Consider the following 56,614-nt stretch of genomic DNA (forward strand, 5'->3'; position numbering starts at 1 on the left):
GCATTAATTAAAAAGTCCCTGGCACTCTATGACGGAGCCGCTCAACGTGAACACGCTAGAAATTCACAATGCCATGCTGACGTTTGACGATTTTGTCGCGCTGAACGGCATTTCACTGCAGGCCAGAAAAGGGCAATTTGTTTCCCTGCTTGGCCCCTCTGGCTGTGGCAAAACCACGCTGCTTAAAGTTATTGCCGGCTTCTACACGCTTGATAGTGGCAACGTCCTGATCCACCAGCAGGACATGCAGCATGTCAAACCTGAACATCGCGATACGGCGATGTGCTTCCAGTCCTATGCGCTGTTTCCTCACCTCTCCGTTGCTGAAAATATCGGGTTCGGCCTCAGGCAACGGAAGATGGAAAAAACAGACATTCACGTTCGCGTCGCGCAGACCGCCGCGCAGGTTTCGCTGAATGCCCATTTGTCTAAACTGCCAGCGCAGTTATCCGGCGGTCAGCAGCAGCGTGTCGCGCTGGCCAGAGCGCTGGCCGTGCGTCCGGAAATCGTCTTGTTTGATGAGCCACTGTCAAATCTGGATGCCAGATTACGAGACAAGGTACGACTGGAGATCAGACAGCTTCAGCGCGTCCACGGGTTTACAGCCATTTATGTTACCCACGACCGTGCAGAAGCCCTGTCGATGTCTGACATTGTGGTGGTCATGAATGCCGGAAAGATTGAGCAAACCGGAACGCCGGATGAGATCTACTATTCCCCGGTAAACCGCTTTGTCGCCGGTTTCGTCGGTCAGGCTAACGTCATGAAAGCCCGCTTACTGGAGAGCGACAGCAGCACCGGTATTTATCGCATTGCGTGCGTACTGGGCGAAATGGAAGTCCATAGCCCTGTACCGCCCGTATCGGACGAGGTCTATACCTTCTGGCGCCCTGAGGATGCCGTACTCAGCGAACAGCGTGCCGGAAAAAATACGCGGGCCTTTGAAATCGGTGCGGTGAGTTTTCTGGGCAACCTTTCTGAACTCCAGGTTCATCCGCTGGGCCATGAAGAAACGGAATATCAGTGGTGCATCCAGCTGGTCGGTAAAAGCGCCATCCGCGAAGGGGACACCGTTAATTTCTCTCTTCCGCCAGACAAGATCCGCTTCTTACGGGAAAGCTATTCATGAAAACGCGCACCCGGAACAGGCTCTGCTGGTTGCTGGTTCTGCCTGCGGTCGCGCCGGTCGTTATCACGCTGATGCTGATTGTGATCATGGCACTGGCGCAATCCGTTGGCCTGTTCAATTTTGGCGCCCCGGCGCGCTTTACGCTTCACTACTGGCAAACCATTCTGAATGACAGCCAGCTGTGGCGCGCGACAGGCTACTCGCTCAGAATCGGCGTGATCAGTGCGGTGCTGTCCGTTGCCCTGGCGCTTCCGCTGGCACTCTGGCTGAGAAAACCTTTCCCCGGCTCAATACTGATGAGCGGCTTACTCAAAGCCCCGCTGATGGTACACGGGCTGGTGGCTGCGCTGCTGTTTATCAACCTGATTTCCTGGCAGGGCTTTATTAACCTGGGCCTGGTCCGGCTGGGGATCCTCTCTCATCCCATCAGAATGCAGAATGACCGCTGGGGCATTGGCGTGATTATTTTGCAGGTCTGGAAACAGCTTCCCTATGCGCTGCTGATCATGACCGGCAGCCTGCGCGCGATTGGCGATGAAATTTTCAATGCCGCGCGGGATTTAGGTGCCGGCAAGCGTGCCCGGTTGTTACAGATCATCCTGCCCTTATCTGTCAGATCCGTTCAGGTATCGCTGGTGCTGATCTTCATCGGCGCCCTGGGTGACTTTTCCTTCCAGGTCGTTGCGGGGCCAACCAGCGTATTCTCTCTTTCGCAATACATGCTGCGCTTCCCTGAAATCAGCGCACAGGGCTGGAATCTTGCGGCCGTTGTCGCGGTGATTTTAATGCTGGCGGCTTTTGTCGGTGCAGTCGTGCTTGCCGCCCTGGCGAAGTGGCTGCAACAAGCCGGAGAACAGAGATAATGAGAGCCAGAGAGACCTTATCCCCGCTGCGTATCGTCATGATGACCCTTATCGCCGCCCTGTTTATGCTGTGGCTGGTTATTCCCTTTATGCTGACCGTGCTGTGGTCACTGGTCGATAAAACCCATCCGTGGGCATGGCCAGATGCCCTGCCGCCGGTTCTCTCACTGGGACGCTGGGTGGAGGTCTGGACCACGACCGCGTTACCGCAGGCGCTCAGGAACAGCTATTTACTGGCGGCAGCCGTCTCCGTCTGCACGCTGATGTTGTCTCTGCCTGCCGCGTGGGCGTTTGGCAGAATGTCGTTTACGGGCAAACACCTTTTACAGAATGCGATCTTATTGCCGCTTATCGTTCCGGGCTTTGTCGTCGCGCTGTTTTTTTCCATGTTGCTCAACGTAGTGGGCATTCACAGCCGGTTTGGCGGCATTTTGCTGGGGCATATGATTATCCTGATGCCTTATGCCGTGCGCATTCTGACCCTGTCGTTTTCGCAGATACGCCAGGACACGCTCGATGCGGCACGAGATATGGGTGCTTCGGCGATGAACCGGTTTTTAGTGGCCTGCCTGCCCACCCTCAGACCGGGAATATTTGCCGCATTAATTATTGTCTTTACGTTATCCATAGAGGAGTTCGCCATAAGTTTTATTGTGGGCTCACCCGATTTTATTACCGTCCCTGCCATTCTCTATTCTTATCTGGGTTATAACTTTATCCGACCCAATGCGGCGGTCATTTCTTTAATGCTGGTTGTACCGAATGTCATTTTAATGTTGATTGCAGAAAAATTACTGACAAAAAATCCTGTCGCCTCCTTTGCGGGAAAAGGCTGACACTCTTTAATACGCGTTATTGGGGAAACATATGTTCAGACTCGCTGCTGCAATATTATTGCTGGCCGGGGCTTTCTGTAGCCAGGCTCAGGATTTAAACACGATGAACTGGGAGCAGATTGTCGGACAGGCGAAAAAGGAGGGGAAACTGACCTGGTATCAATGGTATTACCAGGATCGGTTAAAAGAGCAGGTCAGCCTGTTTGAAAAACAGTACGGTATTAACGTTACCCTGTCTGAAGGCACACTTCAGGGCAACATTAATAAACTTATGGCTGACCGCGGACGGGAAACGGGCGATATTGATCTGTTTTCGATTGGCGGGGGCGCATTCGGAACCGTCTCGCCTCAGCAGACGTTTTTTGGCCCGATTAACAGACTGTTGCCGGAAGGCAACACCCTGAACTACACCATTGAGGGAACGGACAGTAAAGGCTATGGCGTGGCATTCTGGGGCAACCAGACCGGTCTGGCCTACGATTCGCGCCGCCTGAAAGAAAGTGAATTGCCGCGAACCCTGCCGCAGCTCACGGCCTTCCTGCAGGCTCATCCTCAGGAATTTGGCTTTAACGTTGAAAACGGCGGTTCCGGCCCGGCCTTTATTGAATCGGTGACGCGCACGCAGGTGCCGAGTTTTGATTTCACCAAAGGCGACGCGGATGTAAAAAGCCTGACGGCTCTCCAGCCCGCCTGGAACTGGTTCAGACAGCAGCGTCCTAACTACATCATTACGGCCTCCAACGCCGACAGCGTCACCCGACTGGTCAGCGGTGAATTCCTGCTGGTTCCCGCCTGGGAAGATTACCTGGTGGGATTAGAAAACCACGGTGAAGTCCCGAAAACCATCCGGCTCTATGTCCCCGATTTCGGCATGCCCGGCGGCGGAAATATGGTGGCGATACCACAAAATGCCCCCCATAAAGCGGCAGCGTTGCTGTTTATCCACTGGCTGACGCTGCCCACCACCCAGCGGCTGTTCCAGCAGGTTTATGGCATTACGCCGCAAAACAGAGAAGTGAATCGTGATGCCGGGCTGATCGACAGCAAAGAGCGCGTTCATGGCACCCAGTTCATGCCTAAACCGCTGGGTGATGAAGTCAGAACCGAATTCTCTAACCAGGTTTTGCTCAGGTAGACCTGCGATAAAACCCTAACAGAAGGTAAAGCCAGTAATGTCGACAAAAAAAACCCCTGCACGCGTAGTGAATGCCCGCCTGATTGCCCATCGGGGAGCACCGCTGCTGGCACCGGAAAACACGCTGCCTTCGTTTCAGGCGGCTGTTGAACATGGAGCGACGTGGATAGAGGTGGATGTCAAACTCACCAAAGACAGACACCCGGTCATTATTCATGACGATTCCGTGGACCGGACAACAAATGGCAAAGGCTATGTGGCGAACTTAACCCTGGATGAGATCCGATCGCTGGAGGCGGGCGTGTGTTATGGCCACCTTTTCAGAGGCGTAAAAGTGCCGACGCTGGCTGAAACAGTGGCGTTTGTTCTGGATAAAGGCGTCGGGCTGCAACTGGAGATCAAACCCACCTCCGGACAGGAAGTGGAAACGGCGGAGATTGCTATCGCTCAGCTGAAGTCACTGTGGCCAGCAGGTGAGAAGAAGCTCTTTATCAGCAGCTTCTCGGAGATTTCGCTGCAGGTTGCCGCACAGCTTATGCCTGACGTCCCGCGCGGCCTGGCAGTTTGCGTCCCGCCCAAAGACCCCGAGGCGCTCCTCGCCAGAACGGGTTGCCAGATCCTGCATTTCCTGGGTGACTTCGCGACGGACGAAGACCTGACGCGACTGGCTCGTTCAGGTATTGAATTTGCGATTGCCACAATCAATGACCCGGTTCTTGCCAGGAAATATATTGATGCGGGTGCGCAAACGGTATTAAGCGATATCCCCGACTTAGCATTCTGAATAAAAAATTGTTCAGGACGTTCTCAGCCATAAATCCGTAACACCAGGGAAATTCATTATAAAAATGGCCATAACCTTTATGGCCGCTATAACGCCTTTATTATTTAGCCATTCTGGAAGACGAAAGTCATAGTGAAATAAATGCCGCTCTGCGCGGTTACCTCCTCATGCTTAAGTTAACGGATAAGGGTAGATGATATGCACAATAAAATAAAAGCCGCCGCGCCGTATGCAATCTGTTTTCTGGCCTCATTTTCTGCATACTCCGCTGAGATTTATAATAAAGATGGAAATAAACTCGACCTGTACGGTAAAGTCGATGCGCGTCATGTTTTCTCAGATAATATTGCAGAAGATGGCGACAACTCTTACGCACGCCTGGGTTTTAAAGGTGAGACGCAAATTAACGATCGGCTTAGCGGTTATGGTCAATGGGAATATAACTTCCCGCTGAATCACAGTGAAGGCGGTAGCGACGCGCAAACGGGTAATGCCACACGCTTAGGGTTTGCCGGTCTGAAACTGGCCGACTTCGGCTCATTCGATTATGGCCGTAGCTTTGGGGTGCTGTACGTTGCCTCTGCCTATACGGATATGGCACCGGTCTACGGTTCCGGCACCATGACTACCAACGATAACTTTCTGTCAAAACGCTCAACCGGCCTCGCGACCTGGCACTTTCCGGCGTGGGGTGGGTTAAAGCTGACCCTGCAGTATCAGGGAAAAAATGATCGCGCCACCGCAAAAGTGGCTAACGGGGATGGCTACGGTGCTGGCGTGACTTACAGCATTACCGATGGGCTGAGCATTGCGGCGGCAGGGATGAAAGCAAAACGGACGCTGATCCAGCAAGCTGACGGTCAGGGAGACGATGCCACCGCCTGGGTCACCTCTGCAAAATATGATGCCAGCCAGCTCTATCTGGCCGCCATGTATGGCGAAGCCAGTGACGTTACGCCTTATGGACAGCTGGCACAGGTCGCCGACAAAACCCATAACGTTGAGGCGATTGCGCAGTACCAGTTCCTGAACGGTTTGCGCCCTTCTGTCGGTTTTGTCATGCAGCGTGGCGAAAACCTGCAGGGCGCAGGGAATTTTGCCGGAGGCAGCCAGACGATGCAGAAATATATTGCGGTGGGCACCTATTACTATTTCAACAAGAACATGCTGACCTACGTGGACTACCGCATTAACCTGCTGAAGGACAACGACTTTACGCGTGCCACCGGCATTACGACGAAAAACAGTATCGGTATGGGCCTGACCTATCAGTTCTGACCCGGCTGCTCCTGTTTTGTGCAGCATGGCTTCATACCTGACAACGCGCACTTAGCGAGGCTGGCTCATGCCAGCTTTTTTTACGTCAGCCGCAGGGGGAATCATTACAGGGCCGGGGACGCAGCCTGATGAGGGGTTTCCAGCCACTTAACATAGGCCTGATCCCACAACGCCGCGGGCGTTCCCGCTTTGCCCAGACCAAACCCATGCCCGCCTTTGCTGATCTGAATCAGCTCAACCGGCACGCGATTACGCCGACAGGTGTCGCGCATCAGCTCGGTGTTAAACGGGTTGGAGGTGTGATCGTCTTCCGCCTGCGCCAGGAAGGTGGGCGGATAGCGCCGGGTCACAAAGTTCTGCACTGACCAGTTTGCCTCATCCTGTGGGGTGGCATTTTTGCCGACCATCATCAGATGCGTGCTGGTGTGCTGATAGGGCGCTTCCAGGGTAATGACCGGATAGATCAGGCCCACGCTGTCGACAGCGGGCACCACTTCATCCAGCGGGTCGATGGCCGGATAGGATTCAAAGTCCGGGCGCGCCGCCGCCAGCCCCAGCAGATGGCCACCGGCCGAGAAGCCCAGCACATGCACCCTGCGCTCAAACGATCGCACCAGCCGGATAGCACGCTGCGCATCCTGCAGCGGAGCCAGCCGCCCCGCCTGCCACTTCTCATGCGGCAGCCGATAGCTGAGCACGTAGGCGGTGTAGCCATTGGCGTTCAGCCAGCGCGCCACCGGCCAGGCTTCGCGCCCCATGCCGATCCAGCGATAGCCGCCGCCTGCAGCGATCAGCACCGCTTCGCCGTTGGGATTTTCCGGTTTGAAACGCTGGATCGCCGGGCTGACGATATTGGACCACGAACCGGTGCTGTTAATGTGCAGCTGGCCCGACGGGCCACCGCCGCCGGGCGGGTCGTCCGGCCAGAGGGGAATAATGTCATCGCGGGCAAATAATTTGCCGGTGGTCATGGAGAGCCCAAGCGCTCCCGTGCCGAGAATAAAGCGTCGACGCGTAATCATAGTGCCTGTTAAGTGATGCCAGTAAGAGAGCAGACCGTTGCGGTGTGCTGCAAAAGAATCAACAGATGCAAGTCTGGTGCCAGACGCTGGCGATTATGTACGCAATGCCGGGTGAAAAGCCATAAAAAAACGCGCCCCGCAGGCGCGTTTTATACCGTGCGGCCCGGTTAATCTTCCTGCTGGAACTGCGCCATCACAGCCTGCTCACACTGCTGTTCGTTGACGCGCAGTTTGGCGCGTTCATCGTCACCCAGCTGCAGCCAGGCACTGGCGACTTCCCGCGCCGATTCTTCATCAAATTCGGGCTGATTCATCGCCGATGAGGATTTACTGCGCGCCACGTCAGATTTCATCTGCTCCACATACTGATCCGCGCTGGCGACCTTTTTTTCACTGCTGACGATGTGACACAGCTGACTGGCGTAGACATTCTGTTCGGTGTCAGCGTCGTCCGCCGCCAGCGCGCTGCCGGAGGCGAGCAGGCTCAGCAGGATAATCTGGGTTACTTTCATTCTTCACTCCTGTTTGTTCGGATTAAACTTTGCGCTGAAGGGCTTCGATGCGCTTCTGACGCCAGTTCAGCAGCGGCGACACGGTGGTGCCGTGGACAACCACGCTACAGACCACCAGCGTTAACGCCATATTCGTCATGATTTCCATCTGCGGGCCTTCCATGCCGTGCGTCCAGGCATAGGCAATATAGTTCAGGCTGCCGATTCCGCGGATGCCCAGCCAGCCAATCAGCAGACGCTGACCCAGCGGCAGCCCGGCGCGCAGCGTGACCAGCCAGACGGCCAGCGGGCGCACCACCACAAACAGCACCAGGCCCAGCAGCACGCCGTAGATATTCCAGTGCTGTGCCAGCGTCACGCCCAGCACCACCATCATGCCAGCCGCCAGCAGACGTTCAATAGTATCGCCAAAAGAGAGGGCGTCGCCTACTACAAACCCAATCGACTTCACCATATTGTTATTGCCCTGGTGCGCCAGCCGCTTATTGGGATTGACCAGCGCCTCAGAGGGGAGAACACGTTCATCATCAGAGAGATCCTCCGGCTGATGACGACGAAACACCCCCAGCTCGGCGCGGCGTAGCCCCAGTCCGGCGGCAAAGGCGGCCAGGAAGCCGGAGGCCCCCAGCCACTCCACCAGCGAATAACTCAGCGCGATCAGCGCCAGCGCGAGGAAATCGTTGGGGGCCACATCGCCGTTGGCATTGCGCAACCGGGTCGTCAACACACCGATCATCTGCCCCATGACAAAGCCGATAAGCAGCCCGGCGCCAATCGCCCAGATCACCTCGACCGCGCCCCAGTGAGCCAGCATCCCCCCGCTCAGGCTCTCGCCATTGAACAGCAGCAGCGCCAGCACCAGCAGCGGCAGCGCGGAGCCGTCGTTCATGCCCGCTTCGCTGGAGATTGCCACCCGCAGCGAGTCATCATCCTGCGCATCGTTTACCGAGATGAGGCTGGCCAGCACCGGATCTGTCGGCGCGACAATGGCACCAAACGCCAGCGCAACCGGCCAGTCTAATCCCACCAGGAAATGGGCCAGCAGGGTCATTGCCGCCACGGTCAGCAGCATGGCGGGAAAGGCGAGTTTCAGCCCGGTGTGCCAGCAGTTATTCTGTAACGGCAGACGCAGCTTAAGTCCAGTGATAAACAGCGAGGCGGCCATGGTGATTTCGGTAATGTGGGCCACGGCTTCGGAATGGGTGACGATATCGATGTGGACCACATCAAACGCCCACGGGCCGCACAGTATGCCCGCGATAAGAAACAGACCAAATGAGGTGACTGGCCCCCGGTGAATCCAACCGGAAGCCAGCGACATCAGCAGCAGAAGGCCGCCCGTCGCTGCTGTCCAGGCTAAAAAGTTCATAATGCTCCAGCTTATTTCGGGTTTATCAATAAGCCTGGCACATTTTTTGAAGGGCGAGACGATCAGTTTTTCAGGTGGCGACTGGCGAAGCGCACCGCCAGCGCGGCCGCCCCGGCTAAGGTAGAGAGCGCAACCACCCCATTCCAGCCCCAGTGCGCCAGCGCCAGGCTGCCCAGTGCCGCCCCGCTGGCCATACCGATAAACACCACGGTGAACAGCAGCGCATTGAGGCGACTGCGTGCTTCAGGTGCCAGGCCATAGACCAGCGTCTGGTGCGCGACCAGCGTGGCCTGCACGCCCAGATCAAAGCCAATGGTACAGATCACAATCAGCGCCAGCTGCGCCGGGACAGGCAGCACGGGCAGCAGAAACATCAGCGCAAAAGAGAGCGTCACCAGGGCGGCACCGGCCTGGGTGACCCGCGCCGGGCCGATGCGATCGGCAAAACTGCCCGCCAGCGGGGCCGCCATCGCCCCCGCCGCCCCGGCTAAGCCAAAGGCCCCGGCCACGGCGCTGTCCAGATGAAAGCGATCGCTGAGCATTAACGCCAGCGTCGACCAGAAGGCGCTGAAGCCTACCGACAGCAGTCCCTGAGCCAGGGCGGCGCGGCGCAGCGTCTGGTGGTGACGCCACAGATGCACCAGCGACAGCAACAGGCGCGGATAGCTTACGGTGGTGCCCGGCGTAAAGCGTGGCAGCACCCGCCTGAGCGTCAGCGTAATCAGCAGCACCGACAGCGCCGCAATCAGATACATGGTGCGCCAGCCGAAATACTCCGCCACCACGCCACTGACGACCCGCGACAGCAGAATCCCCACCAGCAGGCCGGTCATCACCGTGCCGACCGTTTTACCCCGGCTGCGTTCCGGAGCCAGCGCCGCCGACGCCGGGACAATATCCTGCGCCACGGTGGCGGTCAGGCCGGTCACAAAGCTGGCGATCAGCAGCGCGCTGAGCCCCGCGGAAAAGCCACACAGCAGCAGTGCGGCGACCAGCAGCAGGCCCTTGATAAAGATAATCGTGCGCCGGTCATGGCGATCGCCCAGCGGGGCCAGCAGCAGGATGCCCAGCGCATAGCCCGCCTGCGTCAGCATCGGCACCATGCCCACCGCGCCGATCCCCGCACTGAACTGTTTACTGATGATATCCAGCATCGGCTGACTGTAGTAAATCGACGCCACGCTGAGCCCGGCCCCGGCGGCCAGGGTGAAGACCAGCGGAGCGGAGAGCGGTTCGTTTCGGGTTGGGTTTTCTATTGCTGACATGGTGTCATCCTCATCATTTCGTGCCGCTATTTAAGCGCATTGCGGTTATACGCGGTAGACTGACGTCAGGCAAAACCGTTATGCGTGGAGCGTATGAATCATTCCAGTGGCAGCGACCGCATCGAACTGATGCAGACTTTTATCCGTATTGTTGAGAGCGGCAGCCTCTCCGCCGCTGCAGCACAGCTCGGCACCACCCAGCCTACCGTCAGCCGGCGGCTGCAAATCCTGGAGCAGCGGCTCGGCCTGAAGCTCATTCTGCGCACGACCCATGCGCTGAAGCTCACCGATGATGGCGAACGCTGCTACGCCCAGGCGCGGCAGCTGCTGGCCACGTGGCATGCGCTGGAAGATGAGCTGACCGGGGCCAGTGACGAACCCATCGGCACGCTGCGGGTTCGCGCCCCGCACGCCTTTGGTCAGGATCAGCTGATCGATCCCCTGGTGGACTATCTGCACCGCTATCCCCGACTCAATATAGAGTGGATGCTGAATGACCGCACACCCGACTTCATCGCGGAGAATGTGGACTGTGCCATTCAGGTCGGCGCGCCCAGCGATCCGTCGGTCGTGGCGGTTCTGCTGGCAGAAGTGCCGCGTTTCGTGGTGGCGGCGCCGCGCCTGCTGGACCAGTTTCCGCCGATTGAGCGGGTGGAACAGCTGGGCGATCTGCCGTGGCTGGCGCTCACCAGCTTTTACCGTAATGAAGTGGCGTTGCAGAAAATAGATGACGGCCAGCCGCTGAACCTGCCGATTATGCCGCGGCTGAGCAGCGACAGCCTTTACGCCGTGCGTAAAGCGGCACTGGCCGGCATGGGGGCGGCGATTGTCTCATCGTGGGCGGTGCAGGAGGATCTGGCGGAGGGCAAACTGATTCAGCTGATGCCCGCGTGGCAGGCCCCGCCGCTGCCGGTGTGGCTGACCTATCCGTGGGCGAGTTACTACCCGGCCAGGCTGCAACACTTCTTTGCCATGATCAAAGAGGTGATGCCGCAGCTGACCGGCACCCGTCCGGCCTCACAACCGGCTCACTCAGACAGGGCGGAGTAACAACGGAGACAGCTAGCGGATTTGGGTAGAGAGACGCGGGAGGAGGAGGCAGAGCAGGCGCCCGCATTAGCGGCGCGCCGGAAAGGGAATGCGTTACTTTTTATCGTAGCGTGACAGCTTATCGAGCCAGCCCATGACAAAGGCGGAGAGCACGAAGGTCAGGTGGATAATCACGTACCACATCAGCTTATCATTATCGACGTTGCGCGCTTCCATAAACACCCGCAGCAGGTGAATCGAAGAGATGGCGACAATAGAGGCGGCCACTTTGTTCTTCAGTGAGCCGGAGTCCATCTTGCCCAGCCAGCTCAGCTTCTCTTTGTCTTCGTCGATATCGAGCTTCGAGATAAAGTTCTCATAGCCTGACAGCATCACCATCACCAGCAGACCGCCAACCAGCGTCATATCGACCAGCGACAGCAGCAGCAGGATCAGATCGTTTTCCGCAATGCTGAAAATGTTGGGCAGCAGGTGGACTATTTCCTGGAAAAATTTAATCGTCAGCGCCAGCAATCCCAGCGAAAGTCCAATGTAAACCGGGGCCAGCAACCAGCGCGATGCATACATCAGGTTTTCGGTAAAACGTTCCATACAATCCCACACGTAATCAGACAGGTCCGGGAGTATAACCGATTCACTGTGAAGTTATTTCAGCTCGTCGTCAGAAATTTCCGGAACCGGCGGCAGGGGAAGCGAGAGACGAAAGGCCGCGCCGCCTTCGGTCCGATTCTCCGCCCAGATCTGGCCGCCGTGGCTCTCAATGATGGTTTTACAGATCGCCAGCCCCAGCCCGACGCCCGGTACGGCAGACTCCTTATCACCGCGCGAAAACTTATCGAATATCCGGCTTAAGTCCCCTTCAGCGATGCCCGGCCCGCCATCCCAGACGGAGATCTCCAGCCGGTTTGCGGCACGCCACGCCCGGATGCCGCGCGGCGCACAGTTACCGGCATACTTCAGGCTGTTTTCAATCAGGTTAGTGAAGACCCGCTCCAGCAGTGTGCTGTCGCCTTTGATCAGCACGATATCGTCCGGCAGGTCGAGCTGCACCTCATGCCCTTTCAGCGACGGTGCCATGCTGCTCAGCGCCCCGCCAATCACCTCCTCCAGCGCCAGCCACTCTTCACGCAGATTGAGGCCGCCCGACTGAATGCGCGCCATATCCAGCATATTGCTGACCAGCCGGATGGTACTCAGCGTCTGCTCGCGGATCTGGCTGGCCTGCGGCACATATTTTGAGTTGTCGCTGGCCAGGTCGAGCATCAGCATTTCCGCCTGACCAAACAGCACGGTCAGCGGGGTGCGCAGATCGTGTGACAGGGCGGAGAGCAGCGCATTGCGCAGCTGTTCCCGCTCCGCCGAGAGCCGCGATGCCGCCTCGCTGTGCGACAGCGCCATCCGCTCCAGCGCGTTAGCAATCAGCACCGTGAAGGTTTCCACCAGCCGCTGCTGTTCGGGGATCATCAGCTGACGCAGATTCTGCGGCTCCACCACCAGCAGGCCCCGGCAGTGCGCGCCGCTTTTCAGCGGCAGGATCTGATAAGGCACCGCCGGTAACGTATCGGTGCCCGCCCCCGCCGGCTGGCCTTTGCTGTAGCTCCACTTCGCGATAGCGCGGTCCGGTTCGCTGGCCGGTAACGCCTCGCCGACCGGCTGCAGTTCGCCCTGCTCATCCGGCAACAGCAGCAGGCAGCGCGCCTGCAGGGTGGCATCCAGCACCCGCTGGCTGGTCGTCGCGATATCCTGCGGCGTTAAGGCGCTGCCCAGCGATTTCGCCATCTCATAGAGCTGTCGCGCACGCTGTTCGCGGTAGCGTGCCACCCGCGCCTGATAGCGGACGCCCGCCGTGAGGTTGCCGACGATGACTCCTACCGCCAGCATCACACCAAAGGTGACCAGATATTGCAGGTCGGAGACCGCCACCGTGCCGGTGGGGGCCACAAAGAAGAGGTCGAAGGCGACGATATTCATCACCGTAGCGATCACCGACGGCCAGCGCCCGTAGCGCAGCGCCACGATCACCACCGCCAGCAGGTAGATCATCACGCAGTTGGCGGGATCGAAGTTGATCAGCACCGACTGCCCGGCGGCGGTAACGGCGATGCAGAGCACCAGCGCCATCATCACGCCACGCAGCTGAATCCGCCATTTATCGCTGGTCGGGCGGCCATCCGGCAGCGGATGCGGCGCATCCTTCAGCGGTTCATCCAGCGCCACCACCAGCAGGTCGAGATCCGGCCCCAGCTGGCCGAGCCGCTCGGCAAAACTGTCACGCCGCCAGCGCCGCAGCGGACGGCGGCCGGTGACGATTTTGCCCAGATTATGTTCGCGCGCGTAGCCCAGCACCGCTTCGGCTTCATCCGGCTCGGAGAGGGTGGCGGTTTCCGCCCCCAGCTCCTGCGCCAGCTGCAGCGTGCGCAGAATCGCCCGCCGCCGTCCTTCCGGCAGCCGGTGAAGACGGGGCGTTTCAACATAGACCGCATGCCATTCACTGCCGAGCCGCGCCGCCAGCCGGGCGGCCGTGCGCACCAGCTTCTCACTGCCGCTGTCGTCGCCGATGCAGAGCAGAATGGCGTCGCGGGTGTGCCAGACGCGATCCCGCCCCTGCTGATCGCGCCAGGCGCGCATCTGGTCATCCACCCGATCGGCGGTGCGGCGCAGGGCCAGCTCACGCAGCGCGAACAGGTTACCTTTGCGGAAAAAGTTTTCGATAGCGCGCTCTGCCCGGTCACCGATGTAGACCTTGCCCTCTTTCAGCCGCTGACGCAGATCGTCGGGCGGCAGATCGACCAGCACCACCTCATCGGCGCTGTCGAAAAAGGGATCGGGCACGGTTTCACGCACCTGAATGCCGGTGACACCCCCGACCACATCGTTGAGGCTCTCAAGATGCTGCACGTTGACGGTGGTCAGCACGTCGATGCCCGCTTCAAGCAGCTCTTCGATGTCCTGCCAGCGCTTGGGATGTCGCGAGCCCTGCACATTGGTGTGCGCCAGCTCATCCATCAGGATCACCGCCGGATGGCGAGCCAGTGCCGCATCGAGATCGAACTCCGCATGACGCGAGCGACCGGTCGCACGACGCGGCAACAGGGGCAATCCTGTCAGCAGCTGCGCGGTTTCCGGCCGTTCATGGGTCTCCACCACGCCGATCAGCACATCCAGACCCTGCGCGCGCAGCCGCTGCGCCTCCTGCAGCATGGCGTAGGTTTTGCCCACACCGGCACAGGCACCAAAGTAGATTTTCAGCTGCCCGCGGTGGGTTTCGCGGTTAGCCTGCAGCAGCGCGTCGGGATCGGGACGCTGGGGTTCGTGATTCATAGCTTCCTTAATGGCATAACAGAAACACCCTTACAGATCGTTGAGCGCCATATTGAGCTGCAGCACATTGACCGTCGGCGAGCCGAGGAATGGCATCAGCGGACGGTGCGTCTGCTGGTCGATCAGCGCCTCGACCTGCGCCAGCGGCAGCTTACGGCTGGCGGCGATGCGCGGTGCCTGCCATAACGCGGCGTCAGTCGAGATATCCGGGTCCAGCCCGCTGGCTGAGGTGGTGACCAGCTCAACCGGCACCGCGGCGGGCGCCTGCGGATTGGCGGCCCGCAGCGCCGCGACGCGCTCCGCGACGGCTTTGTCCAGCGCCGGGTTACTGGCTGCCAGATTGCTGCCCCCTGAGGCCAGCGGATTATCGGGTTTGTCGCTGGTGGCTGAAGGGCGGCCCCAGAAATAACCGGGCTGCGTGAAGTTCTGACCAATCAGCGCGGATCCACGCACCACGCCATCCTCCTCCAGCAGCGATCCATTCGCCTGCGCCGGAAACAGCCACTGCGCCAGGCTGGTCGTGAGGAAAGGATAAACCACGCCGGTGACCAGGGTAAGCAGTAGCAACAGTAAAATTGCCGGACGTAACTGACTCATTTTTTGCTCCTCAGGCCATGCCTGATAACACTAACAGCAGATCGATAGCTTTGATGCCGGCAAACGGCACCAGCAGGCCGCCCAGCCCATAAATCAGCAGGTTGCGGCGCAGCAGCGCAGCGGCACTCAGTGGCCGGTAGCTGACGCCTTTCAGGGCCAGCGGGATCAGAAAGACAATCACCAGAGCGTTGAAGATCACCGCTGAGAGGATCGCGCTGGCGGGCGAGTGCAGCTGCATGACGTTGAGCATGTTGAGCTGCGGATAGGTCGCCGCAAACGCCGCCGGGATGATCGCAAAATATTTCGCCACGTCGTTAGCGATACTGAAGGTGGTCAGCGAACCGCGCGTCATCAGCATCTGTTTACCGATGTGCACCACTTCCAGCAGCTTGGTCGGGTTCGAGTCGAGGTCGACCATGTTGCCCGCCTCTTTCGCCGCCTGCGTACCGGAGTTCATCGCCACCGCCACATCGGCCTGTGCCAGCGCAGGCGCATCGTTGGTGCCGTCGCCGGTCATCGCGACCAGACGCCCTTCCGCCTGATACTGGCGGATCAGCGCCAGCTTCGCTTCCGGCGTCGCCTCAGAGAGAAAATCATCCACGCCCGCTTCCGCCGCAATCGCTGCCGCCGTCAGCGGGTTATCGCCGGTGATCATCACGGTTTTGATGCCCATCTTGCGCAGCTCGGCAAAGCGCTCTTTGATGCCGCCTTTTACGATATCCTTCAGCGCCACCACACCCAGCACGTTTGCGCCCTCGGCGACGACCAGCGGGGTGCCCCCGGTGCGCGCCACCTCTTCGACCTGCGCATTCACCTCGGCCGGGAAACGGCCATGACTGGCTTCGATGTGGCGACGCACCGCATCCACCGCCCCTTTACGGATCAGCCGGTCCTGCACGTTGACGCCGCTCATGCGGGTCTGCGCCGAGAAGGGAATAAAGGTGGCCCCCATACTGCTGAGATCGCGTTCACGCAGGTTAAACTGCTGTTTAGCCAGCACCACGATGCTGCGGCCCTCCGGCGTCTCATCGGCCAGCGACGCCAGCTGCGCCGCGTCGGCCAGCTGCTCCTCGCTGACGCCCGGCGCGGGCAGGAACTGCGTCGCCTGACGGTTACCCAGGGTGATGGTGCCGGTTTTATCCAGCATCAGCACATCCACATCGCCTGCGGCCTCGACGGCACGGCCGCTGGTGGCGATGACGTTAGCGCCCAGCATCCGGCTCATCCCCGCCACCCCAATCGCTGACAGCAGGCCACCAATCGTGGTCGGGATCAGACAGACCAGCAGGGCCACCAGCACCGTAACGCTGACCGGCGTTCCGCCCCAGGCCGAGAAAGGCCAGAGCGTCACGGTCGCCAGCAGGAAGACGATAGTCAGCGAAACCAGCAGGATGGTCAGGGCAATCTCGTTTGGCGTTTTGCGACGCTTCGCGCCTTCCACCATGGCGATCATCCGGTCGAGGAAGGTTTCACCCGGGTTGGCGCTGCAGGTGATCACCAGCCAGTCAGAGAGAATGCGTGTCCCGCCGGTCACGGAGGCAAAGTCCCCGCCCGACTCGCGGATCACCGGGGCGGACTCGCCGGTAATGGCGCTCTCATCCACCGAGGCCCCACCCTCCAGCACTTCACCGTCGCAGGGAATGATGTCGCCTGCTTCCACCAGCACCGCGTCGCCTTTGCGCAGCTGATCGGCGGCCACCTGCTGCCACTCTGCGCCATAGCGCGCCGCTGACAGTTTTTTGGCAAAGCTGGTCTTTTTCACCCCTTTCAGGCTGCTCGCCTGGGCCTTACTGCGCCCCTCTGCCAGCGCCTCCGCCAGATTGGCGAACAGCACGGTAAACCAGAGCCAGAGCGCAATCGCTCCGGTAAAACTGGCGCTGCCGTCGATCCGGCCCGCCAGCATCGCCAGCGCCAGCAGCGAGGTCAGGATGCTGCCGAGGTAGACCACAAACATCACCGGGTTACGGAACTGCACCCGGGGATCGAGCTTTTTCACCGCATCCCAGGCTGAGGTGCGCAGCAGCGCTGCGTCAAATAACGCCTGTTGTTGACGACTCATGAGGATTGTCCCTGAACAAGTTGCAGATGCTCAGCCACCGGGCCCAGCGCCAGAGCAGGAATAAAGGTCAGTGCGCCGACCAGCAGCACCGTACCGATCAGCAGTGCAATAAACAGCGGGCCGTGGGTAGGCAGCGTGCCATTGCCCACCGGCTGCACTTTTTTCGCCGCCATCGCCCCGGCAATCGCCATTACCGGAATGATGATGCCGAAGCGGCCCAGCAGCATGCAGACGGCCAGTAACAGGTTCCAGAACGGCGTGTTGGCGCTGAGTCCGGCAAAGGCACTGCCGTTGTTGTTGGCCGCGGATGAGACGGCGTAAAGCACTTCGCTGAAGCCGTGAATGCCCGGGTTTGCCATAGCGCTGCGTCCGGCGTCGGTCATCATCGCCAGAGCGGTGCCGATCAGCACCAGCGCCGGGGTGACCAGAATCGCCAGGGCGGTCATTTTCATCTCCCAGACATCGACTTTTTTACCCAGAAACTCCGGCGTGCGGCCAATCATCAGCCCGGCGATAAACACCGCCAGCAGCACGAACAGCAGCATGCCATAGAGGCCGGCTCCGACACCGCCGAACACCACTTCGCCCAGCTGCATCAGCCACATCGGCACCATCCCGCCCAGCGCGGTAAAGGAGTCGTGCATGGCATTGACCGCACCGCACGAGGCTGCCGTCGTGATCACGGCGAACAGGCTGCTGTTAAGAATGCCAAAGCGCGTCTCTTTGCCTTCCATATTGACGGCGCTGTCAGCCCCCAGCTGGAGGAAGTGCGGGTTGCCCTGCAGTTCGGCCCACATCACCACCGCCACCGCCGCCACAAACATCAGCGTCATCGCCCACAGCAGCATGTGGCCCTGACGACGGTCACGCACGCTTTCGCCAAACGCGAAGCAGAGCGCCGCCGGGATCAGGAAGATGCTCAGCATCTGCACGAAGTTGGTGAGCACATTCGGGTTTTCAAACGGATGGGCGGAGTTGGCGTTAAAGAAGCCGCCACCGTTGGTGCCCAGCATTTTGATCGCCTCCTGCGACGCCACCGGCCCCATCGACAGCGTCTGCTGCGCGCCTTCCAGCGTGGAGAGGCTGTGATAAGGCAGGACGTTCTGAATGCTGCCCTGACTGACAAAGAACAGCGCCATCAACAGGCTGATGGGCAGTAAGACATAGAGCGTGATGCGCGTCAGGTCGCGCCAGGCGTTGCCCAGCGTGGCGATGCTGCGATTCGCGAAGCCACGGATCAGGGCAAATGCCACCGCAATGCCGGTCGCGGCAGAGAGAAAGTTCTGCACCGTCAGGCCCACCATCTGACTGAAATAGCTCAGGGTGCTCTCACCGCTGTAGGACTGCCAGTTAGTGTTGGTAACAAAGCTGATGGCGGTGTTGAGCGCCAGATGCCAGCTCAGGCCAGGCAGCTGCTGTGGATTGAGCGGCAGCGCCCCCTGCATCAGCAGAATCGCCAGCAGCACCACAAAACCCAGCGCATTAAACAGCAGAATCGCCAGCAGATAGTGCGGCCAGCGCATGTCAGATTGCTGCGCCCCTAGCAGTCGCCATAGCGGCCCTTCAAGGCGGGCAAACACCGGTTTATCCGCCACTAACGACGCCAGACCCCGGCCGAGCGGCTGCGCCAGCACCATCAGCAGCAGCAGATAAACGGCGATAAGTAAGAAAGCATTGGCCGCCATCAGAAGGCCTCCGCATTTAACAGGGCATAGATCAGATAGCCCAGTAACAACACCACCAGCAGAATGCCGGTTATTACGCCCACGCTCACAGGAACCTCCAGAGGTTTGGATTTAGGGCATAGCTTGCGCGGAGGCGTATAAAGAAGGGGTTAAAATGCAGCGGGCGGGCGTAAAAATAGTGTAAAAATGGCGAAATATCAGGCGACTTCCAGCGCCCAGATACGATTAAGATCGACATTACCCCACAGCGTGCTGTCCTCTGCGCCGACAATGCTGTCAGTGCAGAAACTGTCGCCAAGGTCGAGCTCCTCCGGTTTGACTTCGCGCTGGGCGTGCAGCGACCAGAACACATGCACACAGGGACGCATCAGCGACTTTTCACCCGCTCTGACCACCAGTGCCACCCGGCCGGAGGCGAGACGCACCAGCGATCCCACCGGATAGATGCCGATGGTGCGCACAAAGGTGTGCAGCAGGCCGGGGTCAAAATGGCCGCGCCAGCTCAGCATCTGATGCATCGCCTCAGCAGGGGTCCAGCCGTTGCGATAGGCACGGGTTGAGGTCACAGCATCATAGACGTCACACACCGCCGCCATGCGGGCATAGAGCGAAATCGCCTCCCCTTTCAGGCCGTGCGGGTAGCCGCTGCCATCATATTTCTCATGATGATGCAGGGCGATATCCAGCAGATCGTCATCGGCGTCAGCTTCTATCAGCATCTGCGTGCCAACCACCGGATGCTCGCGCATCACCCTGAACTCTTCGTCAGTCAGCTTGCCGGCTTTGTTGAGGATCGCCAGCGGCACGGCCGCTTTACCGACATCATGCAGTAAACCGCCCATGCCCACCCGCCGCAGCTGCTGGTCGTTCAGCCCGAGTGTTTTACCCAGCGCAATCATCAGCCCGCAGACCGCCATGGAGTGCAGGTAGGTATAGTCATCATGATTCTTCAGCCGCGCCACGCTCAGCATGGCGGAAGGTTCACGCGTGATCGATCCGGCGATTTCATCCACCAGATTCATCATATAGTCGAGCTTCAGGCCGTTACCCAGCCGCGCTTCGTTGAACATCGCCAGGACTTTCGGTTTGCCCTGCTGGAAGATCTGCTGGGCCTGATCGAGCTCCTGAAAAAAGGGGGTGCGACCAATGGTTTTTTTCGCGACCACGGTGGCGATCGGGGCCTGCACTGAACGATCGAGATCGATCCAGAGCTGGCGGATCCCTTCACTGCGTAACAGGGCGATTTGTCGTGGATCGGCGATCAGCATCTCATTACGAATGCGCTGGTCTTTGATCCACCAGACTTCCAGCTTGTGGATAAACATCCCCGGGCGCAGTTCATCAATGGTAATCAGCTTTATCACGCTATCACTCCTTAAGCTCAGCGAGGGAGATAAGGTGATATCGGCAGCTGGACAAATTTTCTTCAGGCTGTTTTGTGCGGCGGCGGTGTTCAGGAGAGTGGTCAGAGGAGAGGCGATTGCGCTTACTTACGCAAGCAGCAGGTTTTTTGCCTGGCCCGGCAGAATTATTTATATTTGCTCCGGGACGTTGACTTAACGGTGACATGGAAAGGGTCATAAACATGATGAAAACCGGCATATTACTGGCTGATACAGCGTTATTTTTTGGTGGGCTGGGCTGCTGCCTTCTGGTGCTGTCGCTTATTCTTTTTTTGATCAAAAGACAGGATTATTATGGTCTTGTTTCCTCTTATCGGGAAAAATATACCTTGCCTGGCTCCTGCGCCTTTTATTACACGACGGGCTTTTTCGGCGTGTTTCCGCTTTTACGATTTTTCATAAAATTAAGCCAAAGAAAGAAAATACGATTTATTTCTCTTAACGACCCCGGTTATGCCTTTTTTGATGACAAAAAACATCAGATTCATTCCTGGATGAAACTTTATTCGCTGCTGTGGTTTGCCGCTACGGCATGTTATATGCTGTTCGCTGTTTTTGGTCTGCTTTTGCCTTAAAGCCCGTGCTGGCGTCAGCGTAACTCCCTGCGCAGCGCCTGCCGGGGAAGGCACAGCAGACAGAGGCTCCGAAAAGTGGTTAATCATTTTATAATGACAAATAAAATAATAGCGGAAATGGGACTCTTTTTTGCATTATCAGGCAGTGCAATGATATTGCTTTCTTTAATTGTTTATCTCTTAAAAAGAGAAGAATATTATTATCTGATAGCACGGTATAAAGAAAAATATCTTTTTCCTGCTCCGGCCTCGTTTCATCATATGACGGGATTTTTTGGTGCCATTATAGTGATACGCTTTTTTATCAGGCTATCGCATAAAAAAAGAATCTTATTTATGCGCCATGATGATCCTGCCTGCTCTTTCTTCGATGAACCTGATGTATACATCCATGCCTGGATGATCTTTTTCTATTACCTGTGGGTTACCGCGACGGCGTTTTTTGTTGCTGCCGGAATGTTGAGTCTGCTGCTGCCTTAATTCAGACAGGGCGCTGCACAAAAGCGCGAAAACCCTGTCTCTCTGCCGCAGTGCGCGCAGCAATAACGCCACGCTTTTCCGGCAAAGTGTGGCGGCGCCAGCAAGAGTGAAAAGAGGCGGTTGTCAAACCTGGCTCTCCTTCATAAGCTGCAAATGATCTTATTTGTCCATTCTCAGAATAAATGAAAAATCCATTCCATCCGGTTAACCTCGGGAGTCCGCAATGAAAAAATGTGCATGGGCAATTCTCTGTCTGCTCGCTCTTTCCACGTCGGCGCTGGCAGAGAAAATTGGCGTGTCGATGGCCTATTTCGACCAGAACTTTCTCACCCTTATCCGCCAGGCGATCGATAAAGAGGCAAAAGCGCAAAAGCTGGATGCGCAGTTTGAAGATGCGCGCGGCGATGTGGGTCGTCAGACCGATCAGGTGCAGAGCTTTATCAGCGCCGGAGTGGATGCGATTATCGTCGATCCGGTCGACTCCGCCAGCACCCCTGCCCTGACCCGCCTGGCGCAGCAGGCTCACATTCCGCTGGTTTACGTTAACCGCACGCCGGGCGATAAAACCCTGCCTCCGGGCGTGGTGTTTGTCGGCTCAGATGAGCGCGAATCGGGCACGCTGCAGATGGAGGCGCTGGCAAAACAGGCCGGCTATCGTGGCCGGGTCGCCATTATGATCGGTAATCTTAGCGATGCGGGTGCGTTGCAGCGCACCCGGGATGTGGAGCAGGTGGTCGCAAAGTATCCCGGGATGAAAGTGGTGCTGAAACAGACCGCCAACTATGCGCGCAACGAGGGAATGGATTTAATGCTCAGTTGGCTGTCGAACGGCGAAGATATCGATATTGTCGCCGCCAACAACGATGAAATGGCGATTGGTGCCACTATGGCGATCGCGCAGGCGAAGCCGAAGAAAACCATTCTGGTGGGCGGTATTGATGCCACGCCGGATGGCCTGAAAGCGCTGGCGAGCGGCAAACTGGCGGTCACGGTTTTCCAGGATGCCGTGGGTCAGGGCAGAAAATCGGTTGAGGTGGCGCAGCAGATGATTAAAGGCCAGAAGGTAGCGTCCCATCAGTGGATCCCGTTTGAGCTGGTCACGCAGCAGAATATGCAGCAATACAGCACGAAGAACCCGTGACGCAGACTGGCGCGGCCGCGTGACCGCGCCGTTTATTACGCGTCGTTCAGCAGCTTCGCCATCATCACGACATCGCGCAGCTGCCCGTCACGCAGGGCGGCCTGGCGCTTCATCCCTTCCCGTTCAAAGCCCAGCCGCTGGTAGAGCCGCAGCGCCCTTTCGTTGTCGTGAAACACCTCCAGCTCCATCCGGGTGATCCCCAGCCAGTTACGGGCATAGTTCATCGCGGTGCGGATCAGACGCTCACCAACGCCGCGTCCGGCAAAGTCAGGATGTACACCCAGCCCAAAGCTGATGCAGTGGCGGGTACGCGGCTTACTGTCGACGAACAGCGTCAGCTCACCGGCCAGCACGCCGTCGATTTCGGCGACAAACGCAACAAAACCCTCTGCATCCATCCTGGCGAATTTTTTCTCCCAGAGGGCGACGCTGGGAAACGGCAGTTGCAGTGTCCAGGGGTAAACATCGGGGTGACTGTAAAGCCGCTGATAGGCGGCAGCATCCTGCGGTTCCCGTGCCCGTATGACAATTTCCATATTTTCTCCTGTTAGCCGGATGGGGTTCATGCACTAAGCTGTAGCTCTTTACCGGATGAAAAGAGCCTCGCTATGTTGTATCGCCGTTTTGAGCGTTTTATCAATATTTTTCATGACGCGCCGACCGATTCACCGCCCTCCACGGTCTGGCCCTTTTACCTCTACTATCTGCGCCAGGTCTGGCCCAGTTTTGCGGCACTGCTGCTGGTAGGCCTGGTCTCCGCGCTGATCGAGGTGTCGCTGTTTGGCTATCTGAGCCGCCTCATTGATATGGTCAATCACGCCACGCCCGCCACGCTGTTCCGGGATAACTGGCCGCTGCTGCTCTGGATGGGGGCGGTGGCGCTGATTCTGCGGCCGATCTTTATCGGCCTGCACGACATGCTGGTGCACCAGAGTATCAGCCCGAGCATGACCAGTATGATCCGCTGGCAGCATCACAACTACGTGCTGCGTCAGAGTCTCAATTTCTTTCAGAATGATTTCGCCGGTCGTATCGCCCAGCGCATCATGCAGACCGGCAATTCACTGCGCGACTCGGCGGTGCAGCTGGTGGATGCCATCTGGCATGTCCTGATCTACGCCGTGACCTCGCTGATTTTGTTTGCCGATGCCGACTGGCGGCTGATGATCCCGCTGATCCTCTGGATGGTGGCCTACAGCGCCTCACTGCGTTTCTTTGTGCCGCGCGTCAAGGCGCGTTCGGTGGTCTCCTCAGAAGCACGCTCTAAGCTGATGGGCACCATCGTTGACGGCTATACCAATATCGCCACCATCAAGCTGTTCGCCCACAGCGATCTGGAACGTCAGTATGCGCGCGAGGCCATTCAGGAGCAGACCGATAAAACCCAGCACGCCAGCCGCATGGTCACCAGCATGGATCTGACGCTGTCAGCGCTGAACGGCCTGCTGATTGTCTCCACCTCCGGACTGGCGCTCTGGCTATGGAGCCAGTCGCTGATCAGCGTCGGGGCGATTGCCCTGGCGACCGGACTGGTGATCCGCCTGGTGAACATGTCCGGCTGGATCATGTGGGTCGTCAACGGCATCTTTGAAAATATCGGCATGGTGCAGGATGGCCTGAACACCATCGCCCAGCCGCTGAGCGTGCAGGATGCGCCGCAGGCGAAGCAGCTGAAGGTGACGCGCGGCCAGATTCGCTATGAAGATGTGCGCTTCGACTATGGTGGCGGTCGTCAGGTCATCAACCACCTTAACCTCACCATTCAGCCCGGCGAGAAGATTGGTCTGATTGGTCCCTCGGGTGCCGGCAAGTCGACGCTGGTCAACCTGCTGCTGCGGCTCTATGACCTGAACGGTGGCCGGATTGTGATCGACGATCAGGATATCGCCAGCGTGACGCAGGAGAGCCTGCGCAGCCAGATTGGCATGATCACCCAGGACACCTCGCTGCTGCACCGCTCAATCCGCGAAAACCTGCTTTATGGCCGTCCCGACGCCAGTGAAGAGGCGCTCCAGCTTGCGATCCGCCGCGCCCGCGCCGACGAGTTTATTCCCCTGCTCTCCGACCCGCAGGGCCGCACCGGCCTGGACGCCCACGTGGGCGAACGCGGGGTGAAGCTGTCGGGCGGTCAGCGTCAGCGTGTGGCGATCGCCCGCGTGCTGCTGAAAGATGCCCCGATTCTGATCATGGATGAGGCTACCTCGGCGCTCGACTCAGAAGTGGAAGCCGCGATTCAGGAGAGTCTGGAGTCGCTGATGCAGGGTAAAACCGTCATCGCCATCGCGCACCGCCTGTCGACTATCGCGAAGATGGACCGGCTGGTGGTGCTGGATAAGGGCGGCATCGCCGAGATGGGCAGCCATCAGGAACTGCTGGCGCAAAACGGCCTCTATGCCCGGCTGTGGCAGCATCAGACCGGGGGGTTTGTCGGCGTCGATTAATCGCCACGCCGATAGGGTAAGGCGTCGCGCGCTTCTTCCGCCCAGCCGCGCACGCCTTCCCGCTCCTGCTGCAGAAAATCGGCGACGGCATCGCGAAGGCCGGGATGCAGCAGATAGTGCCAGGAGTGGGTGATCTGCGGCTCAAAGCCGCGCACCAGCTTGTGCTCACCCTGCGCACCCGCATCAAACCGCGCCAGCCCTTCATCCAGAGCCAGATCCATTCCCTGATAGAAACAGGTTTCGAAGTGCAGCCGGTCAAACTCCGCCAGACAGCCCCAGTAGCGGCCATAAAGCGTGTTGCTGTCGCGCAGATAAAAGGCCATCGCCGCCGGCTGCTGCTGTAAGCGGGCGATCACCACCACAATATTCTGCGGCATCCGCTCCGCCAGCAGGCTGAAGAAATCCCGCGTCAGGTAGGGGCGCTGGCCGCGCACCGCATAGGTGTTGGCGTAACAGGTATAGACAAAATCCCACTGATCTTCCCGCAGCTGATGGCCCGGATAGCGGTCAAATTCGAAGCCGCTCTGCGCCACCTGTTCACGCTCTTTGCGCAGCTGTTTGCGCTTGCGCGACATCAGCGTATCGAGGAAATCCTGAAAATCACGGTAGCCCCGGTTGTGCCAGTGATACTGACAGCCGAGCCGCGACAGCCAGTCGGGCTGCTCAGCCAGCAGGGTATTGGCCTGCGCGTCGGTAAAGTTGATGTGCGCGCCGCTTAAGCCCTGCTGCAACAGGTGCTCAGGCAGGGCCGCCAGCAGGTGTGCGGCGGCAGAAGGATCACCCAGCAGACGGGCACCGCTGACGGGGCTGAAGGGAATCGCCCCCAGCCATTTCGGGTAGTAGCGAATCCCGGCGCGCTGGCTGGCATCCGCCCAGGCGTGATCAAAGACATACTCGCCCTGGGAATGGCGTTTGCGGTAGCCCGGCAGCGCGGCGCGGGTCACGCCATTTTCCTGCCACAGCAGATGATCAGGCTGCCAGCCCGATGCAGGCCGCACGCTGCCGCTCTCTACTAACGTGAGCAGAAAGGCGTGGCGCAGAAACGGCTGGTCATCCGGCAACAGGGCATCCCACTCAGCGGCGGGAATCGCCGTCAGCGAGTTCAGTTGAATCAGCGACATGAATTACTCCAGACAACGGCGGGCAGAGATGCAGTCAAGCAGGTTTTGCGCGTCAGCGAAAGGGCTAAGGCACGCAAAGTGAAGGCTGCATCCGCTGAGCACAGCCTCTATACTGCGACTTTATCCCACAGGACATCGCCATGGATCGACTCGATTGTGACCGGATGTTTGTCACAGTGCTGGAAACCGGCAGCTTTTCTGCGGCGGCGTTACGTCTCGGCACCAGCAGCAGTCAGGCGTCAAAGCTGGTATCGAAGCTGGAGCAGCAGCTCGGTGTGCAGCTGTTTAAGCGCAGCACCCGCGCCCTGTCGCCGACCGATGTCGGGCGTGCCTATTACGAACGGGTCAAACACCTGCTCGACGCGTTTGAGACGCTGGATGCCAGCGTGCGCGAAAGCGCCATGACGCCGACCGGCCGGCTGAAAATCAGCGCGCCCGGCTCCTTTGGCACGGCGGTGCTCTCTCAGGTGCTGGTCGCCTTTGCCCGCCGCTATCCGCTGATTGAGCTGGACGTCAGCTTTTCAGATCGGGCCGTGAACATCGTCGATGAAGGATTTGATATGGCGATCCGCATCGGCAACCTGAGCGACAGCAGCCTGGTGGCGCGCAGGCTGGGCGAGGTTCACGTGCGCTTCGCCGCCTCACCGGCCTATCTTGAACAGTTCGGCACCCCGCAGCACTGGCAGGAGATCGCTCTGCATCAGTGCATTATCGACACCAATTTTCGCGATCCCCGGCACTGGCCGTTTGCCGGTTCCGACGGTGAGGTCGTGACCGTGCCTGTGCAGGGCCGTCTGCGCTTCGCCAACACCGAAGCCTGTCTGCAGGCGGCTATCGCGGGCCTGGGCATCGCGCGCCTGCCCGGATTTATCGCGGCCCCTGCGCTGCAACGCGGTGATATCGTCCGGCTGCTGGAGAACTTCGAGACGCCGCCACTGGGTCTGTTTGCGGTTTATCCGCCCGCCCGCCATCTGCCCCACCGGGCGCGCCTGCTTATCGACTTCCTGGTCACCCATTTCATTCATTTCCCACCCGTCTGATTTCTTCCAATATGGAAGAAATGATTGTCTTCAGGGCCGGATTATCAGCCTTTTAGTCATCAGTTATGCTGCTTCTCATCTCAACAGAGGAGTCGCACAATGTTAGTAGAAGGCAAGTGGAGTAGTGACTGGCATCCGGTGCAGGCTACCGATAAACAGGGCGGTTTCGTCCGCCAGACATCCGGCTTCCGCGACTTCATCAGCAGCGATGGCTCAACACCATTCCCGGCAGAGCCCGACCGCTACCATCTCTATGTGGCGCTGATCTGCCCGTGGGCATCACGTGCGCTGATCGCCCGCAGGCTCAAAGGGCTGGAGTCGCTCGTCGGCGTCACGGTGGTGGAGCCGCAGCTCGGTGCTCAGGGCTGGCGCTTCGGTGATTTTCCCGGCGCGCAGCAGGACCCGCTGAACAACGCGCAGTACCTGCATGAGATCTATACCCGCGTGGCACCCGATTACACGGGCCGGGCCACCGTGCCGGTGCTGTGGGACAAGAAAACCGGCACCATTGTCAGCAACGAGTCGGCAGATATCGTGCGCATGTTCAACAGCGGCTTTGGCGATCTGGCCGATAACCGCATCGACCTCTATCCCGCCGCGCTGCGCGCTGAGATTGATGCGCTCAATGAGAGCCTCTATCCGCGCCTGAATAACGGGGTTTACCGCGCCGGATTTGCCACGACCGCCATCAGCTATCAGCAGGCGTTTAACGACGTCTTCAGCCAGCTGGATGAGCTGGAGGCGCTATTGAGCGATGGCCGCACGTTTCTGCTGGGGGAACGGCTGACCGAAACCGACATTCGCCTGTTTGTGACCCTGATCCGCTTTGACGTGGCCTATCACGGCCTGTTCAAATGCAACCTGCGCCGCTTACGCGACTATACGCTGCTCAACCGCTATCTTAAGAGCATGCTGTCGGTCTCCGGCGTGCGTGAGACGGTCAACATCGATCACATCAAACAGGGTTACTACTCGATCAAAGCGCTCAACCCGAACGGCATCGTGCCGGCGGGCCCGGATATGAGCGAATACGGTTTTTAAAGGAGCAATGATGGCAAAGGCACTGGTGATTTTTCTGCATGGCGTGGGGAGTAACGGCGATGACCTGGCCCCGCTGGGCCACCACTGGGCGACGCTGTTGCCGGATGTGATTTTTGCCGCGCCCAATGCGCCTGAACGTTTTACCGCAGGGTTTGGCTGGCAGTGGTTCAGCCTGACCGACGTGACGCCAGAAAATCGGCCAGGCCGGGTGCGGGCAGCGCGCGCCGCGTTTGACGCAACCCTGAACGCTATCGTTGCGCAGCATGGCTTCGCCGACCGCTGGCAGGATGTGGTGCTGGTCGGCTTTTCACAGGGGTCGATTATGGCGCTGGACGCGCTCGCCTCGGGCCGTTATCCGCTGGCAGGCGTGGTCGCCTTTTCCGGTCGTCTGGCCGTTGAGGGTCAATTAACTCCGCAGGCTCATGTGCCCGCGCTGCTGATCCACGGCCAGGCCGATGAGGTAATCCCGTGGCAGGAGAGCGAATCGGCCGCGACACGACTCAGAGCCGCCGGGGTGCCGGTCGACGCGCGCTTTGAACCGGCCACCGGCCACACCATTTCAGGTCCGGGCGCGATGCACGCCGCCGCCTTTATCGGACAGTGCCTGCAGGATTAACGCCGGTAGCGGTCTAACGCCTGCCAGGCCTGCGCCGCCGCCACCTCAGGCGGCAGGCGTTTCAGCCGGTCGTTGAAGACTTCAATGCCCAGCGGTCCCTGATAGCCTGCGCTTTTGAGCTTATCGACAAAGCGATCCACGTCGATAATGCCGTCGCCAGGCAGCAGGCGCTGATGCTTCGCCATCGCCATCAGGCTTTGTTTGTCCTGCGCCGGAACGGCGGCCATATCACACAGCTGCACCTCATAAATGCGGTCGGCCGGAATGCCATCCAGATGGGCGGCGTCGCCCCCGCGCGCGCAGATATGGAACAGGTCGACCACCAGACCGATATTCGGCTGGTCGAGCCGCTGCAACCGCTGCCACGCCAGCGGCAGCGTGTTATCCACACTGCACCAGGCCATCGGCTCATACATAATGCGCATGTTGTAGCGCGCGGCTTCAGAGGCCATCCAGCGTAGGTCATCATCGATCAGTTCGGCACAGCAATCTTCCCGGGTGCTGGCCGGAGCCTGAAGGGTATCGCAGCCCAGCGCCTGGGCGATCTGAATAAACTGACGCAGCTCTTCGCGCTTCTGTGCGCGCAGTGCCATGGGTGCGCCGGTGAAATCGCGCAGCACCTGGAGGTTGGTAAAGCCGGGTCCCTGCCGGGCCGCGATCTCAGCCAGCGCCGCCGCACCGCCCTCGCACGCCTCAACATCCTCGCGCCAGATCTCCACCTGATCGAAACCGGCGTCACGCGCCGCCTGGAGTTTCTGGCCGGGTTCACCGTTTAACAACACCAGGTTAAGGAAGGTGGGGTTGGTTCGCATTGCTCGGCTCCTTAATCGTCCGGAATAATCGGTGATGTTCAGGTCATACCCTCGGTGAGTGACGGGCGTGACCTGAACCCCTCTGTTTCTCTGGCGCACAGGGGCCGGTTAACCGGCTCAGCCCAGCAGCGTCACCAGCGCAAAACCGGCAAACGCCATCAGCAGTGAACCGATCACATGCACCAGCGCGCTGGCCATCGCCCAGAGATACTTCCCTGATTGTAGCAACACCATTAATTCTGCCGTGAAGGAGGAGAAGGTGGTCAGTCCGCCGCACAGGCCGGTGACGATCAGCAGTTTCCAGATCGGGTCGATGTCGGGGTGGCGAACAAACCAGGCCATCGCACCGCCAATCACCAGCCCGCCGATCAGATTCACCAGCAGCGTGCCGGGTGGCAGATTGGGAAAGAGCGCATTAAAGCGCATCGCGAACAGCCAGCGCAGCACACAGCCGGCCGAGCCGCCGATCATCACCGCCAGTAACGGTTTCAACATAACTTGCTCCTGATTGCAGATTAACGCCGGGCTGAGAGGAGAGGCAGAGATAAACTGCGCCTGACGCCTCAGCTCCCGCGAAAGGATTGAGTGTCAGGCGTCATCAGCCGGTGTTAAGCCCACCGGCGGTTGGGAAAGGTGGCACGCCATCACCTTGAGCCGGTGATAATACGACGCCCGTTTCAGGCTGGCAACCTTGCGCCGGGAAACCGGCCCGGCTGGCGTAAATGCTTGACGCCCACGCTGCGGGCGGGGTAATGCTGAGGGATGAGAGTCGGTGACGGAGAGGCGATGCGAACCCTGATTTTTGATACTGATATCGGCGTGGATGATGCTTTTGCGCTGGCTTATGCGGCGCGCACCCAGCATCTGCTGGGCATTACCACCGTTTTCGGCAACGTGGCGGTGGGTCAGGCGGTGAAAAATGCCCGGCTGTTCTGCCAGAAGATGGCGATCGACGCAGAGGTTTATCGCGGCTGCGCGCGACCGCTGGCGATGGCCCCGTCGGCTCCCGCCACCCTGCACGGCCAGGATGGGCTGGGTGATGCGTTTGAAAACAGCTGTAGCGATCAGGCCCCCGGCGCAGTGCAGTTTATTATCGACAGCGTGCGGGCACAGCCGCATCAGATCACCCTGGTGGCGATCGGTCCGCTGACCAACATCGCCTCGGCCATTAATCAGGCACCCGACATCATTCCGCTGGTGAAAGAGCTGGTGATCATGGGCGGTGCGTTCGGCAGCGGGGGACACAGTGGCAACGTGACGCCCTTCAGCGAATTTAATATCTGGAAAGATCCCCATGCTGCCGATCAGGTGCTCACCTCGGCGCTGAACGTGGTGGTGATCCCGCTGGATGTTACCCACAAGGTCCTGATCACCGGCGAAGAGGTTCAGCGGCTGAATCAGCCGGTGCTGAGCGCCATCTGTCGCCCTTACCTGGCTTACAGTCTGGCGAAAGAGGGATTTAACGGCATGGCGCTGCACGACACCCTGGCGGTGGCATGGCTCAGTCTGCCAGAGGCGTTTACCCTGGCCGAAAGCCCCCTGCGGGTGATCACCGAAGGGATCGCCTGCGGTCAGACGGTGCGCAGGCTGAGCGCACTGGCCTCCCGACAGGACCCGTTTGCCGGTCTGCCCGCCCAGCGCATCGCGCTCGGCGTGGATGCTGACGCGGTGCGGGCGCACTTCTTTAACACCCTCACCGCGCCCTGACGCGCTGGCTGGCCGCGTTACCGATCGAAATGAATCACGCCTTTGATCAGTTCACGATTGTTGATGACCTGCGGTTCAAAGGTTTCATCCAGCGTGGAGAACGCCAGAGAGTGATTCAGCATCATGCTGGCGCGCAGCTGACCGCTGGCCATCAGGGAGCAGACCCGATCAAAATCTTCGCGAGTGGCGTTCCGGCTCCCGAGCAGGGTGGCCTCTTTTTTGTGAAACTCACTGTCCGGGATCACCAGATCGCCTTTGTGCAGGCCGACATAGACGACCGTGCCGCCGTGCCGTATCAGGCTGACCGCGTTGTTCATGGCCGCCGGGTTGCCGGTGGCGTCGATCACTTTCAGCGGCAGCCGCCCGCCCGATTGCTCGCGCAGCGCCGCATCGAATGCCGCGTCTGCCGGGTTCAGCGCCACCAGGCCAAGCTGGTCAGCGACATGCTGACGACGAAATGCGCTGGTGTCCGCCACAATCACCTGCGCACCGCTGGCAGCGGCAATGGCAGCCACACCCAGGCCAATCGGCCCCGCCCCCACCACCAGCACCTGCTCATCAGCGGTCACGCCAGCCCGACGCACCGCATGCGCGCTGATGGCAAACGGCTCAATCAGCGCAGCCGCCTCCGGTGTCACTTCATCCACCGCCAGCAGCGTGCTGACCGGCACGCTTAAGTAGTCACTGAATCCCCCATCCTGATGGACGCCAATCACGGAGATCTGCTCACAGCAGTTGGTTTTACCGCTCTGGCAGGCGTCGCAGTGCAGGCAGGCGATGTAGGGCATAAGCGCCACCCGCTGGCCCGGCTGAACACCTTCAGCGCCACGGCCCAGCGTGACCACCTCCGCACAGATTTCATGGCCCAGCACCCGGGGATAGCTGAAAAAGGGCTGATTGCCGGACCAGGCGTGAATATCTGTTCCGCAGATCCCGGCGGTGAGAATTTTGATCAGCGCCTCGCCCGCGGCGGGCGCTGGCCTGTCGCGGGTGGCCCAGACCATTCTGCGTGGTTCAGCGATGACCAGTGCTTTCATTGTTGTCATGGTGAGTCTCCGGTTGTCCTGCAGGCAGTTATGCCGAATCCGGCAGCGGACGCGGGTCTCGCTTGCCGGAAGTGTGAAGCACCACGGTTTTTTTGGGCTCTGAATGGTTTTTAATGCATAAAAAACCGGAGAGTGCGATGAGCCGCAGCCAGAATTTGCGACAGAACGTGGTTAACCAGATGCTGGAAAGCATTGCTCAGCGCCATATTCGCTCCCCGCTGCCGCCACAGGCGGCGCTGGCGGAGATGTTCAATATCAGCCGGACCACGGTGCGCCATACCCTGCACTACCTGCACAAGTGCGGCGTACTGGATAAGGTTGAACAGACCTGGGTTATCGTGCGCGAGCCGCGCGAAGAGGACAGTTTCAGCGCCGTCACGCCGCCGATTGAGCAGCAGGCCAGCCACGTAGAGCAGATGTTTTTTAATCTGATTAACCAGCGGCAGCTGGTGCCGGGTGACACGTTCAGCGAACTGCAGCTGGCGCAGCAGGTGAAGGTCAGTCCGGTCGTGGTGCGTGAATTTCTGCTGCGCTTTATGCGCTATGACCTGCTGGAGCCGGTTAAACGCGGTCAGTGGCGGATGAAGAAATTCACTCAGGACTACGCGGAGAAGCTGTTTGAACTGCGCGAGATGCTGGAAACCCACGCCCTGAGCCGCTTCCTGAATCTGCCCGCCAGTGATGAGCGCTGGGTTCAGGCGCGGGATCTGCTGGATCGCCATCGATCGATGCGCGACACCATCGCCAGCAACTATCGCCACTTTGCCGCGCTGGATCGGCAGATGCATTCCCTGATCTTATCCGCCGCCAGCAATCCATTCTTTAATCAGTCGCTGGAAATCATCTCGGTGATCTTTCATTCGCACTATCAGTGGGATGAGAGCGATCTTAAGCAGCGCAATATCGTGGCGCTGGAGGAGCATATGGCGATTCTGACCGCCCTGATTGGCCGTCAGGATGTCGACGCGCTCTGCGCCCTGCACAACCATCTGGCCACCGCAAAAACCTCCATGGTGCGATCAATCAGCCAGTACAATTAAAAACCGATTAAAAACCACAAAGCATTAGCTCCCGCACGCTTCAGAAACATCTTTGCAACATCCTTTTCCCTTTGCTCTTAGTCTCGACGGTAACGTCACGGCGGCCTTTTGCCGCTGCGCGCAGACCCTTCTCACCATAACGATAACCAGCCAGTTTCGGGAGAGTGCAATGGAAAAGACCTCAGTATCCGGCCGTGATCGCGCGTCCGGTGAGATGACACCAGACCAGGATTTCGTGCCCATGCGCAGCGACGTGGTGCGCTCACCGCGCATCCGTAAGATTCAGGTCACCGCGATGCTGCTGTTGCTGTTTGCGGCCGTCATCAACTATCTGGATCGCAGCTCGCTGTCGGTGGCCAATATGACTATCCGTGAGGAGATGGGACTGAGCGCCACCGAAATCGGCGTTCTGCTCTCCGCTTTTTCGCTGGCTTATGGTCTGGCGCAGCTGCCGTGCGGTGCGCTGCTGGATCGCAAAGGGCCGCGCATCATGCTCGGCATCGGCATGTTCATCTGGTCACTGTTTCAGGCGGCCTCCGGCCTGGTGCACAACTTCACCCAGTTTGTGCTGGTGCGTATCGGCCTCGGCATTGGCGAAGCGCCGATGAACCCGTGCGGCGTCAAAGTGATCAACGACTGGTTCAATATCAAAGATCGCGGCATGCCGATGGGGATGTTTAACGCCGCCTCGATGATCGGGCTGTCGGTTGCACCGCCGATTCTGGCGGCGATGATGCTGGTGATGGGCTGGCGGGGGATGTTTGTCACCATCGGCATCCTCGGCATCTTCCTCGCCATTGGCTGGTACATGGTCTATCGCGACCGCGATAACCGCACCCTGAGCGCCGAAGAGATCCACTATCTGCAGGCGGGCAGCGTGGCGTCACGCAAAGAGCCGATCAGCTTCAGGGAGTGGCGCGGCCTGTTTAAGCAGCGCACCATGTGGGGCATGATGATTGGCTTCAGCGGCATCAACTACACCGCCTGGCTCTATATCGCCTGGCTGCCGGGCTATCTGCAGTCGACTTATCACCTCGATCTCAAAAGCACGGGCCTGCTGGCGGCGATTCCGTTCCTGTTCGGCGCGGCGGGCATGCTGCTGAATGGCTATGTGGTCGATATGCTGGTGCGCCGCGGGTTTAACGCGGTGAAAACCCGCAAAGTCTGCATCGTCAGCGGCATGCTGCTGTCAGCCGGATTTACCGCCGTTGTCACCCGTGCGACTGACACTACCAGCGCCGTGACGCTGATCGGCATGGCGCTGTTCTGTATCCACTTTGCCGGTACGTCGTGCTGGGGGCTGATCCACGCCAACGTTACCGCGCGCATGACCGCCTCGGTCGGCAGCATTCAGAACTTCGCCAGCTTTATCTTTGCCTCGTTTGCGCCGGTCATTACCGGCTGGGTGCTCGACACTACCAAATCGTTCAGCCTGGCGCTGATGATTTGCGCCTGTGTCACGCTCATCGGCGCCCTCGCCTATCTGCTGCTGGTGCGTAAGCCGATCACCGACGGCGAATAACCCCCGCTGACGGCGCGGCGGTCAGCTCAGCGTCGTCAGCGTAACCCCATGTTTCGCCCCGTAACGCTGAATACCGGCGATCACCTTCTCCGTGCTGAGCGGCGGTGGCGGTGGCAGCAGCGGTGCTCTTTCACGCAGCGCCGAGTCGAAGCGGGCAAAGGTAGCAAAATCGCGCGGGAACCGCTCTTCATCCACGCCGATGAAGACCCCCTCATCACGGGCATAGGCCAGCAGCGCCCGCCAGCGATCAATCTCCGCCAGCCCGATGCTGTCGGTGCCGTGAGAAAAGAGCATCATGTCGATATTGCGGAACGGCGGCTGTTTTTCCAGGAAGCGTTGCAGGGCCGCCGCTGACGGCTCGGTGCAGAACACCAGCCAGAACGGGATAGCCTGCTGCCGGATGCTGCTCCACGGGTCCATCAGCAGGAAACTGTCCACCGTCAGACGGGTCGGTAAAATACCGGCAGCCAGATACCAGTCGCGATAGATCTCTGCCACCACATAACTCATCGCTTCCGGGTCTTCATAGCGAATCTCCATCAGCCGCCAGTTCTGGGCTTCCGCCAGCTTTTTCAGCGGCGAGATAAGATAGCCATCCAGCCCCCACTCCGCTTCCGGCACCCGATCGGTGATGGCGGGCGGCGTCCAGCGCTCGCGGTCAACGCCATAACGAGCCAGATACTCCGCAACCCGCGGACCACCCTGTAAATACTCCTGCTCGGTTGCCCCGCCGAGCGCGCCAAACTGAAAGAAGGAGCGATCGCTGGTGCGCGTGACCGGCCACTGGCGGGTACAGTGATTAATGAACAGGGTGGATCCGGCAGGCAGGCTGCCCATCAGGAACTCGTTAAAGGCCAGCGGCAGATCGCGCAGTTTCAGCCGGAAATAGCGCATCTGGTCCAGCATCAGCCGATCCTGATTGGGGTCCTGCATATGGTGAACCGCCAGCCGCGGCCAGGCGGAGAGCAGCGCAGCGGCAATCTCTTTACCCTCCTCAAAACCTGCCTGCGCATCATCGGGATCGCTGCTGGTTGCCCGCACCGGGCAGAGAAAGGTCTGTGGCAGCCAGGGCACGCCCATCGCCGCCGCCAGATGCATCAGCGCACCGTTCGACGAGCCGATAAAGGCGGCGGGATAATCCTGCTGGGGATACTCACTGACCATCCATTCGGCGATGCCCTCCACATCCAGCTCCCCCGCCTGGCGCAGGCTGATGCCCTCTGCCATCCCGCCCAGCGCGTAGCCCCACTCCCGCAGTCCGGTCGGCAGCCGGTTCAGCGACGGCAGCAGCCGATCCAGCGTCGGAGACTGGCTGGGACTGGCAAAGGGGCGATCGTGCAGCGCATTCGCCAGCGCCAGCAGCATCGCTGCGGCGGAGTCAAAACGGGCAATACCTTTCGGGGGTTTACTCATGCTGATTCTCCTGCTGAATGCGCGCCAGGAACGGGCGAATGGCGTGACAGAAACTCCACGGATAGACGTAATGCAGGGTGTGCGTGCCGTCGCGCAGTGTAATCCGTTCGCTGTGCGGCATCAGCGCGGCAAGCTCATCCAGCCAGCGTGCCGGACAGACCGGATCGCGCGAGCCGCGCAGCAGCAGCGTGGGCGCATTGATGTAGGTAAGGCGATGCTCGATGTGGTCGCGCATCATCTCACGCATCGTGCCAAAGGCACGGCGCAGACCCGCTTTAGCGTAATCGATGCGGGCCAGCGGCCCCGGCGGTCGCCGGGTTTCCAGCCGGCCATTGCGCCAGTCGCGCCATAGCTGACGCGGCAGGCTGCGGGCATGGCGGTCCACCGTCGGCCCCTGCAGCACCAGCCCCGCCACCGCCTGCGGATGCTTCACCGCCAGCGCGGCCAGAATCTGACAGCCAAACGAGTTACCGACCCAGATTGCGCGCTGAAAACCGTTGTGCTGCAGCCATAACCAGAGCGCCTCCGCCTGCTGGTCGACTGACATCACCGGCGCAGAAGCGGGCAGCGTACTGGCTCCGAAACCAGGCAGGTCGGGCACCAGCACGTGATAATCGCGGCTCAGCGCCAGCGCCAGCGGCTCCATCGCCCGGCCTGACATCACCAGTCCGTGGATCAGCACCACCGGCAGTCCCTTATCCTCATTGGGCGTGACCCGGGTGAACATCCGCCAGTCGCCCACCTGCTGAAAGTAACCGGCCATGCCGGCATGGTGGCTGCGCGGTGACACCGGCGGTGTCTGTTTCAGCTGCTGCCAGCGTTTCATGCCCCACAGGGTGGCCGCCACACCTAATCCCACGCCTGCCACCATCGCTGCCTGTTTTCGTCGCTGCTTCTGGCTCATCCACTGCTCCTGTTTCGGGGAGAATAATTCAGTGTAGGCCGGGATCGGATGGGAGGCGGTTTATCGGTGTCATGGCGAGGAAAAGTTCAGCGTGTCTCTAGCGGGGAGGCGGGACGCCGGAAAGCGTGTCTTCAGCCCCTGGATTCGCGGAGAGGCGAAAAGGCGCCAGCGCGCCTTTTCCCACTTTTTACTGTGCTTTGCGATAGGGATCTTTGATTAATGCCACGGAGAACGCCCCAATCAGCAGCACGGCGGAGACCGCCAGCAGTGCCCAGGTAAATCCCCCGCTGCTCTGGCGGATATAGCCAATCAGGGAGGGGCCGACAAAGCCGCCCAGATTCCCGACAGAGACGATCATGGCTAATCCGCCTGCGGCTGCGCTGCCGGTAAGAAAGCCCGAAGGGAGAGCCCAGAATGAGGCCTGAAAAGCGAGAATGCCGCTGACGGTAAAGCAGAGTGCCAGCATCTTCAGAACGGGCTCATTCACGACGGCGCTGCAGGCCAGCGCAAAGGCGGCGATAACGAGTGCACCACTGATCCAGCGAATACGATGCCCGGAGGCATTGGCCCGCCGTGCCCAGAACAGCATGCTGAACGCGGCACAAATGTAGGGTAATGCGGTCAGGAAACCGGTGGTGGTGTGGCTGACGCCAAGCTGGCGGATGATCTGCGGCATCCACAGGCCCACCCCGATCGAACCGACAATCCCGCAGAAGTTAATAAATGCCAGCAGATAAAGCAGCGGATTCCGCAGCGCATCGCGCAGGCTGGAACCGTGTGCTTTTTCAATCTGCTGTTGCTCGTTCTTCAGTCGTCTGCTCAGCAGGGACTTTTCCGTGTCGCTCAGCCAGTTTGCCTTCTCCGGGCGGTCGTTAAGGAAGAAGAGGCACAGCACGCCGAGGATCACCGCCGGGAACCCTTCCAGCAGCAGCAGCCACTGCCAGTTACGGATATGTTCATGCCCGGTGATTTGCATCAGCATCCCCGATAGGGGAGCGCCGATGATATTGGCCACGGGGATCCCGACTAAAAAGGCGGCCGTAATTTTTGCGCGCCAGCTTCCGGGGAACCAGTATGTGAAGAACAGGTAAATACCAGGCGTGAATCCGGCTTCGGCCACCCCCAGACAAAAACGGGCAAAGGCAAAGCTCAGGGGGCCGGACACGAAGGCGGTCGCCATGGAGATGAGTCCCCATGAGATCATGATGCGGGCGATCCAGATACGGGCACCCACTTTTTGCATGATCAGGTTGCTGGGCACTTCAAACAGAAAATAGCCGATAAAAAACATCCCGGCGCCGAATCCGAACTGCTCAGCCGTGATGCCCAGATCGGCATTCATGCCCAGCGCCGCGAAGCTGACGTTGGTGCGATCCAGATAACTGACGACATAACAGATGAAAATAAAAGGCAGGATGCGGCGAAACGCTTTACCGGCTGCCTGCTCACTTTGTTCAAAATCCTTTTGATTCATCTCTTCACGATCGCCGGACACGGTTTCCGGCTCCGCAGGTGAGCCAGTGCTTACAGTATGCAGATTCATGAGTGCCTCCGCTGCGTTCAGAGAACGCAGAGTTGTTCTTAGAGAAAAGCAGTGGACATAAAGGACAGTGGATGGCCGGGCGTCTTCATTGAACAGGTAAGAATGCTGCCGCTGACCGATTCGGTAATAAACAGCTGCTGTAAATTTTCGCCACCAAAGCAGAGGTTGGTGGTGGAGCGTCCGGCGGGGCTGGTGAGGATTTCTGCAGGCTCAGCCAGATCGTTTAGCAGCCAGACGCGGCCCAGCCCCGGATTGGCAATCAGTAGCTCACCCTGCGCGTTGATGGCCAGTCCATCGGGACCGCTGGGCCCGTGCGAGGTAAAATATTGACTCACTTTGCTGACCGACCCATCACGCTGAAGCGGCACGCGCCAGATGGCATTGCCGCGCGTCATCGCGACATAAAGCACTTTTTCATCTGGCGACAGAACCAGCCCGTTTGGGCTTGGACAGTTATCCAGCAGGATATCCAGTCGTCCGTCCTGGCTGAGACGATAAACACGGCCAGTCGGATCGTGAAGTCCCGTCTGACCCTGATCGGTGAAATAGAGGTTTCCCCGGCTGTCGGGCGTTAAATCGTTCACACCGCGAAAGCTCTCACTGTGGCGGCGAGGCAGCCACGGCGTGACGTCCTGCGTTTTAAGCGAGAGCTTCATTAACCCGTGATGATAATCCGTAATCAGAAGGGTATCCGGATCGACGAGTTTCATGCCGTTCGGTTCGCCATCATATTGCACGACGAGATCCCAGTTGCCGGCCATATCGACCCGGAATATCCGGCCATACGGGATATCGGTCAGGTACAGACAACCGGAAGGGTGCCAGACCGGCCCTTCCAGGAATGAGTCGGTAAGCTGTCCTCCGCGATTGGCGGCAGCCCAGACATTGTTGCGATCAGGGGAACGAAAGTGGTCGGGCAGCCGGGTAAAAATTGATGTCTCCCTGACATCCGCCTGCGTCAGATAAGTCATAGAATAGTGTCCTTTTCAGTGAATCCCTTAACCCGGCTGACACAATCCGTGCGCACGTGTGCGTCTCTGCGGTGAATCAGCGGTGTCTCATCAGCGAACATAGCCTGCCTCACAGTCTGTTTTACTGAGTAAAACTCAGGTGTACATGATGAAATCACTATATCGACGACACTGGCGCTGATGCCAGTGTTATGAGCTTGTTTATTATGTAAACAAGATATCACTCACAATTCGCGCAAACGTGTCCGGGCAGGATCAGAAACCGCAGACCGGGAAGCGGAGGCATCAGTCGGAGAGAGAAAGGCGGGTATGCCTGGAGGGTTTAAAGCCGGGTGAGGATAATTGCCTGCTGGCGGTGCTGGCTGCATGTGTGGGTAAGCGCAAAACAGGTTTTTGTGGTCTGACAGATGTGCTGGAACTTAGGGCCGGTTGAGTGCGAAAGGATGATTTGTCCTTTAGTTATATAACTGACGTATACAGATGCAAAGTCGCCGATGAGCTGTGCATTTCTGGTCATCATCATTCACAGTAAAGGTATATGGTTAAATAACGCCCTACTAGAATCACCCCCACTGAGGAGGATCGCACATGTTTGAAGGGTTTATGCATACGCAAATCAGCCTTTCAGAAGCAGTGCTCAATGTACGCTATGGGGGGAATGGGCCACCTGTTCTCTTATTGCATGGTCATCCAAGGACCCATGTAACATGGTCAAAAGTGGCTCCGGAGCTAGCCAGATTATTTACGGTCATATGTCCTGATTTGCGGGGATTCGGCAAATCATCAAAACCCGCTGATCAACCCAACCATGCAGGTTCTTCTAAAAGAGCTAAAGCAAAAGATTGTATCGAGTTGATGAGTCAGCTTGGTTTTGAACAATTTGCAATTGTCGGACATGACAGAGGAAGTTATACAGCTTACAGAGCTGCTCTTGACTATCCAGAGCGAATCACACGGCTTGCCGTACTTGATTGCATTCCGATACTTGAAGCGCTCAACCGATGTAATGAAAAGTTTGCCCGACAGTGGTATCACTGGTTTTTCTTTGCTCAGCCTGAAAAACCGGAGCGGGCAATACTGGCCGATCCTGACAAATGGTATGGAGGCCAGCCCGAAACAATGGGTGATGATGAATATCTTGAGTTCAGACAAGCTATTCATGATCCGGAGGTCATACATGGGATGCTCGAAGACTATCGTGCGGGCCTTAGCATTGATAAAGAACATGAGCTTCAGGATCGTCAGAGAGGAAGGCTGATCAAATGTCCGACGCTCTGTTTATGGTCTCAATATGATGATCTTGAGGATTTGTATGGCGACGTCGTAGGTATATGGAAAACGTGGGCGCAAGACGTTCATGGTAAATCGATAGCTTGTGGTCACCACATGGCAGAGGAAGCACCAGAAGAAGTCACAGCTGAACTGCAGCGTTTTCTGCTACAACCTGAAAACACCTCAGGCGCAGAAAAAGGGAATTAAATCAGCGGAAGCAAAACAGAGAGGTGATAATCACCGGTCGATCCCTGACCGCGATTATCGAGGGTTTCCTGCGGGGTGCTCAGGACATGGCACCCGGCGGTACGTGTTTGAACGTCTCAACGTAAGCACGGAACACGTATTTGAAAATGCGTTTCATGGAGCACCTGATTCAAATTAAGTTGAAGATATACTGAAAAAGTATAACTTCTGTGCGTTTTAACAGCAAATAAATTTGAACCGGATCACAAAACTACGGCTTCAGGCGCCATAAAACCTACGCGGTGTAGCCGAGATGCTGCAGCAGAATGGTGGAACCAACGGCAATTAAGACGAGGCCACCGAGCACTTCCGCCCATTTACCCAGCACCGGACCAATAAAGCGCCCGACCAGGACACCGGTCGTCGCCATTACCGTGGTCGCGGCACCAATCGTCAGCGCGGTGGTGATGATGTTCACCTGTAAAAAAGCCAGGCCAACGCCGACCGCCAGCGCATCAAGGCTGGTGGCTACCGCAGTGGTCGCCAGTACCACAAAGCCGTGGCTTTTTGGCGCTTCACAGGGTTCGGCGACCGCGGTCTGACGGAAGCCTTCCATCATCATACGGCCACCCAGGAACGCCAGCAGTATAAACGCGACCCAGTGGTCCCACGCCATGATGTAACGGCTGGCTGCCAGGCCGAGTGCCCAGCCAATCAGCGGGGTCAGTGCTTCAATAGAGCCGAAAATCAGACCGGTGCGCAGCGCTTCTTTAAAACCAGGACGATGCAGCGTCGCACCTTTGCCCAGCGCAGCAGCAAATGCGTCCATCGACATACCCAGCGCAAGAATTAACGTAGCAATAAAGGTCATGATTTATTCACCTGGGGCGAAAAAGCGGCTAATCACGCTGAATTCACCACACAAAGCGTTCAGTTATGAAAAAGTGCGCGCAGTCTACCATGCAAACCCGCAGATAAAAAGACAGCAAAATCAGGGATTTAAGTATAGCAAAGGCTATAACTCTTATCTTCCGCTATGAATGGACCTAAGTCGATGGTGGCAAAGCGTTTTCTGGCCACTCTGAGTGCCTGAATCCCCGCTCCATTCGCCTTTGCGCCTGATGCCGCCATTGAACCGCGCGGCCAATTACCGGAAAATGCCGGGCTGATAATGATGGGATACCGGTAATGAATAACCCTTTTGAAACGTTGATCGTGCCTGGTGGCATTCTGCTGCTGGGTTTTCTCTCGGCGCTGCTGCTGCCCGCCCCCGCCTTCAGCCTGACCGTGGCGCAGCATCTGCTGCAGTTGTTCCATCTGCAGGATCTTAATCAGCTTTACACGGTCGTGTTCTGCATCTGGTTTTTACTGCTGGGCGCGCTGGAGTTTTTCGTTATCCGCTTTGTCTGGCGTCGCTGGTTCAGGGCCTGACAGCACAATGGGCGTCCACCAGCGCTTTTAGTTGTCCGGCGCTGCGGGCATAGCCTTCGCGCGGCAGATGTGCCGCGCCCAGCAACAGGCCTGCGCAGCGCTGATCCGCATCCTGATACCAGAGTGACAGCGGCGAGGGTGCCATCCCCCACTCTGCCGCCTGCTGAGCAATAAGCTGGTCCGGGGAACCGGCGGGCAGGCGAACGATTACCGCCAGCCCGGCGCGTTGCAGGTCCGGAAAATGGGGGTGCAGCGCGGCAACCATCTGCTCCAGCCGCTCGTGATACACACGCTTCATCCGCCGCAGATGCCGCATGAAGTGACCTTCCCGCAGAAACTCCGCGACTGCATTGTGCAGCAATCCTGCCGATGCCGGTGCCAGTAACGCGCACACCTCACCGAACCGGGCAGCCAGTGCGGGCGGCACCACCATAAAACCGAGCCGCAGCTGTGGCGTCAGCGTCTTGCTGAACGTGCCGATATGCAGGACCCGTCCCTCGCTGTCGAGGGCGGCCAGCGCTGGCGCGGCGCGATAACCAGGCTGGAGCTCACCCAGGTAGTCATCTTCAATAATCCAGCGCTGTTCGCGGCTGGCCCACTCAAGCAGGGCATGGCGGCGCGCCAGGCTCATCGTCATGCCAAGCGGTGCCTGCTGGCCCGGCGTCACCAGCGCGAAAGCGGCGTCCGGCGCACGCGTCACCCCGGCAGCGACCTGCATCCCCTCCTCGTCGACCGGCACCGCAACCGGCCTGACCCGCAACGCTTCCACCGCGCCGCGCGCCAGCCAGAATCCGGGATCTTCCAGCCAGGCGGTTTTGCCCTGAAAATCCATCGCCAGGCCAATCAGACCCATCGCGCCTGCATAGCCACTGGTAATGATGATCTGCTCCGCCTGACAGCGCAGACCGCGCGCCACCGCCAGATAGGCCACCAGCGCCTGACGCAGTGCCAGACTGCCACGCGGATCGGGATAGCTGGCTGGCCGGCTGACCTGCATTCGCGCCTGCCGCTGCAGGATGCGCAGCCAGACTTTGGCCGGGAACGTATCGCTGGCGGGCGTCCCCATCTGGAAGGTCAGCGGCGGGGCATCAAACGCCTCGATCCCTTCAGAGTGCGGCGGAAGGCACCCGGCATCGGAGTGGACCGGTTTTAATGGCGGTAAAGTACTGACGAAGGTGCCCGCCGCGCCCCGGGTCTCCAGAAACTGACCATCGGCCAGCATGTCATAACTGGCACGGACGGTGCCGCGGGCAACACCGAGCTGCGCGGCCAGATCGCGACAGGAAGGCAGACGCGCCCCCGGCTGTAAACGGCCTTCACCAATCGCCTGCTCAATCAGCTGGCGCAGCTGTTCGCTCAGCCCACGCGACGTACCGCGCTGCAGCGTCAGCGAGAAAAGGGGCGATGGACCAGTCAGACTCTCATTTTTTGGCACTTTATCTGCTCCATTCAAAGGCCGAAAATCGCCTCATCAATCCCAGGAGGCAATAAGATGAGCGAACGTATCGATTTTCACCAGGCAGCACCGGCAGGCATGAAAGCACTGAGCGGCGTATACGGTTATCTGTCACAAACCGATTTGCCGCTCACTTTACTGGAACTGCTGTTCCTGCGCATATCGCAGATTAACGGCTGCGCTTACTGCATTGATATGCATACAAAAGCGCTGAACAAGGCGGGGATCGGCTGGGATAAAATTGTACTGACGTCGGTCTGGCACGAATCCGGCACTCTGTTCAGTGAAAAAGAGAAAGCGGCCCTGCAGTGGGCGGAGTGCCTTACGCTGATTGCACAGCATGGCGCGCCGGAAACAAGTTATACCGCGCTGAGGGAGCACTTCAGTGACAAAGCGATTGTCGATCTGAATATCGCCATTGGCCTGATGAACACCTACAACCGCATGGCGATAAGTCTGAAAAAGCTGCCTGCCAGTGCGAATGCGTCATAAGTGAAACCGATGCGTGCGCCGCTGCGCGCGCATTTTCAGACTCACAAAAATGTAACATTATTTTTACACAAGAGCCTATCTGGCTGCTTTATCAACAATTCAAACTATTCCGCATTGCATAATAAATCGCTAAAATTCAGATAATTAAATAATTCCGCACCGTTCATATCGATTCTGCCGTTGCACCATCATGGCGCTTTTCCGCAACATCCTTTCCGGGTTAACCCTCTGACTTAACAATAAAAAATCCCTAATCGCGCAGCCATGCTGATGATTAATTCTTATGCTGAATCATTTCTGCATTTAAAAAATAAACAAATGTTTAATTCAGGGGTGAGAATGTTATATTCGGATGACAAAGCATAACGTGCAGTTAACCCGTTATCACCGCTTTAACCTATACCTGAGACTTAACCTTTGAGAAATAGCGCAACGCGCTCGCAAGAAGCGTGACTATTTCGCCTGCAAAACTGTTGGGCTTCAGGTCAACAGAAGAGGAGATGTCGCCTCATGTGCAATTCAGCTGTAAACCTTGCGCTCGCGATGAGTGCCATGGCAAAGGACACCACTACCGCGCAGGAGCGCAAAGACGTTGACGTGCTGCTGATTGGCGCAGGTGTGATGAGCGCTACCCTCGGTGCATGGCTGCAGGATTTAGCGCCGGACTGGTCCATCGAAATGGTGGAGCGGCTGGACAGCGTGGCCGAGGAGTCGTCCAACGGCTGGAATAACGCCGGCACCGGTCATGCCGCCCTGGCCGAGCTGAACTATACGCCGCAGCAGGCGGATGGCAGCATCGACATCTCTAAAGCGGTGACGATCAACGAATCGTTCCAGATTTCCCGCCAGTTCTGGGCCTATCAGGTCCAGAAAGGCAACCTGCGCAATCCCAGAAGCTTTATTCACAGCACGCCACACATGAGTTTTGTCTGGGGAGACGACAACGTCGAATTCCTGCGCAAACGCTATCAGGCGTTGCAGAAAAGCACCCTGTTCCGGGGCATGGCCTACTCCGAAGATCCGCAGCAGATTGCGCGCTGGATCCCGCTGGTCATGAATGGCCGCGATCGCCGTCAGAAAGTGGCCGCGACCTGGACGGAGATGGGCACCGATGTGAACTTCGGTGAAGTAACGCGTCAGCTGATCGCCTCCTTAGAGAAGAAGGCGAACTTCCGCCTGCGTCTGCGTCAGGAAGTGCGTGACCTGAAACAGCTTGCCGACGGGCGCTGGCAGGTGACGCTGCAGTGTCTGAACAGCGGCAACCGCCGCACGCTGACAGCGGGCAAAATCTTTATCGGCGCTGGCGGCGCGGCATTGCCGCTGCTGCAGAAGGCCGGTATCCCGGAAGCGAACGGCTACGCCGGATTCCCGGTAGGGGGTTCGTTCCTGGTGACGGAAAATCCGCAGGTGGTGGCGCAGCATATGGCCAAGGTCTACGGCAAAGCCAGCGTCGGCGCACCGCCGATGTCCGTGCCGCACGTTGACACCCGCGTACTGGATGGCAAGCAGGTGCTGCTGTTTGGCCCGTTCGCCACCTTCTCCACCAAGTTCCTGAAGCAGGGTTCGCTGATGGATATGTTCACCTCTCTGAACAGCAGCAACATGCTGCCGATGGTGAAAGTGGGGCTGAAAAGTTTCGATCTGGTGAAATACCTGATGGATCAGGTGCTGCAAAGCGATCGCGACCGTATGGACGCCCTGCGCGCCTATGTGCCGCAGGCGAAGCAGGAGGACTGGCGGTTAGTGACGGCCGGTCAGCGTGTGCAGATCATCAAGAAGGATGAGAAAGAGGGTGCTGTATTGCGCCTCGGCACCGAAGTAGTCGCCTCACAGGATGGGACGATTTCAGCACTGCTGGGCGCCTCACCAGGCGCCTCAACAGCGGCACCGATCATGCTGGAACTGTTGCATAAGGTCTGTCCTGAGCAGATGGCCACGCCAGAATGGCAGAATAAAATCCGCGCCGTCATCCCTTCCTGGGGCCGTAAGCTGAACGGTGACGTGGCCCTGACAGAGAAAGTGTTGGCCGAAACCAGCCGTATTCTGCAGCTCGACTACTCGCCGGTGACACCGATGGCGGCAAACGATGAAGGACGTGAAACCGCGTTCGTTGTCGGCAAGTAATTCCGCACCGCTGATAAAAAGGCTCCGCACAGCGGGGCCTTTTTTATTGGCCGGTTGCCTGGTCGTCCTGGGGTTTCTCTATTAGGGTTAAGAGATCTTTTAGCTGAACACTCAGGAGGAAAAGGCATGTCTTACTCCCCTGCTTCACCGGAATTCACGCTGCTTGACCGCTACTGGCGGGCGGCGAACTACCTCTCCGTCGGGCAGATCTACCTGATGGATAACCCGCTGTTGCGCGAGCCACTCAGGCCGGAACATATCAAACCGCGCCTGCTGGGCCACTGGGGCACCACGCCAGGGCTGAATTTTATCTATGCCCACCTCAACCGGATTATCCGGCAGCAAAATCTGAATATGATCTACATCTGCGGACCCGGGCACGGCGGCCCCGGCATGGTGGCTAACACCTGGCTGGAGGGCAGCTACAGCGAAATTTATCCGCACATCAGCCAGGATGCGGCGGGCATGCAGCGCCTGTTTAAACAGTTCTCCTTCCCGGGCGGCATTCCCAGCCACGCGGCCCCGGAGACGCCCGGCTCAATTCATGAAGGGGGGGAGCTGGGCTATTCGCTCTCTCATGCATTTGGCGCGGCTTTCGATAATCCCGACCTGGTGGTGCCCTGCGTCATCGGCGACGGCGAAGCGGAAACCGGACCGCTGGCGTCCAGCTGGCACGGCATCAAATTTCTCAATCCGCAACGTGATGGCGCGGTGTTACCTATTCTGCATCTCAACGGCTACAAGATTGCTAACCCGACGCTGCTGGGTCGCAGCAGCGATGAAGATCTGCGTCAGCTGTTCAGCGGTTACGGCTATGAACCGCTGTTTGTCAGCGGGCATGAGCCGGAGAAAATGCATCCGCTGATGGCGGAAGCGCTGGACAATGCTCTGGCAAAAATCACCGCCTTCCAGCGTGAGGCGCGCCAGGGCAGCGCCACAACCGATGTGCCGCGCTGGCCGATGATTATCCTGCGCAGCCCCAAAGGCTGGACCGGCCCCAAAACGGTCGACGGCAAAAAAGTAGAGGATTTCTGGCGGGCGCATCAGGTGCCGGTCGCCGCCTGTCGTGAAGATGAAGGTCATCGTCAGATTCTGGAAACGTGGATGCGAAGCTATCAGCCGGATGATCTGTTCGATGAACAGGGTCGCCTGAAGCCGGAGCTGCAGGCGCTGGCGCCGGAGGGCGACAAGCGCATGGGGGCTTCGCCTTATGCTAATGGCGGCCTGCTGCGCCGTGAGCTGGAGACGCCCGAGCTCGCCGCGTTTGCCTGCGAGGTCGGCGAACCGGGTTCACAGATGGCGCAGGCCACCGAGCATCTGGGACGCTACCTCAGCGTGCTGTTTCAGCGAAACCGCGACAACTTCCGGCTGTTTGGCCCGGATGAGACCGCCTCAAACCGCCTGACGCCGGTCTTCGACGTGACCAGCCGCACCTGGCTGGAAAGAACAGAGCCCTATGACGAGCAGCTGGCGCGCGATGGCCGCGTCATGGAAATTCTCAGTGAGCATCAGTGTCAGGGCTGGCTGGAGGGCTATCTCCTGACCGGCCGTCACGGGCTGTTCAACTGCTATGAAGCCTTTATCCACATTATCGATTCCATGTTTAACCAGCATGCCAAGTGGCTGAAAGTCACGCGTAAGCTGGGCTGGCGTAAGCCCATCTCCTCACTCAACTATCTGCTCTCTTCGCACGTCTGGCGACAGGACCACAATGGCTACAGCCATCAGGACCCCGGCTTTATCGATCACGTTGCCAATAAGAAAGCGGACATCGTGCGTATCTATCTGCCGCCCGATGCCAATACGCTGCTCTGGGTAGGCGACCACTGCCTGCGCACCTGGGACCGCATTAATGTCATTGTGGCGGGCAAACAGCCTGCGCCGCAGTGGCTCGACATGGCCAGTGCCATAACCCACTGCGAAGCGGGCATGGGCGAATGGCGCTGGGCGGGCACCACGCCCGATAATGCACAGCCGGATGTGGTGATGGCCTGTGCCGGTGATGTGCCCACCATGGAAACCCTGGCGGCCGTTGATCTGCTGCGCGAGATGCTGCCTGAACTGCGGATCCGGGTGGTAAACGTGGTCGATTTAATGGCGCTGCAGACGCAGGATCAGCACCCGCATGGCAAATCCGATGCGGAATTTGATGCGCTGTTTACGCAGGATAAACCGGTGATTTTTGCCTTCCACGGCTATCCGACGCTGGTGCATCGCCTGACCTATCAGCGCACCAATCATCGCAACTTCCACGTGCGTGGCTTCAATGAAGAGGGCACCACCACCACGCCATTTGATATGACGGTGCTCAACGAACTGGACCGCTATCATCTGGCGCAGGAGGCGATTCTGCGCGTGCCCGGGCTGGCGGATGCTCATCCCGCGCTGCTGGAGGATTTGCAGCAGCGTCTGGCCGCGCATCACCAGTATGTCCGCGAACATGGCGAGGATCTGCCGGAGGTGCAGAACTGGAAATGGCCATCCGCCACTGCACCAGGCGCGCCTGACTAAGCGGCCTGCAGCGCGTCGGTCACCATCCAGACGGTGGTCGCCACCAGCGACAGCGCCATCAGGCTGTTAAACAGCTGGCGCTTCCAGGCAATCTGCAGATGGCTGCGCAGGCGGTCGCCCAGCGCAGCCCAGATCAGGATGCAGGGCAGATTGAGCAGCATGAAGCAGATCATTACCGTTACAACGCCGCTGCTGGCGCTGTAGAGGAGTGCCACGTTGCTGGCCATCAGCCAGGCTTTGGGGTTAATCGCCTGGAAACAGGCGCCACCCAGCAGCGTCATCGGCTGCGGCCGGGTGCGCGTTTCGGGGGCGGCAGCACGAAAGATCTTCCAGGAGAGCCACAACAGATAGGTGCAGCCTGCCAGCGTCAGCGGCAGGCGAATCGCCGACATCCAGTGCAGCAGCACCTCCAGCGCCATTCCGGCAATCACCGTTTGCACCGCACAGCCCAGTAAAATGCCGAACATCATCGGCAGGGTGCGCCGCATGCCAAAATTGACCCCGGAGGTCGCCAGCAACAGATTGTTCGGGCCTGGCGTAATCGACATGACGGTGACGTAACTGAAGAAAGAGGGATCAAGCATAGTGGCGCTCCTGAAAGTGGACAGAGCTCTATGCTACGGCGCGGAAAAGAATGGTAACAGTGACACAAAATCACTATTGTGATGGTTACAGTTTGCGTTTGCAGCAATTGTACCCATCCAATCCGGAGGTTACTGTGTCCCTTGCTCCCTCTTCCGATCAGCGTCTTTATCAGCAGCTGGCGGACAGCTTCGCTGAGGCCATCCACCAGGGCACGCTGAAACCGGGCAAACGCCTGCCAGCGATCCGGCGTGTCGCTCAGTCCCATCAGGTCAGTGTGAATACGGTGCTGAATGCCTGGCAGCTGCTGGAAGATCGCGGTCTGATTGAGGCCCGGCCGCAGTCGGGCTACTACGTGCGCGGCGTGCTGCCCGCCGTGACCCGTCACGGTGAGCATAAGACCCGGGTACGCGACCCCGGCAGCGGTAAACTCGACCTGATTGATAAGGTGTTTGCCGCACAGAATCATCCCGACTACGTCAATATCTCGCTGGCCTGCCCGCAGGACAGTGAACTTTTCCCTGCGACCCGCATCGCCCGGATCACGGCTTCACTGCTGCGCCGTCATCCCAATCTAATCGGGCGCTATGCGCTTCCGCCCGGTAGTGAGCGCTTACGGGAGGAGATTGCGCGCCGGGCGCTGCACGCCGGACAGCGGCTGACCGCCGATGAGATCACCCTGACCCACGGCTGCATGGAAGCCCTGCAGCTGGCATTACGTGCGGTCACGCAGCCCGGCGACTGTGTCGGGCTGGAGTCGCCGACCTACTTCTTTTTGTTTCCACTGCTGGCGTCGCTGGGCCTTAAAGCGCTGGAAATCCCCACCGATCCGCAGCATGGCCTGTCGCTGGATGCGCTGGAGATGCTGCTGCAGGAGCAGCGCATCAAGGCACTGATTGCCATGCCCGGTGTGCAGAACCCGCTGGGCTGCGGCATGTCGCTGGCAAACAAGAAGCGGCTGGCAAAGTTAGTGAATACTTACCACGTTCCGCTGATCGAAGATGGACTGTATGACGAGTTGCAGTTCGACTGGCCCCTCTCACCCGCCGTGAAAGCGTTTGATCGCGATGGCTGGGTGATCTACTGCACCAGCTTCACCAAAACCGTGGCACCCGACTTCCGGATTGGCTGGACCGCTGCTGGTCGTTTTCACGACGCGATTGCCCGGCTCAAAGCGGTTTCGTCGATGGCTGAATCGGCCCTGCTGTCAGAAACACTGGCGGAGTTTCTTGCGTCCGGCGGTTACGATCACCACCTGCGCACTCTGCGCCGTCGCTACGCAGCCAATCTGGATGAGGCGCGGGGACTGATCGCCCGCTACTTCCCGCAGGGCACCCGCGCCACGCTGCCGCGCGGAGGATTCGTCTTCTGGGTCGAGTTACCCGGCAACGTGAAGACCACGGAGATGTTTGACCGGCTGCTGCAGGAGCAGATCTGCGTCACGCCTGGCGCGCTCTATTCCCTGAGCGAGCGTTACAACCATGCGCTGCGTCTCTCCTGCTGTTATCCGTTTGATGCGCGCTATAGCCGGGCGATTCAGCGCGCCGGAGAGATTGCCTGTGAACTGTCAGGACTCCCGGCTGGCGAGGCTCAGGGCGTCCCGTTGCGGCCCCAGACGGTGTAACCACGCCGTTCGGTCAGGCGCTCGTAATAGGTGCGAACCGCCGGATAATCGGGATGCTCAAGCGGCGTCTCAAACCAGCGGTTTACCGCCAGACCAATCGGTATATCGGCCAGGGTGAAATTGCGTCCGGCAACGTAGCGACCGGTTTTTTCCAGCTGCTGATTAAGGATGCTCATGGTGTGCGCCCAGCCTTTGCAGGCCGCTGCCAGCAGGCGCGGATCCTGATGAGCCGGAGAGTTTCTTACCAGCGACATGAAAGCGTAGCGCCAGGAGGTATTCAGTTCTGTGGCCTGCCAGTCCATCCACTGATCGACCGGTGCACGCGCCTGTGGATTAGGCGGATAAAGCCACTCGCCGCCATAGGCATTCGCCAGATAGCGCAGGATGGCGTTAGATTCCCAGATGACCAGGTCATCATCTTTCAGCACCGGCACCATCGCATTCGGATTGAGTGCCATGAACTCCGGCAGATGCGTGGAGCGGAAACCGTCGCCCCACTCTTCGCGCTGGTAATCCAGATCCAGCTCGTCACACAGCCATAATACTTTGCGCACGTTGATTGAGGAGGCGCGTCCCAGGATCGTTAGCATGCAGAGTCTCCGGTAGAATCTTTAACTTATTGATAACGCTGTTAGCTGTTATAAGCAATCATCTGGCAGAGAAAAGGCCACCCTGAACACCCTCAGCAAGGAGTCACCATGCAGGTCGCGTTTAAGCAAGTCGATGTGTTTACCTCATCAGCCTTTAACGGCAATCCGCTGGCGGTCATTATGGATGCGCAGGGGTTAAGCGACAGCCAGCTGGCCGCCATTGCCCGCTGGACTAACCTGTCGGAGACCACCTTTGTGCTGCCGCCTGAGCATGCGGAAGCCGACTATCGGGTGCGCATTTTCACCGTTGAAGGCGAGCTGCCGTTTGCCGGTCATCCCACGCTGGGTACGGCGTACGCCCTGCTGGAGGCCGGCTGGCCAACCCGCACACCCGGTGAGATTGTGCAGGAGTGCGGCGTCGGTAACGTCACGGTGAAGATTAATGAGACGGGTGAACTGGCGTTTGCCGCCCCGGCTGCCACGCTGACACCCTGGCAGGATGCGCTGATGGCGAAAGCGTTAAACAGCGAGGCTTTCGATCTGACGCAAAGCCCGACGGTGGTTGATATGGGTATCCGCTGGCTGCTGGTGCCGATGACCAGCGGCGACGCGGTGCTGGCGCTGCAGCCCAGCGTCAGCGAACTCGAGCGTCTGCTTAAACAGGCGGACGTATCGGGGATAATGGTATTTGGTCGCCTGCCGCAGGGAGAAGAGGAGCAGTATGAAGTACGCGCCCTGCTGGTCGAGAATGGCAGCCTGACCGAAGATCCGGTGACGGGCAGTGCCAACGCCTGTCTGGCACGTTATTTTGCCATGGCGGGACAGACCACGGGCTATCGTGTGCGTCAGGGCACGGCGCTGCAGCGTGCCGGTCGGGTAAACGTGACCTTCGATAGTGGCACGATCTGGATTGGCGGCCATACCGTCACCGTCATCGACGGCACGATCGCGCTGTAAGGCTGGCGGCATCGGCGGGCCGGTCTGCCGCGATGCCACCGGGGGGTTAAATGCCCTGCCCGCCTGAGGCTTCGATGCGCTGCGCGGTGATCCAGCCGGTTTCATCACTGAGAATCGCGCTGATGGCATCGCCGATGTCGTCCGGTAATCCCACCCGGCCCAGCGCCGTCAGTGCAGCAATCTGATCGTTAATCTCCCGGGTGTCACGCACCCGGCCTCCGCCGAAGTCCGTTTCTATCGCCCCGGGTGCCAGAATATTGACCCGAATCCGTCTCGCCCCCAGCTCCTTCGCCTGATAGCGGGTCAGCACCTCCATCGCCCCTTTCATCGATGCATAGGTCGCAGAGCCCGGATAGACCAGCCGGGTCAGACCGCTGGAGATGTTCAGGATGCGGCCTCCGTCGTTGATCAGCGGCAGCAGCTTCTGGGTCAGAAAGTAGGGCCCCTTGAAATGGACATTCACCAGGGCGTCAAATTCCGCCTCCGTGGTATCGGTAAACGGCTTATAGTGACCGTGCCCGGCGTTGTTCACTAAATAGTCAAAGCGATCCCGCTGCCACTGCTGCTGCAGGGCCTCTTTCACCTGCCCGACAAAGCGATCGAACTGACCGGTTTCGCCGACATCCAGCGCCAGCGCCACTGCACGCCGTCCCATCGCCTCAATCTCTTTGACAACCGCCTGCGCCTCATCGGCATGAGTGCGGTAGGTCAGGATGATATCGGTGCCTCTGGCAGCCAGTTTTAACGCGCCGTTACGGCCTAAACCGCGATTTGCACCGGTAATTAACGCAACTTTCTGATTCATCTCTCACACCTGTTGAAAAGTTGAACACGTGTTAAGGATATTCGCGAATTATTGATCTATAAACAGTGTAAAAAGCGCATCACTGTTTCAATAAAAACAACAATCGGTGAACAACATGGACAAAATTCACGCAATGCAGGTTTTTGTGCGGGTGGCCGAAATGGGCAGTTTTACCCGCGCGGCAGAGAGTTTAGGCGTGCCTAAAGGCAGCGTATCGCGGCAGATACAGGCGCTGGAGAATCAAATGGCAACCCGTTTGCTGCATCGCACCACGCGCCGGGTGCAACTGACTCAGGATGGACTGGTCTATTACGATCGCTGTCTGGACCTGCTGTCGATGATTGACGATATGGACAGTCTGTTCCAGCACGATCCCGCCACGCTCAGCGGCAAGCTGCGGGTCGATATGTCCGTCGCAATGGCGACCGGTTTTATCCTTCCCCGCCTGCCGGAATTTTTGCAGCACTACCCTGGCGTAGAGATTGAACTGAGCAGCAGTGACCGTCAGGTGGATGTGATCCGGGAAGGCTTTGACTGTGTTATCCGGGTCGGCGAGCTGAAGGATTCGGGACTGATCGCGCGAAAAATTGGCACCCACACCTTGATCAACTGCGCCAGCCCTGGCTACCTTTCGCGTTTCGGGATGCCGGTCCGGCTGGAGGAGCTGTCGCAGCATGCGATGGTCCACTACAGCCAGCAGCTGGGCCAGGCCGCACCGGGTTTTGAATATTTTGATGGCAGGCAGTGCCACTATGTTCACACCGGCGGCGCGGTAACCGTGAACAGCACCGAAACCTACCGCGCCGCCTGTCTGGCAGGATTAGGCATTATTCAGGTGCCGGCGGCCGGCATTCAGCCCCTGCTGGAAAACGGCGAGCTGGTCGAGGTGCTGCATCGCTTCCCCGCCAGGCCCATGCCGATCCACCTGCTCTATCCGCACCGGCGCAATGTGGCGCGTCGCGTGCGGGTTTTTATGGAGTGGCTGAGTCAGGTGCTGCAGGAGTACGTCACCTGAGCGACTATACTCTGATTTTAATGACAAACAGGACAGTGAAGGTCTATGACAGACAAGCAGGAACATTCGCAGGATACACAGCCAGAGAAACCGCTTATCGACATTAAAACCGGCAATCAGACCGTGGACCAGTCGATTGTCCGCGTGTCGCGTTTTGCCGCCTGGTTTCAGGCCATTCCGGCGGTGGCGCATTTTATCCGTGCCCTTGAGCGCTTTAACGACCGGCTCGGCAGCCAGTTTGGTGCGGCCATTACCTATTTCTCATTTTTATCGCTGATCCCGATTCTGATGGTGTCGTTTGCCGCCGTGGGTTTTGTACTCGCCTCCAATCCGGATCTGCTGACCGATATCATCAATAAAATCGTCAGCAGCATCAGCGACCCGACGCTGGCGACCACGCTGAAGAATACGGTGAATACCGCCATTCAGCAGCGCGCCACGGTGGGGATCTCCGGTTTACTGCTGGCGCTCTATTCCGGTCTGAACTGGATGGGGAATCTGCGGGAAGCCATTCGCGCCCAGTCGCGCGACGTCTGGGAACGCAATCCTGATGACCAGGAGAAGATCTGGAAACGCTACATCCGCGATTTCCTGTCGCTGACCGGCCTGATGCTGGCCCTGATCATTACGCTTTCGCTGACCTCAGTGGCGGGGTCTGCCCAGGCGACCATCGTGAGCGCCCTGGGGCTGGATGGCATCGACTGGCTGCGGCCTGCGATGACCATTATCGCCACCTCGATTTCTGTGCTGGCTAACTACCTGCTGTTTCTCTGGATTTTCTGGATCCTGCCACGACATAAGCCACGCAAGAAGGCGCTGTTCCGCGGGACGCTGCTGGCGGCCATCGGTTTTGAGGTGATCAAGTTTGTCATGACGCTGACCCTGCCAAAGCTGGCAACCTCCCCTTCAGGAGCGGCCTTTGGTTCCGTGCTCGGCCTGATGGCGTTCTTCTACTTCTTCGCCCGTCTGACGCTGTTCTGTGCGGCATGGATCGCCACAGCTAAATATAAAGACGATCCGCAGATGCCTGAAGCGGGCAGCGCAGCACGACGCAAAACCTCCTGATCTGTTAACAACAGCGGAAAACACCTCCCCTCGGCTATTTTTTATTCAGATAACAGGATGAATAGCTGAGGGGTCACTTTTATTTAGCCCTTTCACAGAGTATCCCGCCAGATATCGTCCGGTTTACCCCGGTATCACCCGGCATTCGCCGCACCACAGAAATTATCCTCTTTTTGCCCGCTGAAGCCAGGCGCGGCGCGGGTTTTCGCCATTGAATGCGGTCAGTCAGGTGCGTAAGATTCTTTGTCTGTATTTACAAATAAGAAACAGTTATGCAAGCCTCCCTCTCAGACACACTCGACAAACAGCAGGACCCCGCACCGGTTAACTCACGCAGTAAAGTGGTGATAGCCTCACTGGTCGGCACGGCCATCGAATTCTTCGACTTTTATATTTATGCCACGGCTGCGGTGATTGTTTTTCCCCATATTTTCTTCCCGCAGGGTGATGCCACCGTCGCCACGCTACAGTCGCTCGCCACCTTCGCTATCGCCTTTATTGCGCGTCCGATTGGCTCTGCCCTGTTTGGTCACTTTGGCGACCGCGTAGGACGTAAGGCTACCCTGGTTGCCTCGCTGCTGACCATGGGGATCTCCACCGTGGTGATTGGCCTGCTGCCGGGCTATGAAACCATTGGTGTGATGGCGCCGCTGCTGCTGGCGCTGGCGCGTTTTGGTCAGGGGCTGGGCCTGGGCGGCGAATGGGGTGGCGCAGCGCTGCTGGCAACGGAAAATGCTCCGGCGAAGAAGCGTGCGCTCTATGGCTCCTTCCCGCAGCTGGGCG

Annotated in this window: 53 protein-coding genes and 1 riboswitch (1 of these 54 cut by a window edge); of the genes, 27 read left to right on the plus strand and 26 right to left on the minus strand. The window is 58.8% G+C overall.

Features of this window, described 5'->3' with window-relative positions; translation table 11 throughout:
- Positions 1–28: 28 nt before the first annotated feature.
- From AC1V0D_RS18355 to AC1V0D_RS18380, 6 genes are all read left to right on the plus strand, one after another.
- Positions 29–1,129: an ABC transporter ATP-binding protein gene (locus tag AC1V0D_RS18355; RefSeq protein WP_482907853.1), complete on the plus strand. Its 1,101-nt coding sequence runs from the start codon at positions 29–31 to the stop codon at positions 1,127–1,129.
- Entirely contained in the window at positions 1,126–1,992 is an 867-nt protein-coding gene (locus AC1V0D_RS18360; RefSeq protein ID WP_482907854.1) for an ABC transporter permease, read from the plus strand. The genes AC1V0D_RS18355 and AC1V0D_RS18360 overlap by 4 nt, the downstream gene beginning before the upstream one ends.
- On the plus strand, positions 1,992–2,828 hold the full coding sequence (locus AC1V0D_RS18365; RefSeq protein ID WP_140925612.1) for an ABC transporter permease: 837 nt from the start codon (positions 1,992–1,994) through the stop codon (positions 2,826–2,828). The genes AC1V0D_RS18360 and AC1V0D_RS18365 overlap by 1 nt, the downstream gene beginning before the upstream one ends.
- 31 nt (positions 2,829–2,859) lie before the next feature.
- On the plus strand, positions 2,860–3,963 hold the full coding sequence (locus AC1V0D_RS18370) for an extracellular solute-binding protein (RefSeq protein WP_482907855.1): 1,104 nt from the start codon (positions 2,860–2,862) through the stop codon (positions 3,961–3,963).
- 37 nt (positions 3,964–4,000) lie between these two features.
- Positions 4,001–4,747 (plus strand): glycerophosphodiester phosphodiesterase family protein, encoded by a 747-nt coding sequence (locus tag AC1V0D_RS18375; protein ID WP_009087895.1) that lies wholly within the window; start codon positions 4,001–4,003, stop codon positions 4,745–4,747.
- A 198-nt stretch (positions 4,748–4,945) separates the two neighbouring features.
- Positions 4,946–6,025, plus strand: a complete 1,080-nt coding sequence (locus AC1V0D_RS18380; RefSeq protein WP_482907856.1) for a porin — start codon at positions 4,946–4,948, stop codon at positions 6,023–6,025.
- A gap of 104 nt (positions 6,026–6,129) precedes the next feature.
- Here the strand turns inward: AC1V0D_RS18380 and AC1V0D_RS18385 are convergent, their stop codons facing one another.
- From AC1V0D_RS18385 to AC1V0D_RS18400, 4 genes are all read right to left on the minus strand, one after another.
- Positions 6,130–7,047 carry an alpha/beta hydrolase gene (locus tag AC1V0D_RS18385; protein ID WP_482907857.1) on the minus strand — a complete coding sequence of 306 codons (918 nt, stop codon included), beginning with the start codon at positions 7,045–7,047 and terminating at the stop codon, positions 6,130–6,132.
- A 167-nt stretch (positions 7,048–7,214) separates the two neighbouring features.
- A complete protein-coding gene (locus AC1V0D_RS18390; RefSeq protein WP_009087900.1) occupies positions 7,215–7,559 on the minus strand; it encodes a hypothetical protein in 345 nt (114 codons plus the stop codon).
- A 22-nt stretch (positions 7,560–7,581) separates the two neighbouring features.
- Positions 7,582–8,928 (minus strand): cation:proton antiporter, encoded by a 1,347-nt coding sequence (locus tag AC1V0D_RS18395; RefSeq protein WP_009087902.1) that lies wholly within the window; start codon positions 8,926–8,928, stop codon positions 7,582–7,584.
- Between the two features lie 62 nt (positions 8,929–8,990).
- Complete coding sequence (locus AC1V0D_RS18400; protein WP_009087904.1) at positions 8,991–10,193, minus strand: MFS transporter; 1,203 nt, start codon at positions 10,191–10,193, stop codon at positions 8,991–8,993.
- Positions 10,194–10,286: 93 nt separating this feature from the next.
- Between AC1V0D_RS18400 and AC1V0D_RS18405 the strand changes: the two genes are divergently transcribed.
- Positions 10,287–11,243 carry a LysR family transcriptional regulator gene (locus AC1V0D_RS18405; RefSeq protein WP_058956930.1) on the plus strand — a complete coding sequence of 319 codons (957 nt, stop codon included), beginning with the start codon at positions 10,287–10,289 and terminating at the stop codon, positions 11,241–11,243.
- A gap of 93 nt (positions 11,244–11,336) precedes the next feature.
- On the opposite strand, the gene AC1V0D_RS18410 is transcribed toward AC1V0D_RS18405, so the two are convergent.
- The 7 genes from AC1V0D_RS18410 to AC1V0D_RS18440 form a co-directional block, all read right to left on the minus strand.
- Entirely contained in the window at positions 11,337–11,834 is a 498-nt protein-coding gene (locus AC1V0D_RS18410; RefSeq protein WP_009087908.1) for a TIGR00645 family protein, read from the minus strand.
- 54 nt (positions 11,835–11,888) lie between these two features.
- The gene (kdpD, locus tag AC1V0D_RS18415) at positions 11,889–14,564 is read right to left on the minus strand and encodes a two-component system sensor histidine kinase KdpD (RefSeq protein WP_482907858.1); all 2,676 of its coding nucleotides are present in this window, start codon (positions 14,562–14,564) and stop codon (positions 11,889–11,891) included.
- 30 nt (positions 14,565–14,594) lie between these two features.
- Entirely contained in the window at positions 14,595–15,161 is a 567-nt protein-coding gene (gene kdpC, locus AC1V0D_RS18420) for a potassium-transporting ATPase subunit KdpC (RefSeq protein ID WP_046100786.1), read from the minus strand.
- Between the two features lie 10 nt (positions 15,162–15,171).
- Positions 15,172–17,220, minus strand: a complete 2,049-nt coding sequence (gene kdpB / locus AC1V0D_RS18425; RefSeq protein WP_009087915.1) for a potassium-transporting ATPase subunit KdpB — start codon at positions 17,218–17,220, stop codon at positions 15,172–15,174.
- Positions 17,217–18,905, minus strand: a complete 1,689-nt coding sequence (kdpA, locus tag AC1V0D_RS18430) for a potassium-transporting ATPase subunit KdpA (RefSeq protein ID WP_140029773.1) — start codon at positions 18,903–18,905, stop codon at positions 17,217–17,219. The genes kdpB and kdpA overlap by 4 nt, the downstream gene beginning before the upstream one ends.
- Entirely contained in the window at positions 18,905–18,994 is a 90-nt protein-coding gene (gene kdpF / locus AC1V0D_RS18435) for a K(+)-transporting ATPase subunit F (RefSeq protein ID WP_009087918.1), read from the minus strand. Before kdpF ends, kdpA begins: the two co-directional genes overlap by 1 nt.
- Before the next feature lie 108 nt (positions 18,995–19,102).
- Positions 19,103–20,269, minus strand: a complete 1,167-nt coding sequence (locus AC1V0D_RS18440) for an HD-GYP domain-containing protein (RefSeq protein ID WP_009087920.1) — start codon at positions 20,267–20,269, stop codon at positions 19,103–19,105.
- A gap of 221 nt (positions 20,270–20,490) precedes the next feature.
- On the opposite strand from AC1V0D_RS18440, the gene AC1V0D_RS18445 reads away from it, so the two are divergent.
- The 3 genes from AC1V0D_RS18445 (at position 20,491) to AC1V0D_RS18455 (ending at position 22,504) form a co-directional block, all read left to right on the plus strand.
- A complete protein-coding gene (locus AC1V0D_RS18445; RefSeq protein ID WP_482907859.1) occupies positions 20,491–20,883 on the plus strand; it encodes a hypothetical protein in 393 nt (130 codons plus the stop codon).
- Between the two features lie 93 nt (positions 20,884–20,976).
- Positions 20,977–21,363 carry a hypothetical protein gene (locus AC1V0D_RS18450; protein ID WP_223812773.1) on the plus strand — a complete coding sequence of 129 codons (387 nt, stop codon included), beginning with the start codon at positions 20,977–20,979 and terminating at the stop codon, positions 21,361–21,363.
- Positions 21,364–21,586: 223 nt separating this feature from the next.
- A complete protein-coding gene (locus AC1V0D_RS18455; RefSeq protein WP_058956922.1) occupies positions 21,587–22,504 on the plus strand; it encodes a sugar ABC transporter substrate-binding protein in 918 nt (305 codons plus the stop codon).
- Between the two features lie 35 nt (positions 22,505–22,539).
- Here the strand turns inward: AC1V0D_RS18455 and AC1V0D_RS18460 are convergent, their stop codons facing one another.
- Positions 22,540–23,040 (minus strand): GNAT family N-acetyltransferase, encoded by a 501-nt coding sequence (locus tag AC1V0D_RS18460; RefSeq protein ID WP_009087926.1) that lies wholly within the window; start codon positions 23,038–23,040, stop codon positions 22,540–22,542.
- 72 nt (positions 23,041–23,112) lie between these two features.
- Between AC1V0D_RS18460 and AC1V0D_RS18465 the strand changes: the two genes are divergently transcribed.
- A complete protein-coding gene (locus AC1V0D_RS18465) occupies positions 23,113–24,945 on the plus strand; it encodes an ABC transporter ATP-binding protein (protein ID WP_009087928.1) in 1,833 nt (610 codons plus the stop codon).
- Here the strand turns inward: AC1V0D_RS18465 and AC1V0D_RS18470 are convergent.
- Positions 24,942–26,066, minus strand: a complete 1,125-nt coding sequence (locus tag AC1V0D_RS18470) for a GNAT family N-acetyltransferase (protein WP_482907860.1) — start codon at positions 26,064–26,066, stop codon at positions 24,942–24,944. The genes AC1V0D_RS18465 and AC1V0D_RS18470 overlap by 4 nt on opposite strands.
- 140 nt (positions 26,067–26,206) lie before the next feature.
- Between AC1V0D_RS18470 and AC1V0D_RS18475 the strand changes: the two genes are divergently transcribed.
- From AC1V0D_RS18475 to AC1V0D_RS18485, 3 genes are all read left to right on the plus strand, one after another.
- Positions 26,207–27,106, plus strand: coding sequence for a LysR family transcriptional regulator (locus tag AC1V0D_RS18475; RefSeq protein ID WP_482907861.1), 900 nt, complete (start codon positions 26,207–26,209; stop codon positions 27,104–27,106).
- Positions 27,107–27,205: 99 nt separating this feature from the next.
- Positions 27,206–28,147, plus strand: coding sequence for a glutathione S-transferase family protein (locus AC1V0D_RS18480; RefSeq protein WP_046100793.1), 942 nt, complete (start codon positions 27,206–27,208; stop codon positions 28,145–28,147).
- Positions 28,148–28,157: 10 nt separating this feature from the next.
- Entirely contained in the window at positions 28,158–28,763 is a 606-nt protein-coding gene (locus AC1V0D_RS18485) for an alpha/beta hydrolase (RefSeq protein ID WP_482907870.1), read from the plus strand.
- On the opposite strand, the gene AC1V0D_RS18490 is transcribed toward AC1V0D_RS18485, so the two are convergent.
- Together AC1V0D_RS18490 and crcB are read right to left on the minus strand one after the other, a co-directional pair.
- Positions 28,760–29,575, minus strand: a complete 816-nt coding sequence (locus tag AC1V0D_RS18490; protein WP_058956919.1) for a sugar phosphate isomerase/epimerase family protein — start codon at positions 29,573–29,575, stop codon at positions 28,760–28,762. The genes AC1V0D_RS18485 and AC1V0D_RS18490 overlap by 4 nt on opposite strands.
- A gap of 117 nt (positions 29,576–29,692) precedes the next feature.
- Positions 29,693–30,070: a fluoride efflux transporter CrcB gene (gene crcB / locus AC1V0D_RS18495; RefSeq protein WP_009087940.1), complete on the minus strand. Its 378-nt coding sequence runs from the start codon at positions 30,068–30,070 to the stop codon at positions 29,693–29,695.
- Between the two features lie 87 nt (positions 30,071–30,157).
- A riboswitch (Fluoride riboswitch) is annotated at positions 30,158–30,233 on the minus strand.
- A gap of 128 nt (positions 30,234–30,361) precedes the next feature.
- Between crcB and AC1V0D_RS18500 the strand changes: the two genes are divergently transcribed.
- Complete coding sequence (locus tag AC1V0D_RS18500) at positions 30,362–31,282, plus strand: nucleoside hydrolase (protein WP_111207832.1); 921 nt, start codon at positions 30,362–30,364, stop codon at positions 31,280–31,282.
- 17 nt (positions 31,283–31,299) lie between these two features.
- Here AC1V0D_RS18500 and AC1V0D_RS18505 read toward each other — a convergent pair whose 3' ends face one another.
- A complete protein-coding gene (locus AC1V0D_RS18505; RefSeq protein WP_482907862.1) occupies positions 31,300–32,328 on the minus strand; it encodes a zinc-binding alcohol dehydrogenase family protein in 1,029 nt (342 codons plus the stop codon).
- 137 nt (positions 32,329–32,465) lie between these two features.
- Here AC1V0D_RS18505 and AC1V0D_RS18510 point away from each other — a divergent pair, with 137 nt between their 5' ends.
- Positions 32,466–33,368, plus strand: a complete 903-nt coding sequence (locus AC1V0D_RS18510; protein WP_482907863.1) for a GntR family transcriptional regulator — start codon at positions 32,466–32,468, stop codon at positions 33,366–33,368.
- A gap of 169 nt (positions 33,369–33,537) precedes the next feature.
- Positions 33,538–34,890 carry an MFS transporter gene (locus AC1V0D_RS18515; protein ID WP_426607681.1) on the plus strand — a complete coding sequence of 451 codons (1,353 nt, stop codon included), beginning with the start codon at positions 33,538–33,540 and terminating at the stop codon, positions 34,888–34,890.
- 21 nt (positions 34,891–34,911) lie between these two features.
- Here the strand turns inward: AC1V0D_RS18515 and AC1V0D_RS18520 are convergent, their stop codons facing one another.
- From AC1V0D_RS18520 to AC1V0D_RS18535, 4 genes are all read right to left on the minus strand, one after another.
- The gene (locus tag AC1V0D_RS18520) at positions 34,912–36,303 is read right to left on the minus strand and encodes a hypothetical protein (protein WP_426607679.1); all 1,392 of its coding nucleotides are present in this window, start codon (positions 36,301–36,303) and stop codon (positions 34,912–34,914) included.
- A complete protein-coding gene (locus tag AC1V0D_RS18525; RefSeq protein WP_150030139.1) occupies positions 36,296–37,207 on the minus strand; it encodes an alpha/beta fold hydrolase in 912 nt (303 codons plus the stop codon). Before AC1V0D_RS18525 ends, AC1V0D_RS18520 begins: the two co-directional genes overlap by 8 nt.
- 187 nt (positions 37,208–37,394) lie before the next feature.
- Positions 37,395–38,750 carry an MFS transporter gene (locus AC1V0D_RS18530; RefSeq protein ID WP_058956913.1) on the minus strand — a complete coding sequence of 452 codons (1,356 nt, stop codon included), beginning with the start codon at positions 38,748–38,750 and terminating at the stop codon, positions 37,395–37,397.
- 38 nt (positions 38,751–38,788) lie between these two features.
- Entirely contained in the window at positions 38,789–39,721 is a 933-nt protein-coding gene (locus AC1V0D_RS18535; RefSeq protein ID WP_058956912.1) for an SMP-30/gluconolactonase/LRE family protein, read from the minus strand.
- 588 nt (positions 39,722–40,309) lie between these two features.
- On the opposite strand from AC1V0D_RS18535, the gene AC1V0D_RS18540 reads away from it, so the two are divergent.
- A complete protein-coding gene (locus tag AC1V0D_RS18540) occupies positions 40,310–41,200 on the plus strand; it encodes an alpha/beta fold hydrolase (RefSeq protein ID WP_482907864.1) in 891 nt (296 codons plus the stop codon).
- Between the two features lie 79 nt (positions 41,201–41,279).
- Here the strand turns inward: AC1V0D_RS18540 and azuC are convergent, their stop codons facing one another.
- Both azuC and mntP read right to left on the minus strand, forming a co-directional pair.
- A complete protein-coding gene (azuC, locus tag AC1V0D_RS18545) occupies positions 41,280–41,357 on the minus strand; it encodes a stress response protein AzuC (protein ID WP_150030152.1) in 78 nt (25 codons plus the stop codon).
- Between the two features lie 117 nt (positions 41,358–41,474).
- Positions 41,475–42,050, minus strand: coding sequence for a manganese efflux pump MntP (gene mntP / locus AC1V0D_RS18550; protein WP_476639219.1), 576 nt, complete (start codon positions 42,048–42,050; stop codon positions 41,475–41,477).
- 317 nt (positions 42,051–42,367) lie between these two features.
- Here mntP and AC1V0D_RS18555 point away from each other — a divergent pair, with 317 nt between their 5' ends.
- Positions 42,368–42,610 carry a DUF1158 domain-containing protein gene (locus AC1V0D_RS18555; RefSeq protein WP_009087958.1) on the plus strand — a complete coding sequence of 81 codons (243 nt, stop codon included), beginning with the start codon at positions 42,368–42,370 and terminating at the stop codon, positions 42,608–42,610.
- On the opposite strand, the gene pdxR is transcribed toward AC1V0D_RS18555, so the two are convergent.
- A complete protein-coding gene (pdxR, locus tag AC1V0D_RS18560; RefSeq protein ID WP_482907865.1) occupies positions 42,600–44,045 on the minus strand; it encodes a MocR-like pyridoxine biosynthesis transcription factor PdxR in 1,446 nt (481 codons plus the stop codon). The genes AC1V0D_RS18555 and pdxR overlap by 11 nt on opposite strands.
- A 57-nt stretch (positions 44,046–44,102) precedes the next feature.
- Here pdxR and AC1V0D_RS18565 point away from each other — a divergent pair, with 57 nt between their 5' ends.
- The 3 genes from AC1V0D_RS18565 to AC1V0D_RS18575 all read left to right on the plus strand — a co-directional run bounded on the left by AC1V0D_RS18565 (position 44,103) and on the right by AC1V0D_RS18575 (position 49,193).
- Positions 44,103–44,558: a carboxymuconolactone decarboxylase family protein gene (locus AC1V0D_RS18565; RefSeq protein ID WP_150030142.1), complete on the plus strand. Its 456-nt coding sequence runs from the start codon at positions 44,103–44,105 to the stop codon at positions 44,556–44,558.
- A 510-nt stretch (positions 44,559–45,068) separates the two neighbouring features.
- Positions 45,069–46,682 carry a malate dehydrogenase (quinone) gene (gene mqo, locus AC1V0D_RS18570; RefSeq protein ID WP_426607675.1) on the plus strand — a complete coding sequence of 538 codons (1,614 nt, stop codon included), beginning with the start codon at positions 45,069–45,071 and terminating at the stop codon, positions 46,680–46,682.
- A 126-nt stretch (positions 46,683–46,808) separates the two neighbouring features.
- Positions 46,809–49,193 (plus strand): phosphoketolase family protein, encoded by a 2,385-nt coding sequence (locus AC1V0D_RS18575; protein WP_482907866.1) that lies wholly within the window; start codon positions 46,809–46,811, stop codon positions 49,191–49,193.
- On the opposite strand, the gene AC1V0D_RS18580 is transcribed toward AC1V0D_RS18575, so the two are convergent.
- Positions 49,190–49,777 carry a LysE family translocator gene (locus tag AC1V0D_RS18580; protein WP_058956905.1) on the minus strand — a complete coding sequence of 196 codons (588 nt, stop codon included), beginning with the start codon at positions 49,775–49,777 and terminating at the stop codon, positions 49,190–49,192. The genes AC1V0D_RS18575 and AC1V0D_RS18580 overlap by 4 nt on opposite strands.
- A 134-nt stretch (positions 49,778–49,911) precedes the next feature.
- On the opposite strand from AC1V0D_RS18580, the gene AC1V0D_RS18585 reads away from it, so the two are divergent.
- Positions 49,912–51,399 (plus strand): aminotransferase-like domain-containing protein, encoded by a 1,488-nt coding sequence (locus AC1V0D_RS18585; RefSeq protein ID WP_046100808.1) that lies wholly within the window; start codon positions 49,912–49,914, stop codon positions 51,397–51,399.
- Here the strand turns inward: AC1V0D_RS18585 and AC1V0D_RS18590 are convergent.
- Positions 51,366–51,989: a glutathione S-transferase family protein gene (locus AC1V0D_RS18590; RefSeq protein ID WP_009087970.1), complete on the minus strand. Its 624-nt coding sequence runs from the start codon at positions 51,987–51,989 to the stop codon at positions 51,366–51,368. The two genes, AC1V0D_RS18585 and AC1V0D_RS18590, sit on opposite strands and share 34 nt — an antisense overlap.
- 108 nt (positions 51,990–52,097) lie before the next feature.
- Between AC1V0D_RS18590 and AC1V0D_RS18595 the strand changes: the two genes are divergently transcribed.
- Complete coding sequence (locus AC1V0D_RS18595; RefSeq protein WP_482907867.1) at positions 52,098–52,946, plus strand: PhzF family phenazine biosynthesis protein; 849 nt, start codon at positions 52,098–52,100, stop codon at positions 52,944–52,946.
- A gap of 46 nt (positions 52,947–52,992) precedes the next feature.
- Here the strand turns inward: AC1V0D_RS18595 and AC1V0D_RS18600 are convergent, their stop codons facing one another.
- Entirely contained in the window at positions 52,993–53,751 is a 759-nt protein-coding gene (locus tag AC1V0D_RS18600) for an SDR family NAD(P)-dependent oxidoreductase (protein ID WP_111207823.1), read from the minus strand.
- Between the two features lie 115 nt (positions 53,752–53,866).
- Between AC1V0D_RS18600 and AC1V0D_RS18605 the strand changes: the two genes are divergently transcribed.
- The 3 genes from AC1V0D_RS18605 to AC1V0D_RS18615 form a co-directional block, all read left to right on the plus strand.
- On the plus strand, positions 53,867–54,766 hold the full coding sequence (locus AC1V0D_RS18605) for a LysR family transcriptional regulator (RefSeq protein ID WP_009087975.1): 900 nt from the start codon (positions 53,867–53,869) through the stop codon (positions 54,764–54,766).
- Between the two features lie 45 nt (positions 54,767–54,811).
- Entirely contained in the window at positions 54,812–55,831 is a 1,020-nt protein-coding gene (yhjD, locus tag AC1V0D_RS18610) for an inner membrane protein YhjD (RefSeq protein ID WP_009087977.1), read from the plus strand.
- Positions 55,832–56,103: 272 nt separating this feature from the next.
- A protein-coding gene (locus AC1V0D_RS18615) for an MFS transporter (protein ID WP_009087978.1) crosses the window boundary here: on the plus strand, positions 56,104–56,614 show its 5' end (the start). Its footprint extends 821 nt past the window's final position; only the first 511 of its 1,332 coding nucleotides appear in the window; its start codon is at positions 56,104–56,106; the stop codon falls past the right edge of the window.

The organism is Pantoea sp. PA1 (genome assembly GCF_056856975.1).

Excerpts from the sequence above, each read along its gene's own strand:
- AC1V0D_RS18590 (WP_009087970.1), bottom strand. The coding sequence starts at position 51,989 with ATGCTAACGATCCTGGGACGCGCCTCCTCAATCAACGTGCGCAAAGTA.
- AC1V0D_RS18520 (WP_426607679.1), bottom strand. The coding sequence starts at position 36,303 with ATGAGTAAACCCCCGAAAGGTATTGCCCGTTTTGACTCCGCCGCAGCG.
- AC1V0D_RS18485 (WP_482907870.1), top strand. The coding sequence starts at position 28,158 with ATGGCAAAGGCACTGGTGATTTTTCTGCATGGCGTGGGGAGTAACGGC.
- AC1V0D_RS18370 (WP_482907855.1), top strand. The coding sequence starts at position 2,860 with ATGTTCAGACTCGCTGCTGCAATATTATTGCTGGCCGGGGCTTTCTGT.
- AC1V0D_RS18360 (WP_482907854.1), top strand. The coding sequence starts at position 1,126 with ATGAAAACGCGCACCCGGAACAGGCTCTGCTGGTTGCTGGTTCTGCCT.
- AC1V0D_RS18500 (WP_111207832.1), top strand. The coding sequence starts at position 30,362 with ATGCGAACCCTGATTTTTGATACTGATATCGGCGTGGATGATGCTTTT.
- AC1V0D_RS18385 (WP_482907857.1), bottom strand. The coding sequence starts at position 7,047 with ATGATTACGCGTCGACGCTTTATTCTCGGCACGGGAGCGCTTGGGCTC.
- AC1V0D_RS18365 (WP_140925612.1), top strand. The coding sequence starts at position 1,992 with ATGAGAGCCAGAGAGACCTTATCCCCGCTGCGTATCGTCATGATGACC.
- AC1V0D_RS18390 (WP_009087900.1), bottom strand. The coding sequence starts at position 7,559 with ATGAAAGTAACCCAGATTATCCTGCTGAGCCTGCTCGCCTCCGGCAGC.
- AC1V0D_RS18540 (WP_482907864.1), top strand. The coding sequence starts at position 40,310 with ATGTTTGAAGGGTTTATGCATACGCAAATCAGCCTTTCAGAAGCAGTG.
- AC1V0D_RS18400 (WP_009087904.1), bottom strand. The coding sequence starts at position 10,193 with ATGTCAGCAATAGAAAACCCAACCCGAAACGAACCGCTCTCCGCTCCG.
- yhjD (WP_009087977.1), top strand. The coding sequence starts at position 54,812 with ATGACAGACAAGCAGGAACATTCGCAGGATACACAGCCAGAGAAACCG.
- AC1V0D_RS18565 (WP_150030142.1), top strand. The coding sequence starts at position 44,103 with ATGAGCGAACGTATCGATTTTCACCAGGCAGCACCGGCAGGCATGAAA.
- AC1V0D_RS18600 (WP_111207823.1), bottom strand. The coding sequence starts at position 53,751 with ATGAATCAGAAAGTTGCGTTAATTACCGGTGCAAATCGCGGTTTAGGC.
- AC1V0D_RS18525 (WP_150030139.1), bottom strand. The coding sequence starts at position 37,207 with ATGAGCCAGAAGCAGCGACGAAAACAGGCAGCGATGGTGGCAGGCGTG.
- AC1V0D_RS18470 (WP_482907860.1), bottom strand. The coding sequence starts at position 26,066 with ATGTCGCTGATTCAACTGAACTCGCTGACGGCGATTCCCGCCGCTGAG.
- AC1V0D_RS18445 (WP_482907859.1), top strand. The coding sequence starts at position 20,491 with ATGATGAAAACCGGCATATTACTGGCTGATACAGCGTTATTTTTTGGT.
- AC1V0D_RS18515 (WP_426607681.1), top strand. The coding sequence starts at position 33,538 with ATGGAAAAGACCTCAGTATCCGGCCGTGATCGCGCGTCCGGTGAGATG.
- AC1V0D_RS18475 (WP_482907861.1), top strand. The coding sequence starts at position 26,207 with ATGGATCGACTCGATTGTGACCGGATGTTTGTCACAGTGCTGGAAACC.
- AC1V0D_RS18460 (WP_009087926.1), bottom strand. The coding sequence starts at position 23,040 with ATGGAAATTGTCATACGGGCACGGGAACCGCAGGATGCTGCCGCCTAT.
- AC1V0D_RS18480 (WP_046100793.1), top strand. The coding sequence starts at position 27,206 with ATGTTAGTAGAAGGCAAGTGGAGTAGTGACTGGCATCCGGTGCAGGCT.
- AC1V0D_RS18535 (WP_058956912.1), bottom strand. The coding sequence starts at position 39,721 with ATGACTTATCTGACGCAGGCGGATGTCAGGGAGACATCAATTTTTACC.
- AC1V0D_RS18530 (WP_058956913.1), bottom strand. The coding sequence starts at position 38,750 with ATGAATCTGCATACTGTAAGCACTGGCTCACCTGCGGAGCCGGAAACC.
- kdpD (WP_482907858.1), bottom strand. The coding sequence starts at position 14,564 with ATGAATCACGAACCCCAGCGTCCCGATCCCGACGCGCTGCTGCAGGCT.
- azuC (WP_150030152.1), bottom strand. The coding sequence starts at position 41,357 with ATGAAACGCATTTTCAAATACGTGTTCCGTGCTTACGTTGAGACGTTC.
- AC1V0D_RS18605 (WP_009087975.1), top strand. The coding sequence starts at position 53,867 with ATGGACAAAATTCACGCAATGCAGGTTTTTGTGCGGGTGGCCGAAATG.
- AC1V0D_RS18575 (WP_482907866.1), top strand. The coding sequence starts at position 46,809 with ATGTCTTACTCCCCTGCTTCACCGGAATTCACGCTGCTTGACCGCTAC.
- kdpC (WP_046100786.1), bottom strand. The coding sequence starts at position 15,161 with ATGAGTCAGTTACGTCCGGCAATTTTACTGTTGCTACTGCTTACCCTG.
- AC1V0D_RS18465 (WP_009087928.1), top strand. The coding sequence starts at position 23,113 with ATGTTGTATCGCCGTTTTGAGCGTTTTATCAATATTTTTCATGACGCG.
- AC1V0D_RS18455 (WP_058956922.1), top strand. The coding sequence starts at position 21,587 with ATGAAAAAATGTGCATGGGCAATTCTCTGTCTGCTCGCTCTTTCCACG.
- AC1V0D_RS18375 (WP_009087895.1), top strand. The coding sequence starts at position 4,001 with ATGTCGACAAAAAAAACCCCTGCACGCGTAGTGAATGCCCGCCTGATT.
- kdpB (WP_009087915.1), bottom strand. The coding sequence starts at position 17,220 with ATGAGTCGTCAACAACAGGCGTTATTTGACGCAGCGCTGCTGCGCACC.
- AC1V0D_RS18395 (WP_009087902.1), bottom strand. The coding sequence starts at position 8,928 with ATGAACTTTTTAGCCTGGACAGCAGCGACGGGCGGCCTTCTGCTGCTG.
- AC1V0D_RS18510 (WP_482907863.1), top strand. The coding sequence starts at position 32,466 with ATGAGCCGCAGCCAGAATTTGCGACAGAACGTGGTTAACCAGATGCTG.
- AC1V0D_RS18405 (WP_058956930.1), top strand. The coding sequence starts at position 10,287 with ATGAATCATTCCAGTGGCAGCGACCGCATCGAACTGATGCAGACTTTT.
- AC1V0D_RS18555 (WP_009087958.1), top strand. The coding sequence starts at position 42,368 with ATGAATAACCCTTTTGAAACGTTGATCGTGCCTGGTGGCATTCTGCTG.
- AC1V0D_RS18410 (WP_009087908.1), bottom strand. The coding sequence starts at position 11,834 with ATGGAACGTTTTACCGAAAACCTGATGTATGCATCGCGCTGGTTGCTG.
- AC1V0D_RS18505 (WP_482907862.1), bottom strand. The coding sequence starts at position 32,328 with ATGACAACAATGAAAGCACTGGTCATCGCTGAACCACGCAGAATGGTC.
- AC1V0D_RS18595 (WP_482907867.1), top strand. The coding sequence starts at position 52,098 with ATGCAGGTCGCGTTTAAGCAAGTCGATGTGTTTACCTCATCAGCCTTT.
- mqo (WP_426607675.1), top strand. The coding sequence starts at position 45,069 with ATGTGCAATTCAGCTGTAAACCTTGCGCTCGCGATGAGTGCCATGGCA.
- AC1V0D_RS18450 (WP_223812773.1), top strand. The coding sequence starts at position 20,977 with ATGACAAATAAAATAATAGCGGAAATGGGACTCTTTTTTGCATTATCA.
- AC1V0D_RS18580 (WP_058956905.1), bottom strand. The coding sequence starts at position 49,777 with ATGCTTGATCCCTCTTTCTTCAGTTACGTCACCGTCATGTCGATTACG.
- mntP (WP_476639219.1), bottom strand. The coding sequence starts at position 42,050 with ATGACCTTTATTGCTACGTTAATTCTTGCGCTGGGTATGTCGATGGAC.
- AC1V0D_RS18355 (WP_482907853.1), top strand. The coding sequence starts at position 29 with ATGACGGAGCCGCTCAACGTGAACACGCTAGAAATTCACAATGCCATG.
- AC1V0D_RS18380 (WP_482907856.1), top strand. The coding sequence starts at position 4,946 with ATGCACAATAAAATAAAAGCCGCCGCGCCGTATGCAATCTGTTTTCTG.
- AC1V0D_RS18490 (WP_058956919.1), bottom strand. The coding sequence starts at position 29,575 with ATGCGAACCAACCCCACCTTCCTTAACCTGGTGTTGTTAAACGGTGAA.
- kdpA (WP_140029773.1), bottom strand. The coding sequence starts at position 18,905 with ATGGCGGCCAATGCTTTCTTACTTATCGCCGTTTATCTGCTGCTGCTG.
- crcB (WP_009087940.1), bottom strand. The coding sequence starts at position 30,070 with ATGTTGAAACCGTTACTGGCGGTGATGATCGGCGGCTCGGCCGGCTGT.